The organism is Bradyrhizobium sp. MV1.5 (assembly GCF_055807615.1).
Genome location: NZ_JBVVPL010000034.1, coordinates 1 through 55,481, shown reverse-complemented (window position 1 = coordinate 55,481; position 55,481 = coordinate 1). Strand labels below are relative to the sequence as shown.

At 63.7% G+C, this 55,481-nt stretch carries 55 protein-coding genes and 1 tRNA gene; 25 read left to right on the top strand and 31 right to left on the bottom strand.

Annotated elements, in window-relative coordinates:
• The first annotated feature begins 83 nt into the window (after positions 1 to 83).
• The 4 genes from AC0L2J_RS26575 to AC0L2J_RS26560 are packed head-to-tail and all read left to right on the top strand — an operon-like array spanning position 84 to position 3,692.
• A complete protein-coding gene (locus tag AC0L2J_RS26575) occupies positions 84 to 569 on the top strand; it encodes a GNAT family N-acetyltransferase (protein WP_473395005.1) in 486 nt (161 codons plus the stop codon).
• Entirely contained in the window at positions 566 to 1,183 is a 618-nt protein-coding gene (locus tag AC0L2J_RS26570) for a DUF2585 domain-containing protein (RefSeq protein WP_473395004.1), read from the top strand. The genes AC0L2J_RS26575 and AC0L2J_RS26570 overlap by 4 nt, the downstream gene beginning before the upstream one ends.
• Positions 1,184 to 1,234: 51 nt before the next feature.
• Positions 1,235 to 2,539 carry an ATP-dependent protease ATPase subunit HslU gene (gene hslU, locus AC0L2J_RS26565; protein ID WP_027566241.1) on the top strand — a complete coding sequence of 435 codons (1,305 nt, stop codon included), beginning with the start codon at positions 1,235 to 1,237 and terminating at the stop codon, positions 2,537 to 2,539.
• A 28-nt stretch (positions 2,540 to 2,567) separates the two neighbouring features.
• Complete coding sequence (locus tag AC0L2J_RS26560) at positions 2,568 to 3,692, top strand: hypothetical protein (protein ID WP_473395003.1); 1,125 nt, start codon at positions 2,568 to 2,570, stop codon at positions 3,690 to 3,692.
• Between the two features lie 50 nt (positions 3,693 to 3,742).
• Here the strand turns inward: AC0L2J_RS26560 and AC0L2J_RS26555 are convergent, their stop codons facing one another.
• The 3 genes from AC0L2J_RS26555 to AC0L2J_RS26545 are packed head-to-tail and all read right to left on the bottom strand — an operon-like array spanning position 3,743 to position 6,529.
• The gene (locus tag AC0L2J_RS26555) at positions 3,743 to 4,333 is read right to left on the bottom strand and encodes a Smr/MutS family protein (RefSeq protein ID WP_473395002.1); all 591 of its coding nucleotides are present in this window, start codon (positions 4,331 to 4,333) and stop codon (positions 3,743 to 3,745) included.
• Positions 4,330 to 5,856, bottom strand: a complete 1,527-nt coding sequence (gene mltA, locus AC0L2J_RS26550) for a murein transglycosylase A (protein WP_473395001.1) — start codon at positions 5,854 to 5,856, stop codon at positions 4,330 to 4,332. The genes AC0L2J_RS26555 and mltA overlap by 4 nt, the downstream gene beginning before the upstream one ends.
• Positions 5,834 to 6,529 carry a Tim44/TimA family putative adaptor protein gene (locus AC0L2J_RS26545; RefSeq protein ID WP_219681899.1) on the bottom strand — a complete coding sequence of 232 codons (696 nt, stop codon included), beginning with the start codon at positions 6,527 to 6,529 and terminating at the stop codon, positions 5,834 to 5,836. The genes mltA and AC0L2J_RS26545 overlap by 23 nt, the downstream gene beginning before the upstream one ends.
• 416 nt (positions 6,530 to 6,945) lie before the next feature.
• Between AC0L2J_RS26545 and secB the strand changes: the two genes are divergently transcribed.
• The gene (secB, locus tag AC0L2J_RS26540; RefSeq protein WP_007598595.1) at positions 6,946 to 7,428 is read left to right on the top strand and encodes a protein-export chaperone SecB; all 483 of its coding nucleotides are present in this window, start codon (positions 6,946 to 6,948) and stop codon (positions 7,426 to 7,428) included.
• Here secB and dnaQ read toward each other — a convergent pair.
• Genes dnaQ through AC0L2J_RS26520 form a run of 4 tightly spaced genes read right to left on the bottom strand, consistent with a single transcriptional unit; the run spans position 7,425 to position 10,247 of the window.
• On the bottom strand, positions 7,425 to 8,141 hold the full coding sequence (dnaQ, locus tag AC0L2J_RS26535) for a DNA polymerase III subunit epsilon (RefSeq protein ID WP_007604068.1): 717 nt from the start codon (positions 8,139 to 8,141) through the stop codon (positions 7,425 to 7,427). The genes secB and dnaQ overlap by 4 nt on opposite strands.
• A gap of 28 nt (positions 8,142 to 8,169) precedes the next feature.
• A complete protein-coding gene (gene coaE, locus AC0L2J_RS26530) occupies positions 8,170 to 8,769 on the bottom strand; it encodes a dephospho-CoA kinase (protein WP_473395000.1) in 600 nt (199 codons plus the stop codon).
• Between the two features lie 23 nt (positions 8,770 to 8,792).
• Entirely contained in the window at positions 8,793 to 9,401 is a 609-nt protein-coding gene (locus tag AC0L2J_RS26525; RefSeq protein WP_473394999.1) for a Maf family protein, read from the bottom strand.
• Between the two features lie 6 nt (positions 9,402 to 9,407).
• The gene (locus tag AC0L2J_RS26520) at positions 9,408 to 10,247 is read right to left on the bottom strand and encodes a pyruvate, water dikinase regulatory protein (RefSeq protein ID WP_007604071.1); all 840 of its coding nucleotides are present in this window, start codon (positions 10,245 to 10,247) and stop codon (positions 9,408 to 9,410) included.
• 459 nt (positions 10,248 to 10,706) lie between these two features.
• On the opposite strand from AC0L2J_RS26520, the gene hemJ reads away from it, so the two are divergent.
• The 7 genes from hemJ (at position 10,707) to AC0L2J_RS26485 (ending at position 19,362) form a co-directional block, all read left to right on the top strand.
• Entirely contained in the window at positions 10,707 to 11,141 is a 435-nt protein-coding gene (gene hemJ / locus AC0L2J_RS26515) for a protoporphyrinogen oxidase HemJ (RefSeq protein ID WP_007604072.1), read from the top strand.
• Positions 11,142 to 11,388: 247 nt separating this feature from the next.
• The gene (rho, locus tag AC0L2J_RS26510) at positions 11,389 to 12,654 is read left to right on the top strand and encodes a transcription termination factor Rho (protein WP_007598612.1); all 1,266 of its coding nucleotides are present in this window, start codon (positions 11,389 to 11,391) and stop codon (positions 12,652 to 12,654) included.
• A gap of 310 nt (positions 12,655 to 12,964) precedes the next feature.
• Positions 12,965 to 14,323, top strand: a complete 1,359-nt coding sequence (mnmE, locus tag AC0L2J_RS26505; protein ID WP_473394998.1) for a tRNA uridine-5-carboxymethylaminomethyl(34) synthesis GTPase MnmE — start codon at positions 12,965 to 12,967, stop codon at positions 14,321 to 14,323.
• A gap of 434 nt (positions 14,324 to 14,757) precedes the next feature.
• A complete protein-coding gene (gene mnmG, locus AC0L2J_RS26500) occupies positions 14,758 to 16,638 on the top strand; it encodes a tRNA uridine-5-carboxymethylaminomethyl(34) synthesis enzyme MnmG (protein ID WP_473394997.1) in 1,881 nt (626 codons plus the stop codon).
• Positions 16,639 to 16,645: 7 nt separating this feature from the next.
• Positions 16,646 to 17,419, top strand: coding sequence for a 16S rRNA (guanine(527)-N(7))-methyltransferase RsmG (rsmG, locus tag AC0L2J_RS26495; protein ID WP_473394996.1), 774 nt, complete (start codon positions 16,646 to 16,648; stop codon positions 17,417 to 17,419).
• Between the two features lie 29 nt (positions 17,420 to 17,448).
• Complete coding sequence (locus AC0L2J_RS26490; protein WP_007598621.1) at positions 17,449 to 18,303, top strand: ParA family protein; 855 nt, start codon at positions 17,449 to 17,451, stop codon at positions 18,301 to 18,303.
• A 174-nt stretch (positions 18,304 to 18,477) separates the two neighbouring features.
• Positions 18,478 to 19,362 (top strand): ParB/RepB/Spo0J family partition protein, encoded by an 885-nt coding sequence (locus AC0L2J_RS26485; protein ID WP_007604078.1) that lies wholly within the window; start codon positions 18,478 to 18,480, stop codon positions 19,360 to 19,362.
• Between the two features lie 150 nt (positions 19,363 to 19,512).
• On the opposite strand, the gene holA is transcribed toward AC0L2J_RS26485, so the two are convergent.
• Genes holA through leuS form a run of 3 tightly spaced genes read right to left on the bottom strand, consistent with a single transcriptional unit; the run spans position 19,513 to position 23,751 of the window.
• Positions 19,513 to 20,541, bottom strand: a complete 1,029-nt coding sequence (gene holA, locus AC0L2J_RS26480) for a DNA polymerase III subunit delta (RefSeq protein WP_007604080.1) — start codon at positions 20,539 to 20,541, stop codon at positions 19,513 to 19,515.
• 47 nt (positions 20,542 to 20,588) lie between these two features.
• Entirely contained in the window at positions 20,589 to 21,140 is a 552-nt protein-coding gene (lptE, locus tag AC0L2J_RS26475) for an LPS assembly lipoprotein LptE (RefSeq protein ID WP_007604081.1), read from the bottom strand.
• A complete protein-coding gene (gene leuS, locus AC0L2J_RS26470) occupies positions 21,127 to 23,751 on the bottom strand; it encodes a leucine--tRNA ligase (RefSeq protein WP_473394994.1) in 2,625 nt (874 codons plus the stop codon). The genes lptE and leuS overlap by 14 nt, the downstream gene beginning before the upstream one ends.
• Positions 23,752 to 23,943: 192 nt before the next feature.
• On the opposite strand from leuS, the gene AC0L2J_RS26465 reads away from it, so the two are divergent.
• Entirely contained in the window at positions 23,944 to 24,990 is a 1,047-nt protein-coding gene (locus tag AC0L2J_RS26465; RefSeq protein ID WP_473394993.1) for a GGDEF domain-containing protein, read from the top strand.
• A gap of 3 nt (positions 24,991 to 24,993) precedes the next feature.
• Here AC0L2J_RS26465 and AC0L2J_RS26460 read toward each other — a convergent pair whose 3' ends face one another.
• Positions 24,994 to 26,691: a diguanylate cyclase domain-containing protein gene (locus AC0L2J_RS26460; RefSeq protein ID WP_007604084.1), complete on the bottom strand. Its 1,698-nt coding sequence runs from the start codon at positions 26,689 to 26,691 to the stop codon at positions 24,994 to 24,996.
• Positions 26,692 to 26,799: 108 nt separating this feature from the next.
• On the opposite strand from AC0L2J_RS26460, the gene AC0L2J_RS26455 reads away from it, so the two are divergent.
• On the top strand, positions 26,800 to 27,489 hold the full coding sequence (locus AC0L2J_RS26455; RefSeq protein ID WP_473394992.1) for a YggS family pyridoxal phosphate-dependent enzyme: 690 nt from the start codon (positions 26,800 to 26,802) through the stop codon (positions 27,487 to 27,489).
• Between the two features lie 156 nt (positions 27,490 to 27,645).
• Here the strand turns inward: AC0L2J_RS26455 and AC0L2J_RS26450 are convergent, their stop codons facing one another.
• Positions 27,646 to 28,419 carry a 2-keto-4-pentenoate hydratase gene (locus AC0L2J_RS26450; RefSeq protein ID WP_473394991.1) on the bottom strand — a complete coding sequence of 258 codons (774 nt, stop codon included), beginning with the start codon at positions 28,417 to 28,419 and terminating at the stop codon, positions 27,646 to 27,648.
• A 6-nt stretch (positions 28,420 to 28,425) separates the two neighbouring features.
• On the bottom strand, positions 28,426 to 28,995 hold the full coding sequence (locus AC0L2J_RS26445; protein WP_063992253.1) for a L,D-transpeptidase family protein: 570 nt from the start codon (positions 28,993 to 28,995) through the stop codon (positions 28,426 to 28,428).
• A 202-nt stretch (positions 28,996 to 29,197) separates the two neighbouring features.
• Between AC0L2J_RS26445 and AC0L2J_RS26440 the strand changes: the two genes are divergently transcribed.
• Together AC0L2J_RS26440 and AC0L2J_RS26435 are read left to right on the top strand one after the other, a co-directional pair.
• Positions 29,198 to 29,884 carry a response regulator transcription factor gene (locus AC0L2J_RS26440; protein ID WP_007598630.1) on the top strand — a complete coding sequence of 229 codons (687 nt, stop codon included), beginning with the start codon at positions 29,198 to 29,200 and terminating at the stop codon, positions 29,882 to 29,884.
• Between the two features lie 58 nt (positions 29,885 to 29,942).
• Positions 29,943 to 30,386 (top strand): cyclic nucleotide-binding domain-containing protein, encoded by a 444-nt coding sequence (locus tag AC0L2J_RS26435; protein WP_007604089.1) that lies wholly within the window; start codon positions 29,943 to 29,945, stop codon positions 30,384 to 30,386.
• A gap of 102 nt (positions 30,387 to 30,488) precedes the next feature.
• Here the strand turns inward: AC0L2J_RS26435 and xth are convergent, their stop codons facing one another.
• The 12 genes from xth to AC0L2J_RS26375 all read right to left on the bottom strand — a co-directional run bounded on the left by xth (position 30,489) and on the right by AC0L2J_RS26375 (position 42,490).
• Positions 30,489 to 31,304, bottom strand: coding sequence for an exodeoxyribonuclease III (gene xth / locus AC0L2J_RS26430; RefSeq protein WP_007604090.1), 816 nt, complete (start codon positions 31,302 to 31,304; stop codon positions 30,489 to 30,491).
• Between the two features lie 154 nt (positions 31,305 to 31,458).
• Positions 31,459 to 32,214 carry an outer membrane lipoprotein carrier protein LolA gene (locus AC0L2J_RS26425; protein WP_035974572.1) on the bottom strand — a complete coding sequence of 252 codons (756 nt, stop codon included), beginning with the start codon at positions 32,212 to 32,214 and terminating at the stop codon, positions 31,459 to 31,461.
• Positions 32,215 to 32,366: 152 nt separating this feature from the next.
• Positions 32,367 to 34,844: a DNA translocase FtsK gene (locus AC0L2J_RS26420; protein ID WP_473394990.1), complete on the bottom strand. Its 2,478-nt coding sequence runs from the start codon at positions 34,842 to 34,844 to the stop codon at positions 32,367 to 32,369.
• 9 nt (positions 34,845 to 34,853) lie between these two features.
• Complete coding sequence (locus AC0L2J_RS26415; protein ID WP_473394989.1) at positions 34,854 to 36,068, bottom strand: aminotransferase class I/II-fold pyridoxal phosphate-dependent enzyme; 1,215 nt, start codon at positions 36,066 to 36,068, stop codon at positions 34,854 to 34,856.
• Between the two features lie 312 nt (positions 36,069 to 36,380).
• Complete coding sequence (locus AC0L2J_RS26410) at positions 36,381 to 36,785, bottom strand: GFA family protein (RefSeq protein ID WP_473394988.1); 405 nt, start codon at positions 36,783 to 36,785, stop codon at positions 36,381 to 36,383.
• A 216-nt stretch (positions 36,786 to 37,001) separates the two neighbouring features.
• Complete coding sequence (locus AC0L2J_RS26405; RefSeq protein ID WP_007604096.1) at positions 37,002 to 38,450, bottom strand: ammonium transporter; 1,449 nt, start codon at positions 38,448 to 38,450, stop codon at positions 37,002 to 37,004.
• Between the two features lie 38 nt (positions 38,451 to 38,488).
• Positions 38,489 to 38,827 (bottom strand): P-II family nitrogen regulator, encoded by a 339-nt coding sequence (locus AC0L2J_RS26400; RefSeq protein ID WP_007598642.1) that lies wholly within the window; start codon positions 38,825 to 38,827, stop codon positions 38,489 to 38,491.
• A gap of 436 nt (positions 38,828 to 39,263) precedes the next feature.
• Complete coding sequence (locus tag AC0L2J_RS26395; RefSeq protein WP_007604097.1) at positions 39,264 to 39,866, bottom strand: ATP-dependent Clp protease proteolytic subunit; 603 nt, start codon at positions 39,864 to 39,866, stop codon at positions 39,264 to 39,266.
• A 41-nt stretch (positions 39,867 to 39,907) separates the two neighbouring features.
• Complete coding sequence (locus AC0L2J_RS26390; protein ID WP_007604098.1) at positions 39,908 to 40,264, bottom strand: SRPBCC family protein; 357 nt, start codon at positions 40,262 to 40,264, stop codon at positions 39,908 to 39,910.
• The gene (locus AC0L2J_RS26385; protein ID WP_007604100.1) at positions 40,261 to 40,575 is read right to left on the bottom strand and encodes an ArsR/SmtB family transcription factor; all 315 of its coding nucleotides are present in this window, start codon (positions 40,573 to 40,575) and stop codon (positions 40,261 to 40,263) included. The genes AC0L2J_RS26390 and AC0L2J_RS26385 overlap by 4 nt, the downstream gene beginning before the upstream one ends.
• A gap of 41 nt (positions 40,576 to 40,616) precedes the next feature.
• A complete protein-coding gene (locus tag AC0L2J_RS26380) occupies positions 40,617 to 41,918 on the bottom strand; it encodes an ammonium transporter (RefSeq protein WP_473394987.1) in 1,302 nt (433 codons plus the stop codon).
• Between the two features lie 233 nt (positions 41,919 to 42,151).
• Positions 42,152 to 42,490: a P-II family nitrogen regulator gene (locus AC0L2J_RS26375; RefSeq protein ID WP_007604102.1), complete on the bottom strand. Its 339-nt coding sequence runs from the start codon at positions 42,488 to 42,490 to the stop codon at positions 42,152 to 42,154.
• A gap of 239 nt (positions 42,491 to 42,729) precedes the next feature.
• On the opposite strand from AC0L2J_RS26375, the gene AC0L2J_RS26370 reads away from it, so the two are divergent.
• Positions 42,730 to 43,620: a DUF4339 domain-containing protein gene (locus AC0L2J_RS26370; protein WP_473248849.1), complete on the top strand. Its 891-nt coding sequence runs from the start codon at positions 42,730 to 42,732 to the stop codon at positions 43,618 to 43,620.
• 40 nt (positions 43,621 to 43,660) lie between these two features.
• Here the strand turns inward: AC0L2J_RS26370 and tesB are convergent, their stop codons facing one another.
• Positions 43,661 to 44,524 carry an acyl-CoA thioesterase II gene (tesB, locus tag AC0L2J_RS26365; protein WP_007604104.1) on the bottom strand — a complete coding sequence of 288 codons (864 nt, stop codon included), beginning with the start codon at positions 44,522 to 44,524 and terminating at the stop codon, positions 43,661 to 43,663.
• A gap of 138 nt (positions 44,525 to 44,662) precedes the next feature.
• Here tesB and AC0L2J_RS26360 point away from each other — a divergent pair, with 138 nt between their 5' ends.
• Positions 44,663 to 45,883 carry a ubiquinone biosynthesis hydroxylase gene (locus AC0L2J_RS26360; RefSeq protein ID WP_007604105.1) on the top strand — a complete coding sequence of 407 codons (1,221 nt, stop codon included), beginning with the start codon at positions 44,663 to 44,665 and terminating at the stop codon, positions 45,881 to 45,883.
• A gap of 184 nt (positions 45,884 to 46,067) precedes the next feature.
• On the opposite strand, the gene AC0L2J_RS26355 is transcribed toward AC0L2J_RS26360, so the two are convergent.
• Together AC0L2J_RS26355 and AC0L2J_RS26350 are read right to left on the bottom strand one after the other, a co-directional pair.
• Entirely contained in the window at positions 46,068 to 46,265 is a 198-nt protein-coding gene (locus AC0L2J_RS26355; protein WP_007598651.1) for a Trm112 family protein, read from the bottom strand.
• A gap of 61 nt (positions 46,266 to 46,326) precedes the next feature.
• Positions 46,327 to 46,857 (bottom strand): TetR/AcrR family transcriptional regulator, encoded by a 531-nt coding sequence (locus tag AC0L2J_RS26350; protein ID WP_473394986.1) that lies wholly within the window; start codon positions 46,855 to 46,857, stop codon positions 46,327 to 46,329.
• A 104-nt stretch (positions 46,858 to 46,961) separates the two neighbouring features.
• Here AC0L2J_RS26350 and AC0L2J_RS26345 point away from each other — a divergent pair, with 104 nt between their 5' ends.
• The 3 genes from AC0L2J_RS26345 to AC0L2J_RS26335 all read left to right on the top strand — a co-directional run bounded on the left by AC0L2J_RS26345 (position 46,962) and on the right by AC0L2J_RS26335 (position 48,460).
• The gene (locus tag AC0L2J_RS26345; RefSeq protein ID WP_473394985.1) at positions 46,962 to 47,312 is read left to right on the top strand and encodes a hypothetical protein; all 351 of its coding nucleotides are present in this window, start codon (positions 46,962 to 46,964) and stop codon (positions 47,310 to 47,312) included.
• 215 nt (positions 47,313 to 47,527) lie between these two features.
• Entirely contained in the window at positions 47,528 to 47,806 is a 279-nt protein-coding gene (locus AC0L2J_RS26340; RefSeq protein WP_247357338.1) for a PepSY domain-containing protein, read from the top strand.
• A 39-nt stretch (positions 47,807 to 47,845) separates the two neighbouring features.
• A complete protein-coding gene (locus AC0L2J_RS26335; RefSeq protein ID WP_473394984.1) occupies positions 47,846 to 48,460 on the top strand; it encodes a cytochrome b/b6 domain-containing protein in 615 nt (204 codons plus the stop codon).
• Positions 48,461 to 48,647: 187 nt separating this feature from the next.
• On the opposite strand, the gene AC0L2J_RS26330 is transcribed toward AC0L2J_RS26335, so the two are convergent.
• Positions 48,648 to 49,325 (bottom strand): LON peptidase substrate-binding domain-containing protein, encoded by a 678-nt coding sequence (locus AC0L2J_RS26330; protein ID WP_063992264.1) that lies wholly within the window; start codon positions 49,323 to 49,325, stop codon positions 48,648 to 48,650.
• 68 nt (positions 49,326 to 49,393) lie between these two features.
• Positions 49,394 to 50,317 (bottom strand): thioredoxin, encoded by a 924-nt coding sequence (gene trxA / locus AC0L2J_RS26325; RefSeq protein WP_473394983.1) that lies wholly within the window; start codon positions 50,315 to 50,317, stop codon positions 49,394 to 49,396.
• Positions 50,318 to 50,592: 275 nt separating this feature from the next.
• On the opposite strand from trxA, the gene AC0L2J_RS26320 reads away from it, so the two are divergent.
• From AC0L2J_RS26320 to AC0L2J_RS26305, 4 genes are all read left to right on the top strand, one after another.
• A tRNA-Gly gene (locus AC0L2J_RS26320) sits at positions 50,593 to 50,667 on the top strand.
• A gap of 75 nt (positions 50,668 to 50,742) precedes the next feature.
• Positions 50,743 to 51,729, top strand: coding sequence for an NAD-dependent epimerase/dehydratase family protein (locus tag AC0L2J_RS26315; protein ID WP_473394982.1), 987 nt, complete (start codon positions 50,743 to 50,745; stop codon positions 51,727 to 51,729).
• A gap of 378 nt (positions 51,730 to 52,107) precedes the next feature.
• Positions 52,108 to 53,388: a PQQ-dependent sugar dehydrogenase gene (locus AC0L2J_RS26310; protein ID WP_473394981.1), complete on the top strand. Its 1,281-nt coding sequence runs from the start codon at positions 52,108 to 52,110 to the stop codon at positions 53,386 to 53,388.
• A gap of 194 nt (positions 53,389 to 53,582) precedes the next feature.
• Entirely contained in the window at positions 53,583 to 54,176 is a 594-nt protein-coding gene (locus tag AC0L2J_RS26305; protein ID WP_473394980.1) for a c-type cytochrome, read from the top strand.
• A 185-nt stretch (positions 54,177 to 54,361) separates the two neighbouring features.
• Here the strand turns inward: AC0L2J_RS26305 and panE are convergent, their stop codons facing one another.
• A complete protein-coding gene (panE, locus tag AC0L2J_RS26300) occupies positions 54,362 to 55,285 on the bottom strand; it encodes a 2-dehydropantoate 2-reductase (RefSeq protein ID WP_473394979.1) in 924 nt (307 codons plus the stop codon).
• Positions 55,286 to 55,481: the final 196 nt, after the last annotated feature.

The window sequence follows — 55,481 nt, the reverse complement described above, 5'->3', positions numbered from 1 at the left end:
CTGTCCTCTTGGGGGCTGTCCCATTGCGGACGCACCCTCTCCCGCAGGCGGGAGAGGGAGTGCACCACCGCCTTGGCCGCTAGATGACCCCCGCCTACACCTTCCGTGCGATGACCGCGGCCGACCTGCCGCTGATCCGGCGGTGGCTGGGCGAAGCACATGTGCGGGAATGGTGGGGCGATCCGGACGAGCAGTTCGCGCTCGTGAGCGGCGATCTTGGTGAGCCGGCAATGGACCAGTTCATCGTGTTGGCCGACGACAAGCCGTTCGGCTATCTTCAATGCTACCGCCTGACCGCCTGGAATACGGGTCTTGGGCCGCAACCGGAGGGCACGCGTGGCATCGATCAATTCATCGGCGAAAGCGACATGATCGGGCGCGGGCACGGTTCGGTATTCATCCGCCAATTCGCCGACGCGCAGTTGCGGCAGGGCCTGCCGCGCATCGTCACTGATCCCGATCCGCTCAACGCGCGCGCCGTGCGTGCCTATGAGAAGGCCGGCTTTGTCCGGGAACGCATGGTCGAGACGCCCGACGGGCCGGCACTCCTGATGGTGCGCGAGCCATGACGCTGGCAACCACGCATGAGAGCAAGGCCGCGTTTCCACCGCTCGCCTGGGTCGGCATCGCGCTGCTGCTGCTGGCGATGCAGGCCTCGATCCTGCTGGCGATGGGCCGGGTGCCGATCTGCACCTGCGGCTATGTCAAGCTATGGCATGGCGTGGTGAACAGCTCGGAGAATTCGCAGCACATCGCCGACTGGTACACCTTCTCGCACATCCTGCACGGCTTCCTGTTCTATGGACTGACCTGGCTGCTGTTCGCGCGGCTGCCGTTCCTGTCTCTGTCGTGGCCGGCGCGCCTGATCATCGCCATGCTGATCGAGGGTGCCTGGGAGATCGTCGAGAACTCGCCGTTCATCATCGAACGCTACCGCGCCGGCACGATCTCGCTGGATTATTTCGGCGACAGCATCGTCAATTCGGTTTCTGACAATCTGTCCATGGTGCTGGGCTTCCTCGCCGCGCGCCTGCTGCCTGTTCCAGTGACAGTCCTGCTCGGGCTCGCCTTCGAAATCATGCTGGCGCTCCATATTCGCGACAATCTGACGCTCAATATCCTGATGCTGATCCATCCGGTCGAGGCCGTGAAACAATGGCAATCGGGTCCGCCGATCATCTGACGGCAAAAAAGCGGCTTGTCCCGCCCCGCATCTGATCCTAGCTAAGGTCCCATGACAGACTTTTCTCCCCGCGAAATCGTTTCCGAACTCGACCGTTTCATCGTCGGCCAGGCCGATGCCAAGCGCGCCGTCTCGATCGCGCTGCGCAACCGCTGGCGGCGGCAGCAGCTCGAAGGCTCCTTGCGCGAAGAGGTGCTGCCGAAGAACATTTTGATGATCGGCCCGACCGGCGTCGGCAAGACCGAGATCGCGCGGCGGCTCGCCAAGCTTGCCAATGCGCCGTTCCTGAAGGTGGAGGCGACGAAATTCACCGAGGTCGGCTATGTTGGCCGCGACGTCGAGCAGATCGTGCGCGATCTCGTCGAGGTCGCAATCGCCCAGGTCCGCGAGCGCAAGCGCAAGGACGTGCAGGCACGTGCGCAGCTCGCCGCCGAGGAGCGCGTGCTCGACGCGCTGGTCGGCGCCAATTCCAGCGCGGCGACGCGGGACTCCTTCCGCAAGAAGCTGCGCGCGGGCGAGCTCAACGACAAGGAAATCGAGATCGAGACGCAAGGCGGCGGCAGCGGCTTTCCGATGTTCGAGATCCCGGGCATGCCCGGCGCGCAGATGGGCGCGGTTTCGATCGGCGACATCTTCGGCAAGCTGGGCGGACGCAGCAAGACGCGGCGGCTGACGGTGGAGAGCTCGCACGAGATCCTCATCAACGAGGAATCCGACAAGCTGCTCGACAGCGATCAGTTGACCCTGGAGGCGATCAGCGCGGTCGAGAACAACGGCATCGTGTTCCTGGACGAGATCGACAAGATCTGCGCCCGCGAAGGCCGCGCCGGCGGCGACGTCTCGCGCGAGGGCGTGCAGCGCGACCTGCTGCCGCTGATCGAGGGCACCACCGTCTCGACCAAGCACGGCGCGGTGAAGACCGACCACATCCTGTTCATTGCCTCAGGCGCCTTCCACGTCGCAAAACCGTCCGACCTTTTGCCGGAACTGCAGGGCCGCCTGCCGATCCGCGTCGAGCTGCAGGCGCTGACCCGCGATGACATGCGCCGCATCCTGACCGAGCCCGAGGCCTCGCTGATCAAGCAATATGTCGCGTTGATGCAGACCGAGGGCGTCACGCTCGACATCACCGACAACGCCATCGACGCGCTGGCGGATGTCGCGGTGGCCGTGAATTCCACCGTCGAGAACATCGGCGCGCGGCGTTTGCAGACCGTGATGGAGCGGGTGCTGGACGAGATCTCCTTCACCGCCCCCGACCGCAGCGGCGAGACCGTCAGGGTCGACGCGGATTTCGTCCAGAAGCACGTCGGCGACCTCGCCAAGAACGCGGATCTGAGCCGGTTCATTTTGTAAATCCGGGCGGCCGCGCTATGGATGCGGCGTGACCGCGCGCATCCTGCAAAACCCCTGGCGTCTCCTGCTCGCGGTCAACGCGGCAGTCATCGTCGGCGTCTTCGTCCACAAGATCCAGCTGCCGCCTTACGTCCCCTACATCCACCTCCTCGTCGACTATCATTTCGGCTTCATCAAGCGCGCGCTGATCGGGGCGATCGTCGCGCTGTTCACCGACAGGGTGCCGCTATGGCTGGTGTTCGCGCTCGGCGGCGCGACATGGCTGGTGACGCTCGGTCTTTATGTAAGACTGTTCGAGAGGACGTTCGGCTTCACCGCGAAGACATTGCCGACGTTCGTCTTCATCGCGGGCTCGCCGTTCTTCCTCAAGAACTTCATGCACACGCTCGGTCATTTCGACATCTATGGCTGCGCGCTGACGATCATCCTGCTGCTCGTGCCGCCCGGCTCGCTGCTGTTCGTGGCGCTGGCTGCGCTGTTCTCGATCGTTCTCGTCCTGATCCACCACATCCATCTCCTGATGTATGTGCCGACCATCCTCACCATCGTCGTGATCAGGCACTATCTGACGCGCGGCTGCAATCGCACCAATGTCGCGTTCGGCATCATCGCCTTGCTGGCCGTCTCCACCCTGTTCTTCGCCGCGCAATTTTGGGGAACGATGCCGATCCCGGAGGCGGATTTCGTTGCCTATCTGAAGAGCCGGATGGCCGATCCGTCGCGAACCGACCTGCTGCAGTTCGCCTACATCTGGTATCAGCCGCTGGCGAAGGAGATTTCTGACACCTGGGGCCGCCTGCCGCACAACATCCTCGGCGTGCCCGTGTTCGCGCTGCTGATCTGGCTGCACACACCGCTGTGGCGCTATTTTGCGAATTTGATCGGCGCGCTCGCCAACGACACGCATCGCCGTCTCGTGGTCGCGGCGCTGATCGGCATCAGCCTCGCCTGTCTCGTGATGTTCGCGATGGTGTTCGACTATTCGCGCTGGATCTCGAACTGGGCGGTCTGCATGTTCCTGATCCTGCACGCGGTGAAGATGCTGCCCGCCGCTCGCGAGACGCCGCTGATTCCGGCGGAAGATCAGAAGACAAATATCTTTGGCCTGATCGTCACCTTGATCCCGCGCGTCGGAATCGTGCGGCCGTTTTAGAAGATCGGCTCCCTCTCCCACTTGCGGGAGAGGTTGCAGCAAGCCCGCGGTTAATATCTCGCCCGCCTGATCCGCACGTAAAGCGCGCCCTCGCCGCCATGGCCGATGCCGGCTTCTTCGAATCCCACGACGAAGGCGCGGAATTCCGGCAGGCTCAGCCATTCCGGCACCTGGCGGCGCAGCACGCCGCTTTCGCCGCCGCTCCGACCCTTGCCGGTGATGACGAGCACGAAGGTCAGGCCGTCATGATGGGCGCGGTGCAGGAAGCCGCTCAGCGCGCGATGGGCGCGCATCTGGGTCATGCCGTGCAGATCGAGCCGCGCCTCGATCTCGCTGCGCCCGCGCGACAGCTTTGTGCGCTCACGTTTGCCGAGCGGCGCTAACGGCGGCACCGCCGGCTTCGACGCACGCGGTGGCGGCGCAGCGGCAATCGGACGTGGCGACGGCGCAAGCCGCGTGGCGGGCGCTGCGGGAAAAGGCTCGGTGCGCGGCGCGGCCTGTGCCTTGGCGACACGATGCTTCCTCAGCGGCTTGACCTGCTTTGCGACCGTGTCCCACAGCGCGCGCTCTTCCTCGCTCAGCGCGCGACGGCGCGGCGAGGGACGAGGCTCCAGCACGGGCGGACGGGACGATCGCTTCATTGCTGCCGATGGGAACGATTTTTCACCGGCCGCCGCGGCTCCTGAACGGGCTCGATCACGGGACGCGGCACCGGCAGCGGGACTGGACCGGCGACAGCGACCGTCTCGCTCTTGCTTTGCGCCACGGCTGCCGCCGGCTTGTCCTTCGCAGGCTCGGTTTGCGGAAACAGCTTTGCGATCTTCTCCGACGGCCGCGGGTCCGGCACCGGCAGCCGCGCGGCACGCGCCGTGGGATCGAGGCCCTTCGGCACCAACATCACGAAATGCATGGCATGGCGCAGCCGCCCGGAGACGCGGCCGGCATCCGCGCCCGCGCCGAAATAGAGATCGGCGCGCGCGGGCCCGATGATGGCCGAGCCGGTATCCTGCGCGATCATCAAGCGATGGAACGGCGTCTTCGACCGATCGGAATCGATCGGCAGCTCGCCTTCGATGAAAAACGGCGTGCCGTAAACGTGAAGCGATTTGTCCACCGCGATCGAGCGGCCGGCCGTCAGCGGAATACCCTGCGCGCCGACCGCCTCCTCCTTGTCCGACAGATTGACCTCGCGGAAGAAGATGTAGGAGCGGTTCTGGCGCCGCAGCTCCCTGGCGCCGTCAGGTGTCTGCGCCATCCACTCCCTGATCTTCTGCATCGACATCTCTTCCTTCGGAATGATGCCGCGCTCGATCAGGATGCGACCGACCGCTGTATAGGGATAGCCGTTATAGGCGTCGTAGTTGAGCCGGACCGTGCCGCCGTCGTCGAACTTGATCCGCGCCGAGCCCTGGATCTGGGCGAACAGCAGATCGGTCGGGTCCTTCAGCCAGGCAATCTCGAGTCCGCGGCCGGCGATCTTGCCGTCCTCGATCTCGGCGCGGTCGTAATAGGGCACGAGCTTGCGGCGACCGATCTTGCGATAGACCGGGCCCTTGTTGGGCAGGCTGACCGAATCCTGCTTGTAGCCGCGCACGAACAGATTCGAGGGGCGGCGATAGACCGGGACGTTGTAGACCTCGGTCTGCGTGCGCGATCCCTCCAGCACCGGCTCGTAATAGCCGGTGACGAAACCGTCGGGCTCGCCGAGGCGAGAGATCCGCAGCGGCGCAAAATTTTCCTCGAAGAAAGTTTTGGCCCTGGCGTCGTCGGTAAGCTCGAGCGACTTGGCGACCCGGCAGGGTTCGCCCAGCGAGGCGCCTAAAGCCTTGGGTTCAGGAGCGCCGGTCTGCGCGCTGATCGGACGGCAGCTTGCGCGAAAGGTCTTGTAGGCCGCGAGATGATTGTCGTCGCCCCAGCCCTTCACATCGGCCCAGGCCAGCGGCAGATATTGCGCGCCGGGAATTTCCAGCGGCAGAGGAAGCTGCGGATACGGCAAGGCGCGCGACGGCGCTGCAGGCAATTCCGGGAGATGATGGTGATGGCTGCGATAGTGGCGCCGCGCCGCCTCGGCCCCGAGTGAAAACGACGACAGCGCGACGGCACCTGCGCAAAGCGCCGTCGCGCTGGTCTTCAGGAAAGCCTTAATTCGCGCTTCCGGTGCCAACCAGCTTCCAGTTCGGATCGCGAGAGGTGATGTCGCGGGCGAAAGTCCAGATGTCGGTGATGTCGGCGACCGTGTCGGCGCTGCCGTCGACGATGTTGCCGGCCTTGTCTCGGGTGGCCGAGATCATCTGCGAGACAAAGCGGATCGTGAGCTGGGCGGTGCGGTCGCGCAGCTCGGCGCCGACGAGCTCGGCCTTGTCGATCGAGACAAAGCGCGTCTCGGTCTTCTGCTCGTTCTTCTCGCGCTCCTTGATCGCGGCATCGAAGCTTTCATAGACCTCCGACGACAGCAGGTCGCGCAGCGCGCGGCGGTCGCCATTGGCAAAGGCCAGCACGATCATCTCATAGGCGCCGCGAGCGCCGGAGATGAAATGGCGCGGATCGAAGGTGGAATCCTTTTCGACGATGGCGTCGAGACCCTGGGCGAGCACGGTGCCCGGCTCGGTCAGGCCCTTCCAGCGGTCGGAGGGCGGGGCCGGCTCGGCCGTCGGCGCCAAGGGGGCCTGGTCGATGACCTTGCCCGGCATGGTGACGACGTTCTTGTCCTGGGCACCCTGGAGCGCGTTGCGGTCGAACGGCGGCCGCTCGTTGCCGGTGCGCTGCCCCAGCACGCTGCGCAGCCTCAGAAAAATGAAGACTGCCAGCGCCAGGAAGATGATGGTGTAGATGTCCACGTCGTATTCGCTTTCTGGTCGTCTGTAGAAGGGGCCGTCTCGAAGGGGTCGTGCCGGGAAAATCGATCCGGCCAGTAGACCGTTCCATACCGGAACGGCAAGTCTACATCACCATTTTGGGTCCGCGCGTCAGGTCCGTGGGATGTAGGCACGAAATCTTGCCCGGCCAATGGCGCCTTTTGGCACAGCACCGAGTGTAGCGCGTTTTATGCTTAAGGGGAAACCCGATCCTGGCCGGAAATCGCGCATCTTCAATCGTTTAAGGTGCCGTTGCGCTGGATCGGCGGGGTGAACGCCACAGTTGTGGTCGTGGCCGGAATTCTCCATCCGGGACCGTTCGTCCTTGTGGAACGAGGTAGCCCTATGTTAGCCAACCGCCGCGAAATTCAGCCCCAATCGGGTAAGGAGACACTCTTATGACCAACGGTAACGGCACCCCTCCCGAGGCGGCCCAGGCTCCCCAGCTCAACGTCCTGGCGCAATATACCAAGGACCTCTCGTTCGAAAATCCGAACGCGCCCAGCTCGCTCCAGCAGCAGAGCCAGCCGCCCCAGATCAACATCCAGATCAATGTCAGCGCCAACAACCTCAGCGAACAGGAGTTCGAGGTAACGCTGTCGGTCGAGGGCAAAGCCGAGACCGCCGGCAAGATCATGTTCTCGTTCGAGCTCGCTTATGCCGGCGTGTTCCGCATCTCCAACGTGCCGAAGGACAATTTGCATCCGCTGGTCATGATCGAATGCCCGCGCCTGCTGTTCCCGTTCGCCCGTGAGATCATCGCCACTGCCGTACGCGACGGCGGGTTCCCGCCTTTGATGCTCGACCCGGTCGACTTCGTGGGGCTCTATCGTCAGAACATGGAGCGGCAAATGGCCGCTCAGCCGAGCGGCCAGGCTTAACCAGCCGAAGGGGCGGCTGGAGCGGGCAAGAACTCGTTCCAGATCGCCTTGTCGCCGAGCGTTGCGATGAAGGCCCGGTGGGCCTCGCGCTCGGCGTCTGAAATCCGCGGCGTGAGCGGCGCCGGCCGCTGCCGCCGCGGCGCATCGGCAGCTCCATTGGCACGAGTTTCCTCGGATTCCGAAGCCAGCAGCAGCTGCGATTGCCGCGCCCCGACCAGATCCACATAGACTTCCGCAAGCAACTCGGCGTCGAGCAATGCGCCGTGCTTGGTGCGGCGTGAATTGTCGATCGCATAGCGCGAGCAGAGATCGTCGAGCCGGTTCGAGACGCCGGGATGCTTGCGCCGTGCCAGCAGCAGCGTATCGACCAGCCGCTCACGCGGGATTCCCGGGCGCTTGATCCGGTCGAGCTCGGCATTGATGAAGCTGATATCGAACGAGGCATTGTGGATCACCAGCGGCGCGTCGCCGATGAACTCCAGAAAATCGTCGACGACCTCGTGAAACAGCTGCTTCGTCGCCAGAAACTCGGCCGACAGCCCGTGCACCGCAAAGGCTTCCGCCGGCATGTCCCTTTCGGGATTGATGTAGACGTGGAAACTCTGTCCCGTCGGCATGCGATTGAGCATCTCGACGCAGCCGATTTCGACCAGGCGGTCTCCCCGCAGCGGGTCGAGGCCGGTGGTTTCGGTGTCGAGAACGATTTCGCGCATGATCCAAGAAGCCGTGTCAGGCGGCGAATCAGGCGCGCCGCTGCGGCATCTTAACGACCTCGGCCAGGATGTGCGCGATTTGGGCGCGCACCGGCTCGAGTCCATGCGACGTATCCACCACGAAATCAGCACGCTTGCGCTTTTCCGCGTCGGGGGTCTGCTTGGCGATGATGGCGTCGAGCTTGGCCTCGTCCATCGTGCCGCGCGCCAGCACCCGCTCGCGCTGCAGTTCCGGAGACGTCGTCACGACGACCACGGCATCGACCCGCGTCTGGCCGCCCGTCTCGAACAGCAGTGGAATGTCCAGCACCACCACTGGCGCGTTGGCGGCTTCTGCGTCGGCGAAGAATTTTTTCCGGGAAGCGCCGAGCATCGGATGGACGATCTGCTCGAGCTGCTTGATGGCGGCAGCATCGTGCACCACACGCGCCGACAGTTTTGGCCGATCGACCTTGCCGTTGGCGGTGGTGCCGGGGAAGGCGGCCTCGATCGCGGGCGCAGCCTCGCCCTCATAGAGCTGATGGACGGCGGCATCGGCATCGTAGACAGGGACGCCGGCCTCCGCGAATAATTTCGCGGTGGTGGATTTGCCCATCCCGATCGAGCCGGTCAGTCCCAGGATTCGCATCAGCGCCCAGCCATCTCTGCCATTCACACCGCAACTAGCCGCTCGCGCCGCAGGAATGCAAGCAGCGGCAGCAACGGCAAGCCGAGGATGGTGAAGTGGTCACCCTCGATACGCTCGAACAAATAGATGCCCAGACTTTCGAGCTGATAACCGCCGACGCTGGTGGTGACGGCATCGCCGGCGGTGTCGAGATAGGCCGAAAGCTCGGCGTCGGTCATCTGCCGCATGGTGAGGCGGGCGACGGAGACGTCCTCGAAGATGATCTCGCCGTCGCGTGCTATCGCCACGGCGGAATTCAGCTCATGGCTATGTCCGGAGAGATCGCGCAGTTGCGCCAGCGCCTCGGCGCGGCCCGCGGGCTTGTTGAAGAGGCGATCGCCAAGCGCCAGCGTTTGATCCGCACCGATGACGGTGCTTCCAGCGTGATGGCCCGAAACCGCCTTGGCCTTTTCGCGCGCCAGCAGCAGGGCGATCTCGCGCGGGTTCGAAAGTCCGGAGGCGGCCTGGATACCGCGCTCGTCGATATCAGCCGTGATCGCCTTGAACTCGAGCCCGGCATTGGCCAGCAGCATCTTTCGCGCGCTGCTCTGCGAGGCCAGGATCAACGAGGATTTGCCGAGCCACAGACCCATCGCGAACTATTCAGAAGGCCGGTTGCGCTGGCGGTCACTGTAGAGTTTCATGATCGCCGCGGCGGTTTCCTCGATCGAGCGCCGCGTGACGTCGAGCAGCGGCCAATCGTGCTTGGCGCTCAGCTTGCGGGCAAATGCGACTTCCTCGGCGACCGACTGCTTGTCGGTATAGGTGTCGCTGCTGGAATCGGCGCCCATGGAGAGCAGGCGGTTCGTGCGCACCTGGATCAAGCGTTCCGGCGTCGCATGCAAGCTCACCACCAGCGGTCGCGTCAACGTTTCCAGTTGCGACGGCACCGGAATGCCTGGAACCAGCGGCACGTTGGCGGTGCGGATGCCACGGTTGGCAAGGTAGATCGAGGTCGGGGTCTTGGAGGTGCGGGAGACACCAACGAGCACCACATCAGCGTCGTCGAGACCTTCGACATGCTGGCCGTCATCATGGATCATCGTGTAGTTCAACGCGTCGATGCGCTTGAAGTATTCGGCATTGAGCACGTGCTGGGCGCCGACCCGGCCGGTCGTGGCAGCTCCGAGATAGGCCTCGAACAACTGCATCACCGGGCCGATGATCGACAGGCTCGGAACATTGATCCCCTTGCACTTGTCCTCGAGCCTGGAGACCAGATCCTTCTCGAGCAACGTGAACAGCACGATTCCCGGCGCTTCCTCGATCTCGTCGAGCACGCGATCGAGCTGTTTTTGGCTGCGCACCAGCGGATAGACGTGCTCGACCGGGGTCACGTTGGCGTACTGGGCGGCAACGGCGCGGGCGACCGTGATCAGCGTCTCACCGGTGGAGTCGGACACGAGGTGCAGATGGAAATAATTGCTCGAGGTCGGCACAAAAGCCCTTTGTATGAAACCGGTTTGGTTTGTGGATTTCTGTGGACCTTAACCCCTCGGAAAGGGATGTGCGACACCGGGGGCGGGACAAGTGTCAATTTTCTTCACACCACTGCCCATGAGAACAAGTTCGGCGCCCGGTCGAAAGGGAAACGGGATTGTGCCAATAACCCTCTTGATAAGCTGCCGACAGAAACGCGCAAGCCTTTGAAGCTGACCGCCTTATCGAAAGCGGCCAGAGCTATCAGAGGATATGTTGATGGATGTGAACAAGCGCGTGTGAACGGGCGGACGGAAATGTGTGAGTCCAATTCACCGTCACATAGACTCAAACCTTAAGAATCTAAGATTCTTATTGGAGAAGGGCGCTACGGACGGATATGTGTGCAGGTAAGACCTTAACGAGTTCTTACTATCCCCAGCGTTCCCTTCGGCTGGGCGGCAATCCGGACCCCAGACATGTTTGAAGACGTCTATCTCTGGATCAAGGCGCTGCATGTGATCGCCGTCATCTCCTGGATGGCGGGCATGCTCTATTTGCCGCGGCTGTTCGTCTATCATTGCGAGGCCGAAATCGGCTCGAAGCAGTCGGAAACGTTCAAGATCATGGAACGGCGGCTGTTCAAGGCGATCATCAACCCCGCCATGATCGTGACCTGGCTCGCTGGGCTCTATCTCGCCTGGGCTGGACACTGGTTCACTTTCGGCTGGCTGCACGTAAAACTGGCACTGGTCCTGGCGATGTCGGCGGTCCACGGCTTTTTTTCGCGCTGGCTGAAGGATTTCGCCGCGGACCGGCGCCCCCGGAGCCAGAAATTCTATCGGATTATCAATGAGGTACCGACCGCCTTGATGATTCTGATCGTCATCATGGTGATCGTGAAGCCGTTCTAGGCAGGGGTCGCGAACAATCGCTCAGTGCTTCTGCTTGCGGAGTGAGAGGCGATTTTCTATATTAGCAATATCCCACCCAACGCAGGCGGATGTGGTCGTGTCTGAGCTTTCCAGAGGCCGGACACCCCATCAGGTTTGAAGCCTCACCGGCGCTCTCCTTGCCAGACCTGCGGACCTTACCTTTTCGCGTCCGCATTTCAGAGCCTCCTCGCACCCCCCTCCCAGGTTACCCCACAGGACCACCCCAATGCGGGAAATCAAACTTCAGGACCTCAAGTCGAAGACGCCGGCCGAGCTCGTCTCGTTCGCGGAAGAGAACGGGGTCGAGAATGCCAGCACCATGCGCAAGCAGGAGCTGCTGTTCGCCATCCTCAAGCAGCTTGCGCTCGCCGAGACCGACATCGTCGGCGAAGGCGTCGTCGAGGTTCTCTCCGATGGCTTCGGCTTCCTCCGCTCGCCCGATGCGAATTACCTGCCGGGCCCGGACGATATCTACGTTTCGCCCTCGCAGATCCGCCGTTTTGGCCTGCGCACCGGCGACACCATCGAAGGCCACATCCGCAGCCCGAAGGAGGGCGAGCGCTATTTCGCACTGCTGAAGGTCAACACGCTCAATTTCGAGGACCCGGAAAAGGCCAAGCACAAGGTCAATTTCGACAACCTCACGCCGCTGTTTCCGAATCAGCGCTTCCGCATGGAAATCGACGATCCGACGCGGAAAGACCTGTCTGCAAGGGTGATCGACATCGTCGCGCCGATCGGCAAGGGCCAGCGCGCTCTGATCGTCGCGCCGCCTCGCACGGGCAAAACCGTGCTGATGCAGAACATCGCACACTCGATCGCGCATAATCATCCCGAGTGCTATCTGATCGTGCTCCTGATCGACGAACGTCCGGAAGAAGTCACGGACATGCAGCGCTCGGTGAAGGGCGAGGTCGTTTCCTCCACCTTCGACGAGCCGGCGGTGCGCCACGTCCAGGTCGCCGAGATGGTGATCGAGAAAGCCAAGCGTCTGGTCGAGCATGGCCGCGACGTCGTGATCCTGCTCGACTCCATCACGCGCCTCGGCCGCGCCTACAACACCGTGGTCCCGTCATCGGGCAAGGTGCTGACCGGCGGTGTCGATGCCAACGCGCTGCAGCGGCCGAAGCGGTTCTTCGGCGCCGCCCGCAACATCGAAGAGGGCGGCTCGCTGACGATCATCGCGACCGCGCTGGTCGATACCGGCAGCCGCATGGACGAAGTCATCTTCGAAGAGTTCAAGGGCACCGGTAACTCCGAGCTGATCCTCGATCGCAAGGTTTCGGACAAGCGGACCTTCCCGGCGATCGACATTTCGCGCTCCGGCACCCGCAAGGAAGAGCTGATCACCGATCCGGTAGTCCTGAAGAAAATGTACGTGCTCCGCCGCATCCTGAATCCGATGGGAACGATGGACGGAATCGACTTCCTGCTCGACAAACTGCGCTCGACCAAGAGCAATTCCGAGTTCTTCGACTCGATGAACACCTGATTGCAGTGCAGCATGATAAAAGGGCGCCTTCGGGCGCCCTTTTCTTTGTGCGGCTTTGTTGCAGCGGAGCTGCAGCATGGCGCGGCGTTTGTCGTCTGGAGTAGGGGCCGTATAAGCCTTTGATATTATTTATGAATATCTGAACCGAGGGACGCCGCTCATTCCGTTGGAAGTGCTTTTTGCAGCAGACGCTCGCGAGTTTATTGCATCGCACTATAGCTTTTGCTGCGGGAATCGGTGCAGCATAATCGCGCGATTTGTCAGCCGAAACGGATGTTTGCCTTTTCCCTTTCAGCCGGACAAATAGGCCATGCATCCGCGAGACCAGACCATCTTTGCGCTGTCGTCCGGCCGTCCGCCGAGCGCGCTCGCGGTGGTGCGCGTCTCCGGGCCAGGCGCCAGCCTGGTGCTGACGACGCTGGCAGGCAAGCTGCCGGCGCCGAGGCAGGCCAGTCGCCGACTCCTTCATGACGGCGCGGGCCAGCCGATCGACGATTCGGTGGTGCTGTGGTTTCCGGGGCCCGCCAGCGCGACCGGCGAGGACGTCGCCGAATTTCATGTCCATGGCGGCCGCGCGGTGCTGGCCGCACTCTTCGTCGCAATTTCCATAATTCCGAATATGCGCGCCGCCGAGCCCGGCGAATTCACGCGGCGCGCCTTCGAGAACGGCAAGCTCGACCTGACCGAGGCGGAGGGCCTCGACGATCTCATTCACGCCGACACCGACCGCCAGCGCCGCCAGGCGTTGCGGCAGTTGCAGGGTCTCCTCGGCGATCGCGCGCGCGACTGGCGCGAGCGCATCATCGAGGCTTCGGCCTTGATCGAGGCCGGCATCGATTTCTCCGATGAGGGCGATGTGCCCGCCGAGTTGATGGCGCCTGCGGTCAAGGCGATCAGTGCGCTGCATGACGAAATAGCAGAAGTCCTTGCGGCACAGGGACAGGCTGAACGCTTGCGCGACGGCCTGGTAGTAGCGATCGCGGGCGAGCCGAATGTCGGCAAATCGACGCTGATCAACCAGCTCGCGCGCCGCGACGTCGCAATCGTCTCGCCGCATGCCGGCACGACACGCGATGTGATTGAGGTGCAGCTCGATCTCGACGGCTATCCCGTCACGGTGATCGACACCGCCGGCATTCGGGAGACCGACGATCCGGTCGAGCAGGAGGGTGTACGCAGGGCGCGAGCCCGAGCCGAAGATGCCGACCTCGTGTTGTGGCTGGTGGAGGCGGGGCGCGCTGTCGATCCGGCCGCGATACCGTCGCTGGGGAAGTCCGGCAACGCAGGCAGTCGTTCCGGCGGCTCGGTCTGGATCGTGCGCAACAAGATCGATCTCAGCGGGGTCGGGGACGTGGGGCCCCGGGGTGAGTTCGGAATCGCAGCGAGCCGGGGCGACGGCATTCCCGAACTGGTCGATGCGCTCGTGAAATTCGCCGCCGAGTTTTTCGGAACGACCGAGGGGGCGTTGGTGACCCGGGCCCGGCAGCGGGATCTGCTGCGCCGGGCATCGGACAGCTTGCGTCGGAGTCTGGAGCTTGTAGAACACGGCGAGGAGCTTGCCGCCGAAGAGCTGCGCGCTGCGGCCTATGCCTTGGGCCGGCTGCTGGGTCGGGTGGATGTCGAGGACGTCCTAGGGGCCATTTTCCAAAAATTCTGTGTTGGAAAGTAGGGCTAGTTCTTCATTGTAGAACTAGCCTTTGTTCCACTTCTTCCGTTTCACGTGAAACAGGGCGGGTCGTTCCCAGATGTTTCACGTGAAACGTCTTCATCACCCAAATTTCTCCGGCCTGAGCCGTAGCAGCTAAGGAGCGGGTGAGCGGAGAGATCCGGGATCACTCCTCTCGCGCTGATAGGGGTATGCCGCTGCCATCGCTTCGGAGACCGGCCTGTATCTGGGCATTACGACCTCCGGTCGATGCCCTTATCCTTCGAGAGCCCCGTTTTCTCTCACTGAAAACCGTAATCTTTCCAAGGGCCATTCTACTGTGCATGGGGTTGTTTTCGCGGAAAATACTTGGGCTTCGCCTTGCCCCGTTTCACGTGAAACAACCCCCCCTCCAGTTTCCACTTCCGGCTTCCCCGCCTCTGAGTTAGAAGTCCGCCATGCGAACAGAGCGAGAGAGCTTCGACGTCATCGTGATTGGCGGCGGCCACGCCGGCTGTGAGGCCGCGGCCGCGGCCGCTCGGGTGGGTGCAGCGACCGCTCTGGTGACGCACCGATTCTCCACGGTCGGCGCGATGTCCTGCAATCCCGCCATTGGCGGTCTGGGCAAGGGCCATCTGGTTCGCGAGGTTGACGCGCTCGATGGTCTGATGGGCCGGGTCGGCGACGCCGGCGGCATCCAGTTCCGCGTCCTCAATCGTCGTAAGGGCCCGGCGGTGCGCGGTCCGCGCGCCCAGGCCGACCGGAAGCTCTATGCTGCCGCGATGCAGGCGGCGATCCGGGAGACCGACGGTCTTTCCGTCGTCGAAGGCGAAGCCGACGAGCTGATCGTGGTCGAGGGACGGGTGATCGGCCTGCGGCTGGCAGATGGCCGCGAACTTCGGGCAGGGGCTGTCGTCGTCACCACCGGCACCTTCCTCCGCGGTCTGATCCATCTTGGAGAGAAGAACTGGCCGGCCGGCAGGGTCGGCGAGGCGCCGGCAATGGGCCTTTCGACCTCTTTCGAGCGTGCCGGCTTCACTCTTGGACGGCTCAAGACAGGGACTCCGCCGCGTCTGGACGGCACGACGATCGACTGGTCGGCGGTCGAAATGCAGCCGGGGGACGAGCCTCCGGAGCCGTTTTCGGTGATGACCGAGCGGATCACGACGCCGCAGATCCAGTGCGGGATCACCCGGACCACGCCTGCGACCCACGACGTGATCAGGGCCAATGTCCATCGCTCTCCGATGTACTCCGGCCAGATCAAGAGCTCCGGACCGCGCTATTGCCCCTCCATCGAGGACAAAATCGTTCGCTTCGGCGATCGCGACGGTCACCAGATCTTTCTGGAGCCGGAAGGGCTCGACGACAGCACTGTCTATCCCAACGGCATCTCGACCTCGCTGCCGGAGGACGTTCAGCTCGCCATCCTCGCAACCATTCCCGGCCTGGAGCGAGTGAAGATGGTCCGGCCGGGCTATGCCATCGAATACGACCACGTCGATCCCCGTGAGCTCGATCCGACCCTCCAGACCAAGCGTTTGCGCGGCCTGTTCCTGGCTGGCCAGATCAACGGCACGACCGGATACGAGGAAGCTGCCGGCCAGGGCATCGTGGCAGGGCTGAACGCGGCATTGGCTGCGAGCGGTGCCGCACTGACGGTGTTCGACCGGGCGGATGGCTATCTCGGCGTGATGATCGACGACCTCGTCACCCGAGGCATCAGCGAGCCCTATCGGATGTTCACCTCCAGGGCCGAGTACCGGCTGACATTGCGGGCAGACAATGCCGATCAGCGTTTGACCGAGAAGGGCATCGCCCTGGGATGCGTTGGCAGCGCCCGCACCCAGCATCATCGCGCCAAGATGGTCGCCCTGAATGCGGCTCGATCGCTGTCGAAGTCGCTCACGATCACCCCGAACGAGGCCATCAAGCAGGGTCTCACCCTGAACCGGGACGGCCAGCGGCGGTCGGCCTTCGAGCTGATGGCCTATCCCGACATCGGCTGGAGCCAGGTCCGCGCGATCTGGCCGGAGCTCTCGGCCATTGATCCCGTCATTGCCACCCATCTCGAGATCGACGCGAAGTACGATGTCTATCTGGAGCGCCAGAGCGCCGATGTCGAAGCCTTCAGGCGAGACGAGGGGATGGTGTTGTCGGACGTCGATTACCAGCAGGTCCCCGGTCTCTCCAATGAGGTGAGAGCCAAGTTGGAGAAGGCGCGGCCGTTCACCGTTGGCCAGGCCGGTCGAATCGACGGCATGACGCCGGCCGCGCTGGGTATCCTTGCGGCCTATCTCCGCCGCGAAGCGCGGAAGACTTCCAAAGCGATCGCATAGGTTTCACGTGAAACAGCGCGGGCCGGCCGGCGGCAGACCGTCATCAGCAAAACCTTCGGCGGGGGAGGGTGCCGGTGTTCGCTCCGAACCGGCGCCGACCAAGCCGAAGATCGACAAGGCCAGTGCCAACGATCGATCTTTGGACGCCATCATTGCAGCCGACAAGGTTGCGGCGCTCAAGCTCGCACCTGTTTCACATGAAACCGAAGCCCGGCTCGATCGCTACATCGCACTGCTGCGGGAGTGGCAGGCCAAGACCAATCTCGTCGCGCCCTCGACGTTGCCGCATCTCTGGACCCGGCACATCGCCGACTCGCTTCAGCTCGTCGCACTCGCCCCATCGGCCATACGCTGGGCTGATCTCGGCAGTGGCGGCGGCTTCCCCGGCGTAGTCCTGGCCTGCGCCATGGCGGGGACGGCCGGGGCGAGCGTCCACCTGGTCGAGCGAATCGCCAAGAAGGCGGCCTTCCTGCGCGAAGCCATCCGCATAACTACATCCCCGGGAGTCGTACATCTCGCTGAGATCGGGGATAATGTGGATAGAATCACCGGCCCGGTCGATTGCGTCACCGCGCGTGCGCTGGCTCCGCTACATCAACTCATCGGCTTTGCGGAGCCGCTGATGCGCCAAGGTGCAAAGGCGTTATTTCTCAAGGGTCAAGATGTAGAGTCTGAATTGACCGAAGCTACTAAATATTGGAATATTCAGCCGCAGCTCCACCAAAGCCGGACAGGCGACGGTTGGATCGTTGAGCTGGCTTCCGTCGAGCGGCGCGGGTGAGGCGTCAGGGGCCAAGTGGGGAATTTGCGATGAGCGTGATTGACGAACCGCAGCAAGAACAGACCGCTGCCGTCCCGCAGGGCCATCCGCGCATCCTGGCGCTGGCGAATCAGAAAGGCGGCGTGGGAAAAACAACCACGGCGATCAATCTCGGAACGGCGCTCGCTGCGATCGGCGAACGCGTCCTGATCGTCGATCTCGATCCGCAGGGCAACGCCTCGACCGGACTCGGCATCGATCGCCGCAACCGCTCCTGCTCGACCTATGACGTTCTGGTGGGCGAGGCGAGCCTGCGGGAAGCGGTGGTGTCGACGGCAGTGCCGCGGCTGCATATCGCGCCCTCGACCATGGATCTCTCCGGCCTCGAGCTCGAGCTCGGCACCACGCCCGGTCGTGCGTACAAGCTGCGTGACGCGATCAGCGCGCTGAACAACAACGTCTCGCCCGACGCCGATTACACTTACGTGCTGATCGACTGTCCGCCCTCGCTCAATCTGATCACCGTGAACGCGATGGCGGCTTCCGACGCAATCCTGGTGCCGCTGCAGTGCGAGTTCTTCGCGCTCGAAGGTCTGTCGCAATTGCTGCAAACGGTGGAGCAGGTACGCTCGACGCTCAATCCGAACCTGTCGATCCACGGCATCGTGCTGACCATGTTCGACTCGCGCAACAATCTCTCGAACCAGGTCGTTGCCGACGTTCGGCAGTTCATGGGCGAGAAGGTCTACAAGACCATGATCCCGCGCAACGTGCGCATCTCGGAGGCGCCGTCCTACGGCAAGCCGGTGCTGGTCTACGATCTCAAATGCGTCGGCAGCGAAGCTTATCTGCGGCTCGCCACCGAAGTGATCCAGCGCGAACGCGAGCTGCGGACGACGCATTGAAGTTGCCGTAGGGTGGGTTAGCCGAAGGCGTAACCCACCACGGTCGATCTCCGCGGAAACAGAAGAGGTGGGTTACGCCGAGCAGATACGCTTCGCACATCTGCAGGGCTAACCCACCCTACGATTCGAAATTCAGTTTTGGAGTGCTGCACGTTGAATCCAAGGGAGCTGGCGATGGCCGACGAAGCGCGTTCGCGATTGGGCCGGGGTCTTGCGAGTCTGATCGGTGACGTCGGCGGCGAGGCTCAGCATGTCGATCGTCCGCGCGCGCAACGCAAGGTGCCGATCGAGTTCATCAAGCCCAATCCGCGCAACCCGCGCCGGACCTTTTCGGAAAGCGAGCTCAGGGAGCTCAGCGATTCCATCAGGCAGCACGGCGTGATCCAGCCGATCGTGGTGCGACCGGTGAAGGGCGCGCAGGACCGCTTCGAGATCATCGCCGGCGAGCGGCGCTGGCGCGCGTCGCAAATGGCCGGCCTGCACGAAGTGCCGATCGTCCCCGTCGACATCAGCGACAGCGATGCGCTGGAGTTCGCGATCGTCGAGAACGTGCAGCGCGAAGACCTCAACCCCATGGAAGAGGCGCTCGGGTATCACGCGCTCGCCAACGAGTTCAAACGCAGCCAGGACGACATCGCCAAAGTCGTTGGCAAGAGCCGCAGCCACATCGCCAATATGATGCGGCTGACCAAGCTTCCCTCTGAGGTGCAAGCCTTGATCACGAGCGGCGAGCTGACCGCCGGTCACGCCCGCGCGCTGATCGGCGTGCCTGATCCGATCGCGGCTGCCAAGCGCATCGTCGAAGAAGGCCTCAACGTCCGCCAGACCGAGGCGCTGGCGCATGAAGAGGGCGTGCCGGAGCGTAAGCCGCAGAAGGCGCGCACGGGGGCGAAGGAAAAGGACCCTGACACGGTCGACCTGGAGAAGCGCGTCAGCGACGCGCTCGGGCTCAAGGTCACGGTGAGCCACCGCGATCCCGGCGGCTCGGTCCAGATCAACTACCGCAACCTCGATCAGCTCGACGAGGTGATGCGGCGGCTGGCGAAGGGCGCGATCTAGACGCACCCTCGATGTCGTCCTGGCGAAGGCCAGGACCCATACCGCGTGATGTCTCGATTGGAGCTGGTCGCAATACCGGACTACGAATCTTCCCCAAACCTCTCCTTGGGGTAATGGGTCCTGGCTTTCGCCAGGACGACATTGGGAGACTCAGCTCCGCCGCTTCGCGTTCGCGGCGATCGCCATCAGCGTGCGCTGGGCGATAGCGGCGGCGAGGGTGGATTGCTTGCGGGTGTCGAGCGCGGCGGTCGCGAGCTGCTCGATGATGGCGGCGAGCCGCGCCACGCTGAAATTGCGCAGTGCGGTTTCGACGGCGGGCTTCCGCGAAAAATGCAGGCGCGGATAGCCGCTGTCGAGCACGGCGGAAGCGGGCGTGCCGTCGGCGATTGCGAGCGCCGATTTGTGCAGCCACGCCGCCTGACGCTGCGCCGCAGAGATGATCACGCCGGGATAGGTGCCGGCGATCATGGCTTTGGCAAACTCGTTTTCGACAATCTCGGGCCGGCCGGCGAAGGCGCCATCGACGATCGGATCGAGTTTCAGCTCCGAGGCATCGGCGACGACAGCCATCACGTCATCCAGCGTGATCTCGCCCTTGCCATGGGCATAGAGCGTGAGCTTGCGCAGCTCGTTGCGGGACGCCTGCCGGTCCCCGCCGAGGAACGACATCAGCGCGGCGCGGGCATCCTGCGCGATGCGCAAATTGGCGATGCGGAGCTCGTCTTCCATCAGCTTGGCGAGGTCGCGCTCGGTATCGGGATAGCAAGCGATCGCGACGGCCGTCTTGGCGCGTTCGCAGGCCTTGCGCAGTGGCGATTCCGGGCGCAGCTCGCCGGCCTCGATCACGATGCGGCAATCCTTCACGCCCATCTCCGCCAGCGTGTCGATAGCGCTGGCAAAGCTGCGCGAGCCGGCGCGCACGCGGATGGCGCGGCGGCCACCGAACAGCGGCACCGTCATGGCCTCGTCGACGAGGCGCGACGGCTCGGCGGAGAGCTCGTCGCCGTCGACCTTGACCAGCGAGAAGGGATCGTTGGGATCGTCGACGCCGGAGGCGATCAGCGCATCCGCGCGTTCGCGGACCAGGCCGGCGTCGGGACCGTAGAGCAGGATGATCGGACGGCCCGCATCGGGGCGGGCGAGAAAGGCGTCGATCTCTTTTCCGCGCAGCGCGACCATGGTGCCTGGGATTCGTCAGTCCGGGCGAATCGGGGTGACGGGATGAATTAAGTGCCCGCGGTGAAGAACGAGGCGAGGCGAGTTGTGATGTTCTCGGCGATCTCGTTGGCGGCACGATCCTCGGCATCACGTATCGCACGGTTGCGGCTGAAACGTTGATAGGAGCCGGGCATGTCGTAGGACACGCGGGAGAACGTGGTGCCCGTCATCACCGACTTGCCGCTGACGACCTCGATCAGATTGTACTGGGCGTCGAGACCGTAGTTTTCGCTGCTCGGCAGGCCGGTGTTGGGATCGACGATCAGCGACGTCTTGCTGCTTGAGAAGCGGATCTCCAGGCGGTGCGTCGGCGGCATGCCGGTGGCGGTGCCATAGAGCTTGAACGCCAGCGCGTTGCGGACCTCGACGCCGACGCGGGCCTCGCGCGAGGCATTGGCCTTGGCGATCGGGGGCAGATCGACCCCCATCAGCTTCTCGCGCAGGCCGGGGGTGCCGTCGGTGTGCTCGGCATACATCGGATGGAAGCAGCCGGCCGTCATGGCCGCCAGTGCGGCGACCGCCAGCAAGCGGGCTGCGATGCGGATCCTAGCCGACAACATTCACGATCCTCTTGGGGACGATAATCACCTTGCGGACGGGCTTGCCGTCCAGGGCCAGTTTTACCGCATCGAGGGCCAAAACGGCAGCCTCGATTTCCGGATTCTCGGCCGCTGTTGCAACTGTGACCTCGCCCCGCTTCTTGCCGTTGACCTGAACCACCAGGGTCACACTGTCTTCAACCAGCAAATCGCGTTCGATTTGGGGCCAATTGGCCTCGGAAACCAGCCCGCTCTGGCCCAGAACCTGCCAACACTCCTCGGCCAAATGCGGCATCATCGGGGAGAACAGCTGGACCAGGATCTGGCTGGCCTCCCGGATCGCCCAGGCCAAATCTGGAGCCGGCTGGCCGGGACGCTGCAAGATCTCCGCAAACGCATTGGTGAATTCGCGGATATGGGCGAGGCAGACGTTGAAGTGCAGCCGCTCGATCCCGGTGGTGACCTTGTCCAGCGCGCCATGGGCTGCCTTGCGCAAGGCGGTGGCGTCCGGGCCGAAGCTGGCGGGCCGGGCCGCCGGCGCGGCCTTGCCGGCTTCGACAGAGTCGTTCACCAGCCGCCACAGCCGCTGCACGAAACGCGAGGCGCCCTGGACGCGCTCATCGCTCCAGATCACGTCGCGCTCGGGCGGGGAGTCCGACAGCATGAACCAGCGGGCGACGTCGGCGCCATAGGTCTCGATGATGTCGTCGGGGTCGACCGTGTTCTTCTTCGACTTCGACATCTTCTCGATCGGGCCGATCTGGATGTCTTCGCCTGACGTCAGCAGCGTGGCGCGGCGGCCGTTGGCGCCGGTCTCGACCTTCACCTCGACCGGCTGGACATAGGTGCCGTCGGCCTTCTGGTAGGTCTCGTGCACCACCATGCCCTGCGTGAACATGCCGGCGAACGGCTCGTCCAGTGCGATGTGCCCGGTCGCCTTCATGGCGCGCGTGAAGAAGCGGCTGTAGAGCAGATGCAGGATCGCGTGCTCGACGCCGCCGATATACTGGTCGACCGGCAGCATCCGGTTGGCGACCTCTGGCGTCGTTGGCGCGTTCTCGTTCCAGGGATCGGTGAAACGCGCGAAGTACCAGGACGAATCCACGAAGGTGTCCATGGTGTCGGTTTCGCGCTGAGCCTTGCCGCCGCATTGCGGACAGGTCACATGCTTCCAGGTCGGGTGATGATCGAGCGCGTTGCCCGGCTTGTCGAAGGTCGCATCGTCCGGCAGCTTCACCGGCAGGTCTGCGTCAGGCACCGGCACCACATCGCATTTGGGACAATGGATGACGGGGATCGGGCAGCCCCAATAGCGCTGGCGCGAAATACCCCAGTCGCGCAGGCGGAAATTGACCTGGCGCTCGCCGACCGGCGCGTTGCCGCGCAGCTCGGTCTCGAGGCGCTTCGCCACCTCGTCCTTGGCCTGATCGATGGTCATGCCGTCGAGGAAACGCGAATTGATCATGCGGCCGTCACCGTCATAGGCGGTATCGGTGATGACAAAGGTCTTGGGATCCTGGCCCTCGGGGCACACCACCGGCGTATTGCCGAGAGCGTACTTATTGACGAAATCGAGGTCGCGCTGGTCGTGTGCGGGACAGCCGAAAATGGCGCCGGTGCCGTATTCCATCAGCACGAAATTGGCGACATAGACCGGCAGCTTCCAGCTCGGATCGAACGGGTGAACCGCGCGGATGCCGGTATCGAATCCCTGCTTCTCGGCGGTGTCGATGATCTCCTGCGCCGTGCCCATCCGCTTGATCTCGCCGATGAACTCGGCGAGCGCAGGGTTTTTGGCGGCGGCGGCCTGCGCCAGCGGATGATCGGCCGAGATCGCCATGAACTTCGCGCCGAACAACGTGTCCGGGCGCGTCGTGAAAATCTTCAGCTCGCTCTCACCGGCCGGTGTTGTCGCCGCATCGAGCGCGAAGCGGATCAGCAGCCCCTCGGACCGGCCGATCCAGTTGCGCTGCATCAGCCGCACCTTGTCGGGCCAGCGATCCAGCGTATCCAGTGCCGACAGCAGCTCCTGCGAGTACTTCGTGATCTTGAAGACCCACTGGTTCATTTCCCGTTGTTCGACAACGGCACCCGAACGCCAGCCTTTCCCGTCGATCACCTGCTCGTTGGCGAGCACGGTCATGTCGACGGGGTCCCAGTTCACTTTGCGCTTCTCGCGCTCGGCGAGGCCTTCGCGCAGGAAGTCCAGAAACATCTTCTGCTGGTGCTTGTAATAGGACGGATCGCAGGTCGCGATCTCACGGCTCCAGTCCAGCGACAGCCCGATCGAACGGAGCTGCTTCTTCATCGCGGCGATGTTGTCGTAGGTCCAGGCCTTCGGTGCGACCTTGCGCTCGATCGCTGCGTTCTCGGCCGGCAGGCCGAAAGCGTCCCAGCCCATCGGGTGCAGTACGTTGAAACCCTTGGCGCGCATGAAGCGGGCCAGTACGTCGCCAAGCGTGTAATTGCGGACATGGCCGATATGGATGCGCCCCGACGGGTAGGGGAACATCTCAAGCACATAATATTTCGGCCGCGGATCGTCGTTCTTGGAGACGAAGATCGCCTGTTGGTCCCAGGCGGCTTGCCAGCGCGGTTCGGCGTCGCGGGCGTTATAGCGTTCGGAGGTCATGGAATCGTTGGGTTTTCGTGGATCTGGCCGTCTAAAGTCGGCGGACTAGGCCATAGAAGTCCTCAGGGGGTCAATGGGTTGCCGCAATTTGGGAACCTTCGGCACTGCACCGCATAACTACTGAGGCCGCGTTGGGGCGCGATTAAGGGGTCGATGCGAGTTTGCGACTGACCAGAACTCTCAAGATTTGTGATGGACGCCAGCTTCGACGATCCCGATTACGACTATGCCGCGTCCGTTGCCGAACGGGCGATGCGGAGCATGGCCGAACAGCGGATCCCTGCCACGCCGGCCAATTTCGCCGTCTGGTTTCGCTATTTCGCGGGAAGCCATGACGATCTACGCAACGCCATCGACCTCCTGATCGATCATAACCGCCCCTTCGACGTCAGGACCAATCAGGATCTGTTCGAAACCTATGTCGCGCCCAAGGGGGGCGCTATCGTCTCGGAGACATCGGAGCGGCTGCATGCCCTCATGGGTGCGGCGAAGGATTTTCTGGCAACCGCGATCGCCGACAACCACTCCCAGATGCAGGCGATCAACGAGGTTGCCGACCAGGGCGAGGCCGGTGTCGACCCCAAAGCGTTGGTCGCCCAGCTCATGAACGAGTTGGGCCGCGCCGCCGCCCGCGCGACGCGGCTCGAGGCAGGCTTTGCGGAAAAGACCCGCGAGCTCGACGTGATCCGCGCCTCCCTCTCCAAATCCGAGGAGCGTGCCCGGACCGATACCCTCACAGGCCTCGCCAACCGCCGGGCGCTCGACGAATTCCTGCGCAAGGCGCAGACAACTGCGGAGTGGGGCGAGCCGCTCAGCGTGCTGATGCTCGACATCGACCATTTCAAAACTTTCAACGACAGTTTCGGCCATGGCGTCGGCGACCAGGTGCTGCGCCTGATGGCCAAGGTGCTGCGCGAAAAGGTCCGCGAGCAGGACCTGTCGGCCCGCTATGGCGGCGAGGAGTTGATCGCGGTGTTGCCGGATGCCGATCTGGCCGCCTGCGCCGAGGTCGCCGAACGCATCAGGCACGCGATCGCGGAATGCACCATCACGCGTCGCTCGACCGGCGAGGTCCTGCCCCATATCAGCGTGTCGATCGGTGTTGCGCAGTACCGGACCGGCGAAGCGATCACCGATCTCATCGAGCGCTGCGATCGCGCGCTCTATCTCGCCAAGAACCGCGGCCGCAATCGCGTGGTCACCGAGAGCGAGCTCGATGGCGCCGGGGCTGCGGGTTAGCCCTCAACCCGCCATCATCATTTCCGCCGCGCCGTTGTCGATCACCGTGATGCCGTGTTCGACGACGTTGTTGCGGCCGCGGTGCTTGGCGGCGTAGAGCGCGGCGTCGGCGGCTTCGATCAAATCGCCCGGACGCAAGCTCTCGTTGGGCTTTGTCGCGGCAACGCCGATCGAGACGGTGACGATCATGTGGTCGGAGGTGATGTGCGGCAGGCACAGCTTCAGCACGGCCGCGCGCGCCTGTTCGCCGATTTCGACGGCGCGCGCCACGTCGGTGTTCGGCAGCAACAGGCAGAATTCCTCGCCGCCATAGCGGGCCGCGAAACCCATCGTGTCGGCGGCGATGCCGGACAGCGATTCGCCGAGCCTGGTCAGGCAGGAATCGCCTTCGAGATGGCCATAGGTGTCGTTGAACAGCTTGAAATGGTCGACGTCGATCATCAGAAGCGCGAGATCGCTGCCATATTGCTGCGCGCGCATCCATTCGAAGTCGAGGCGGCTCTGGAAGCCGCGGCGGTTGGCAAGCCCTGACAACATGTCGATCGAGGCCATTACCGTGAGGCGGTCATTGCTCGCCATCAGCTCGCGTTCGCGCTGGCTGAGCTGCGCGGCCATCGCGTTGAACGCGCGGGCCAGCGGCACGAACTCGGCCGGCAGGCGATTGCGCGCGGCGCGCGCCGAGAGGTCGCCCTCGCCCAGACGCTTGGCCATGTCGGCGAGCATTCTGATCGGCTTGATCACCAGTTTCTCGGCTGCGATCAGCGCGCCGAGCAACACGAATACGACGACGAAAGCGAGTTGGAGATAGGCGGTGCGGATGTCGCGGCTCACGGCCGCGGACACCTTGTCCTCGTCGATGCTGGCGATCAGGCGGGCATTGGTCCCGGCGATGCGGATAAAGCTGACCGCGCGGCGGGAGCCGTCCGCGGCGAGGAAAGAGAGTGAGCCTTCGTCCTGGTCAGACCTCAGCGCCTTGTCGGCGATCGCAGACATCAGCGGCAGATTGTCGAGCGGACGGCCGATCGCGCTGTGCTGGTCGGCCGGTGCCGCCAGCACGGTACCGGCGCTGTCGACCAGCACGGCCGTGATGCCGGCGCGACCACCCAGATTGCTCATGACCTTCGACATCCAGTCGAGGTTGACGGTGGCGAGCACGACGGCATCAGCTGCGCCGCTGAAGGCGGATACCGGGTAAACCGCCATGACGGTCGGTGTCGGCACCGGGCGCGACATGATGAAGTCGCTCAGCACGAAGCGGCCGGTTTCCTGCGCCTGCTGGAAGTACGGCCGGTCACTGAGGTCGAGGCCGACATACATGTTGTTGGTGGCGCACTGGATGCGTCCGTCCTGGCCGGCAATTAGAAGCGTACGGATCCAGGGGAGATTCGACGGCAGGCTCGCGCGCAGCACGTCACAGCTCTTGCTGATGCCGCCGGCGGAGGCGCGGATGAAAGCTTCCGATTTCAGGATGGTCTCGACCGACGAGATCACCTCGCGCTGCGCATCTGCGCTGTGTCGTGCGACGGTGGTGAATTCCGCCGTGGCCTGCGCGATCTGCCGCGTGCGCGTGTCTTCGAGCGAACGGATGCGCTCGAACATCAAAGGCGTCACCAGAATCACAGCGAGCAACGCAAGCCGCGCCCGGATTCCGAGAACCTGCTTGAGTTTCGCTCGTTTGCGGTTGAAACTGACGTTTGACATCTTCGCTGCCCACCCCACGGCTAAGGTAAAGCGAAGGGTTCAAAAACTCTTTCTTGAACTCGGTAAAATTAGAACTACCTCCGCAACAATCAGCTCCGATGCGACATCATGACTGAAGCCAACGCCGCACCGCTAACCGGCCATTCACCAAACGCGCTCGCCGCGGTCGAAGCCGAAATCGCGCGCGCCTGCAAGGATGCGCGGCGCGAACGTGGCTCCGTGACCTTGATTGCGGTGTCGAAAACTTTCGCCGCGGATGCAATTACCCCGGTCATCGACGCCGGACAGCGTGTATTCGGTGAAAATCGCGTGCAGGAGGCCAAAGGCAAGTGGCCTGCGTTAACTTCTGTTTACCCCGATATCGCGCTGCATCTGATCGGGCCGCTGCAATCCAACAAGGCGAAAGAGGCGGTCGTGCTGTTCGATGCCATCCATTCGGTCGACCGCCCGAGCATTTGCCAGGCGTTAGCCAAGGAAATCGAATCCCAGAACAAGCACCCGGAATTGTTCGTCCAGATCAATATCGGTGAGGAGCCGCAAAAGGCCGGCATCGCCCCCGGCGAGGCCGATGCATTCATCGCGAGCTGCCGCGACACCTACGGGCTGACGATCTCGGGCTTGATGTGCATCCCGCCGGTGGATGAGCCGCCGGCGGCGCATTTCGCGCTCACCGCCAAGATCGCCGCGCGCAATGGATTGAAGAAGCTCTCGATGGGCATGAGCGCGGATTATGCGACCGCGATCATGCTCGGCGCCACCCATGTGCGCGTGGGAAGTGCGATCTTCGGGCACCGGTGATCATAGGCGAATTTGTTTTTGGTCGTCCTGGCGAAAGCCAGGACCCATTACCCCGATAGTCTGTTTGTCGAAGACCGCGGCAACGACCGTTCTGCCCTTTGCGTAGATCACGCCGTATGGGTCCTGGCTTTCGCCAGGACGACGATGGGGATGAGCCTAGTCAAACCCCACCGACACCGTCCCGAGCACGCCGAAATCCGCCGCGAAATGATCACCCACCAGGATCGGCAGCGGCGGATGGCACGTGCCCGTGGTCACCACCTCTCCTGCCCGCAAGGCAATGCCGAGGCCACGCAGCTCGTTGGCCAGCCAGACCATGGCAATTCGGGGATCGCCGAGCACGTTCTTGCCGTGGCCGAGATAGCGCTGGCCGCGCAACGTGATCTGCGGCCGCTGCTCGACGAGATCCATGGCGCGCCAGTTCGCACGCGTCGCTGCGCCCAGCACGAACAGATGCGCACAGGCGTTGTCGGCGATGAGCTGCGCCTCGCCGGCGCTGGCAAAATCGGCAAAGCGCGAATCGGGAATCTCGATCGCGGGATGCAAGCTGTCCACCGCGGAGAGCACCTCCTCGACAGTATACGGAGCCGTGCGCGGCGGCAGATCGCGTCCCATGCGGAAAGCGAACTCGGGTTCGCCGACGCGCATCGCGTTGCCCTTCATCGAGGCGGTGCCGCCATCGGCGATCACGGTGTCGCTCATGATCCGACCGGCCAGCGGTCCCGCGACATTGATGTGCTTCTGTCCGGACTCGCTCGTCGCCGCGATCTTCCAGCCGAACATTGTCCCGCCGAGCGCAGCCTGCACGGCGTAACCCTCGGCGCGGCTCTGTGGCCGCAACCGAGGCTCCAGCGCATCAAGCTTGGTGCCGTCGCGCCAATGTTTGGCCAGGACCTGCGATGCGGCGGCGATCTGACCCCTGTCGAGCATGTGTCCTCACCCGATGATGATTTTTGTTTTTGGTCCAAGCCGCCGCAGCAATTGTCGCATCGCCGCTTTGCTCATCGAGACGCAGCCTGCGGTCGGGCCGAAATTGTCGCGGGCCAGATGCAAAAACACCGCGCTGCCGCGGCCGGCGATCCGCGGCCTCGTATTGTGGTCGATTTCGATGATGAAGTCATAGAGATGGTCGGCCCGCTTGAGCCGGTCACCGCCCTGCCCTTCGCCGAGGCGGATTCCCTGATTGTAGTGACGGTCCTTGGGATCCTCGCACCAGGCGTCCTCGCCCGTGATGATCCGGGCCGGCAGGAAGGTCTGCGGCCGGCTGTGCCGGTCGCCCCGCCACCACAATCGCCTGGGACGGAAGCTGCCCCTCGGGGTGCCGCCATCGCCCTCGCGCTTGTTCGCCAGAATGCCGCCGCGCCCAAGGGCCACGGGAATCGTCAGCGCTCCCGCAGTCAGCCAGCCCCGGCGCGGATTCCCGGCGGCAGGCTTAACGCGGATCGCCGACAGCGGCCCGGCGCTTCGGTTCGAGGTGTAACTAGCTGAAGCAGCTTTATTTTTCATGTGAACGTGCGATGTCGAATTCATTACAGGACATTCATCAAAACGGCCTGCTATTCTGGGTTAGAGTGGTTCTGGCTTGTGAATCGGTAACAGCCCACTACTTCAAGACGAACAATAATAATATCGGCGACCCCTAAACTTCCCTCTCGGCCGGGTGCAGCATGGATGCGCGCCGTGCCGGACCCCAAAAGGATGACCCCCTATGGCCAATGCCCGCAAGATCCTGATCGTGGATGACGATACCGATCTGCGCGATACGTTGGTGGAGCAATTGTCGCTGCACGAAGAATTTGAAGCCTCCGCGGTCGATACCGGCGCCAAGGGCGCGAGCGCCGCGAAGGCCAATGCCCCCGATCTCGTCCTGATGGATGTTGGCCTGCCCGACACCGACGGCCGCGAAGTGGTCCGTTCCTTACGCAAGGGCGGGTTCAAGGCTCCGATCATCATGCTCACCGGGCATGACACCGATTCCGACACGATTTTGGGGCTGGAATCCGGCGCCAACGACTATGTCGCAAAACCCTTCCGCTTCGCCGTGCTGCTGGCGCGCATCCGCGCCCAGCTCCGGCAGCACGAAGCCAGCGAGGACGCGGTGTTCTCGGTCGGCCCCTACTCTTTCCGGCCCGGCTCCAAGATGCTGACCGCCGCCAACGCGCGCAAGGTCCGGCTGACGGAGAAGGAAACCGCGATCCTCCGCTTCCTCTACCGGGCCGGCCAGATGCCGGTCTCGCGCGAGACCCTGCTCCAGGAGGTCTGGGGCTACAATTCCGGCGTCACCACCCACACGCTGGAAACCCATATCTACCGGCTTCGCCAGAAGATCGAGAAGGACGCCGCCAACCCGGAAATCCTGGTCACGGAAGCCGGTGGCTACAAGCTGGTGCCGTGATACGCTTCAGGGGTGTGCGAATCGTTTTAGATTGCGTGCCCTTGAGCCCCGGACCTGAATGTCAATCGACGACGATGTAGCGCTTCTCGAGCGTGTCCCGACACTGCGCCTGTTGGGAGACACTTCGTTGCGCATGCTGGCGATCGGCTCCGAGCAGCGTGACTTCGTCCGCGGCGACGTCTTGTTCAATCTCGGCGACGATGCCGATGCCGGCTTCGTGGTCCAGCGCGGCGCCTTCCGGGTCGACGACGGCGCCGGCGCGGAGATGATCGCAAGTCCCGGTGCGCTGATCGGCGAGCTCGCGCTGATCGTGCCGATGAAGCGGCCGTCGAGCGCGATCGCGATCGAACACGCCTCCGTCATCCGCGTCGCGCGCAGCCTGTTTCAGCGCGTGCTCGAAAGCGACCCTGCCGCGGCCGTCCGCCTTCGCGACGAATTCGCGGTGCGCTCCAGCCAGATCGCCAGCGATATATTGATGGCCGGTGCGAAGTTGACGAGTTGAGTGCCGTAGCTTCGTAGCCCGGATGGAGCGAAGCGTAATCCGGGATTCGTGCCTCCGGAAAAACTGCCCCGGATTTCGCTGCGCTCCATCCGGGCTACAAGATCACACCTCCAGCGTCACCGTAACCGGCACATGGTCCGACGGGCGCTCCCAGCTCCGCGCATCGCGCAAAATCTTGAAATCACTGACCGCATCTTTCAGCGTGCGCGAGACCCAGATGTGGTCGAGCCTGCGGCCGCGGTCGCCGACGGTCCAATCGGCGGAGCGGTAGCTCCACCACGTGTAGACCTTTTCCGACATCGGAATGCGCTCGCGCGCGACGTCGACCCACTCGCCGGCGGCGAGCGCGGCCTGCAGCTTCTCGGTTTCGACGGGCGTGTGCGAGACCACTTTCAGAAGCTGCTTGTGCGACCAGACGTCGTTCTCATGCGGGGCGACGTTGAGATCGCCGACCAGAATGTGGCGATCCTCGCCGCGCGGATGCAACGGCTCGCACGCCTTCATCTCGTCGAGGAAGCGGAGCTTGTGATCGAATTTCTCGTTCAGCGCGGGATCGGGAATGTCGCCGCCGGCCGGCACGTAGAAATTATGCACCACCAGCGGTTTTGCGATCCCAGCCTTCTCACCGAACGATACCGAGATGTGGCGTGAATCCACCTTGTCGCAAAAGGTGCGGATGTCCTTTGACTCGAACGGTATCTTCGAGACGATGGCGACGCCGTGATAACCCTTCTGGCCGTTCAACGCGACATGCTCGTAGCCGAGCCGCTTGAAGCGCTTCAGCGGAAAGGCGTCGTCGATGCACTTGGTCTCCTGGAGACACAGCACGTCCGGCCGCGCGCTCTTGAGAAATTTTGCGACCAGATCGATGCGCAGCCGCACCGAATTGATGTTCCAGGTTGTCAGGGAAAAACGCATGAGGGATGCGTCTTAGCATGGATTGGCGTGGGGAAAATGCTTGTCCACAGGGGCGGAATCGTAGGGTGGGTTAGCGCAGCGTAACCCACCATGCTTCCACATTTGCGGACCGAGAGGGTGGGTTACGCCTTCGGCTAACCCACCCTACGCACCGTCAGCCCGGCGACGGGCCGTAATTGGTGAAGTCGATCTTGAACATGCCGGGATCGAGCTTCTTGCTCGTATCCAGATTATAGACCGCGATCGTGGTGTCGTAGCCTTGCGGGTCGGTGACGGTCCACTGCTTCAACTGGCCGTCCTTGGCGCCGAACATCAGCATCAGGCGGCTGGTGCCGACCAGCGCCTGCTTCTCCTCGATGGTGACGCTGACGAAGACGTCGTCGGCCGAGACGTTGACGACGTTGGTGTCCTTCATCAGGTCGATGCGGTCGGACAGCAGGAAGCGCAGCGGCGTCTGCGACAGCGGATAGACGTCTTGCGTCGCGAGCTTGCGGTCGCGCACCACCAGCGACGATCCGTCGGCGACAATGTCGATCGGGCTCGGCGCGTCATATTCGAAGCGCACCTTGCCCGGCTTCTGGATGTAGAAGTCGCCTTGCGTCTTGCTGCCGTCGGGGCCGACCTGGACGAAATTTCCGACCAGCGTCGACAATGACGACAAATAGGCGCTGACCTTGGCGGCCTGCGCCTTCTGGTTCGCATCGAAGGTCTGGAAGATGCTGCTCGGCACGTTGCGGCGCGGATCCGGGATCACCGGATTCGGCGGCGTCTGGGTCGCGCCGGTGACCGCGGGCCCTCCACCGGCCGGACCGCCATCGCGGCCCTTCGGTGCGGGCTTCGGCACGGGAACCGTCTGCGCGAATGACGCCGTGATCACCATCGCGGCGGTGACGAGAACCACGCCGGCCATGCGCGCGCTTCGCGCGGCGACGATGGCAACGAATCGAATGTTCGGATGTCTGATCAACGCGTCGTCCTGTGTGGCTGGGCGCCCTTTTAGCGTGATTTCGGCCAAAAGCAGATAACGTTTTTGCGTGAAATGGTGGTCTGAGTCGGCTCGCCTCACATATGGCTGTCTTCTTCCTCGACCAGGATCTCGCGCTTGCCGGCGTGGTTGGCGGGTCCGACGATCCCTTCGAGTTCCATGCGCTCCATCAAGGATGCGGCGCGGTTATAGCCGATCTGCAGGCGACGCTGGATGTAGCTGGTCGAGGCCTTGCGGTCGCGTTTGACGATCGCAACGGCCTGCGAGAACAAATCGCCGCCGCCATCCGCGCCCATGGCGGACGCGTCGAACACCGCGCCGTCCTCGTCCTCGCTGGGTTCTTCGGCTGTGACGGCTTCGAGATATTCCGGCTGTCCCTGTGTCTTGAGGTGGCGCACCACCTTCTCGACTTCCTCGTCCGACGCGAAAGGTCCGTGCACGCGGCTGATGCGACCGCCGCCGGCCATGTAGAGCATGTCGCCCTGGCCGAGCAGCTGCTCGGCGCCCATCTCGCCGAGAATCGTACGGCTGTCGATCTTGGACGTCACCTGGAAGGCGATGCGGGTCGGGAAGTTCGCCTTGATGGTGCCGGTGATGACGTCGACCGATGGACGCTGCGTCGCGAGGATCACGTGCAGGCCGGCGGCGCGCGCCATCTGCGCGAGGCGCTGCACCGCGCCTTCGATGTCCTTGCCGGCGACCATCATCAGGTCGGCCATTTCGTCGACGATGATGACGATGTAGGGCAGCGGGTCGAGCGAGAGCTTCTCTTCCTCGTAGATCGCCTTGCCGGTTTCCTTGTCGAAGCCGGTGTGCACTGTGCGCGTCGGCTCTTCGCCCTTGGCCTTCAATTCGAGCAAGCGCGTGTTGTAACCGTCGATGTTGCGCACACCGAGCTTGGCCATGTTCTTGTAGCGCTCTTCCATCTCGCGCACGGCCCATTTCAGCGCGACCACCGCCTTCTTCGGGTCGGTCACGACGGGCGTGAGCAGATGGGGAATGCCGTCATAGACGGAGAGCTCGAGCATCTTCGGATCGACCATGATCAGGCGGCACTGGTCCGGGCGCAGCCGGTAGACCAGGCTGAGGATCATGGTGTTGATGGCGACCGACTTGCCGGAGCCGGTGGTACCGGCGATCAGCATGTGCGGCGTGCGTGCGAGGTCGATGATGACGGGATCACCGCCGATGGTCTTGCCGAGGCAGAGCGGCAGTTTCGCAACCGAATCGACGGTCTCCTTGGCGACCAGCAGCTCGCGCAGATAAACCTTTTCGCGATGGGCGTTCGGCAGCTCGATGCCGATGGCGTTGCGTCCGGGCACGACGGCGACGCGCGCCGACAGCGCGCTCATCGAACGCGCGATGTCGTCGGACAATCCGATCACGCGCGACGATTTGATCCCCGGCGCCGGCTCCAGCTCGTACAGCGTGACCACGGGACCCGGATGGGCCTTCACGATCTCGCCGCGAACGCCGAAATCCTGCAGCACGCCTTCCAGCGCGCGCGAATTGGTTTCCAGCTCGGCCTTGCTGAGCGGCTGGCGATCGCCGGCCTTCGGCGCGGCCAGCACCGACACGGACGGAAGCTCGAACTTGTCGGAGGATTTCTTGGAAGCAGCCTTCGGAGCAGCCTTCTTGCGCGGGGTGCGGGCGGCCGGCTCTTCCTCCTCTTCCTCGTCTTCCTCGACCTCTTCGTGCTCGTCGTCGTAATCCTCGTCCTGGGCCTGCGGCGAGATCGGCGGCGCGGCGCGGCCGCCTCCGAGCTTCGGCTCCTGGCGGCTGAATGCAACGGCCTTGCTCTTCGGTCCGCTCGAGACCAGCGAACGGTAGGCAGCGCCAAGCAACCAGATCAGCCGTGCCTTCGTGCTCATCAAGGCGTGGAACAGCCAGCCCAGCGATACCGAACCGCGATCGTTGTCCTCGTCCTGGTCGAGCGGCTTGTCGTCGTCCTCGATCTCCGCGAGCTCGTCGTCATGCTCGCGTGCGCCAAGCCCGCAGGCGATCAGGAAGGTCGCCGCCATCGCGGCGAACAGGATCGTGCCGAGCACGATGCGATAGATCATGCCCGGCGGTCCGAAGATCACCGCGGGCGCGCGGACCAAGGCATCGCCGACCACGCCGCCGAGCCCGGTCGGCAGCGGCCAGGCGCCGCCATGCGGCCAGCAGCTGACGAAGCCCGCCGCGATCACCGTGCAGAGAATCCAGCAGCCGAGCCGCAGTGCCTCGCGGTCGAACGGGCGATGGGTCAGCATGCGCCAGCCCCAGACCGCGACCGTCAGGACCAGCATGATCGCGCCGAGCCCGAGGATCTGCATGGCAAGGTCGGCGCCGATCGCGCCGGCATAGCCGAGAATGTTGCGGATTGGCCGCGACGTTGCGTGGCTGAGGCTGGGATCCTGCACCGACCAGGTCATCAGCGCCGCCGAGGCGACGCCCGACAATGCGATCAGGCCGAGACCGCTGAGCTCGCGCATGCGCCGCGCCAGCCCCTCGCGGATCGAGGGCGGCAGATGGCCAACCAGGGGAATGACACGTTCGATTGTCGACATGCTCACGGGCCTCGCCTAACCCAGAGTCTCGACCAGGCGGTGCAGCGCCTGCGCCGTGGTCTCGCCATCCTGCACCAGCGCAAGGCGAATGTAGCCTGCGCCGGGATTGAAGCCGTCGGGCTGGAGCCGCGCCAGGTAGCTGCCGGGTACCACGCGCACGCCTGCTTCCGTGAAGAGCTTTAGGCACACAGACACGTCGTCGCCGATTTTCGAAGTGTTGAGCCAGACGCAAAAGCCGGCATCGGGCCGGCGATAGCCGTAACGATCGCCGATGATCTGGTCGGCAAGATCGAACTTGATGCGGTAGAGCCTGCGGTTCTCCTCGACATGCGCCTCGTCGCCGTAGGCTACGGTTGCGACATGCTGGAGCGGCACCGGCACCTGCGGCGCCGCGATGTTGCGCAGCTCGAGGAACATGCCGATGAGTTTTTTGTCGCCGGCGGCGAAGCCGACGCGCAGGCCCGGCAGGTTCGACCGCTTCGACAGCGACTGGAACGCGACCACGCGGTTGAAATCAGGGCCCGCGCATTCGAGCGCGCTGCCGGGCGCTTCGCGGGTGTAGATCTCCGAATAGCACTCGTCGCTGAGGATCACGAAGCCGTAGCGGTCGGCGAGCTGCTTCAGGCGCGTGAAATAATCGCGCGAGGCGACCGAGCCCTGCGGGTTGGCGGGCGAGGCCAGATAGAACGCCACCGTGCGCGCCAGCGTCGCCTCGTCGATGGCGTCGAGATCGGGCAGGAAGCCGTTCTCCGCCGTGGTCGGCAGGTAGACCGGCTCGCAAGCGGCAGCGCGGGCGCCGGCGCCATAGACCGGATAGAACGGGTTCGGCATCAGGATCGCGGGCTTGCCGGGACGCGGGCCGACGTAGCGCGCGGCCGCGATCGCGGCGAGGAACAGCCCCTCGCGGCTGCCATTGAGGACGAGAATCTCGCTCTCGGGATCGAGGGTGCGCGGAAGCTTGAAACGCGACGACAGCCAGGCGCCCGCGGCCTTGCGGAACGGGTCGGTGCCCTTGTTCGCGGGGTAACGGCCGAAATCGGCGATGTGTTTGGCCAGCACCGGGCCGACGAAGTCGGGCACGGGATGCTGCGGCTCGCCGACGGCAAGCGAAATCAAAGGCTTGCCGGGCTGATGCGGCGCCAGCAGCTCGTTGAGCCGGACGAAGGGAGAGCGTTCGCTACCGGAGCTTCCACTGTCCTGCGGCGCACGGGATGAAGCGGTCATAGCCATTCTGGACGCCAGCACTCTTGGAACAGCCGGTCGCTCTACCAAAAGCGCCAGCGGGAAGCGGTTCAGTTCACCATAGATAGGGCGAGGTTAAGACGCGATTAACCATCGGTCGCCGCCTCCGTCCAGAGCAGGAATAATGAGGCCGGATAACCGGGATGGCCGCGGCGGTTCTTACCTCTCCCGCTTGCGGGAGAGGTCGCGCCGGAGGCGCGGGTGAGGGCTCTCTCCACCCAGGGATTTTCCCGATGTTGAGACACACTCTCCCCAGCCTCCCCCGCGTGCGGGGGGAGGGAGCCCGCCGTCATCGCGGTTCTAGTGCCCCGGCAGCTTCTCGAATGTCGCCATGCCCGCGGGGATCGCGTGGAAGTCCTGCTTGTCGCAGGTGTAGATCGCCATCTGCGGATGGAACTGCGCAGGCTCGTCCAGCGTGCCGACCTTCAGGATCGCGGCCGGCAGTCCGGGAACCTTGGTCACCAGATGGGTGCCGCATTCGCCGCAGAACTCGCGCGTGACAGCGCGTTCGAGGTCCTTGCGCGTGAATTGCTTGGGCTGCCCGGTGATGTAGCTGAAGCCGGCCGCCGGCATCGCGATGAAGGTGTTGGGCGCGCCGCCCGAAATGTACTGGCACTCGCGGCAATGACACTGCGCCTGCATCATCGGGTCGCCCTCGGCGACATAGCGCACTTCGCCGCAATAGCATCCGCCTTCCAAACGCATGACGACCTCCCTTTTGTTGTTTGTTGTGGCCGATATTTCTGCGCAGGTTGTCCGGAATGGCAATCCTTTTCTCGCGTCTCTTTCCGCCCAGCCAATCAAAAAGAAAGGGGCTCCAACTTGCGCTGGAGCCCCTCAACGGTCGGGACATTGCCGGGTATGTGCCCCAAACCGTAGTTGTGAGCGCGACCTCCGAGGAGGTCGCGCCCGGGAGAAGACTTACATGTTGTAGGCGCGCTCGGTGTGCTCGGTGATATCGAGGCCTTCACGTTCGCTCTCGACATTGGCGCGGAGGCCAACGATCACATCGACGACCTTGTAGAGGATCGCCGAACCGATACCCGACCACACCAGCGTGGTGCCGACGCCCCAGACCTGGGAGATCATCTGCGCCGCAAAGTCGTAATCGGCAACCTTCGGCGGGATCGCGGTGTAGTCGATGATGCCCGCACCACCCAACGCCGGATTGACGAGGATGCCGGTGCCGAGGGCGCCGATGATGCCGCCGACGCAGTGCACGCCGAACACGTCGAGGGAGTCGTCGTAGCCGAGCGCGTTCTTCACGACGGTGCAGAAGAACAGGCAGACCACGCCGACCACGAGGCCGAGGACGATCGCACCCATCACGCCGGAGAAGCCGGCGGCAGGCGTGACGGCCACGAGGCCCGCGACAGCGCCGGAGATGACGCCGAGCACCGACGGGTGACCCTTGATGATCCACTCCGCGAACATCCACGACAGCGCGGCGGCTGCGGTGGCGACGAAGGAGTTGGTCATGGCCAGGGCCGCGCCGCCGTTGGCTTCGAGGTTGGAGCCGGCGTTGAAGCCGAACCAGCCAACCCAGAGCAGCGAGGCGCCGATCATCGACATGGTCAGCGAGTGCGGAGCCATCAGTTCCTTGCCGTAACCGACGCGCTTGCCGATCAGCAGAGCACCGACCAGGCCTGCGATGCCGGCGTTGATGTGCACCACGGTGCCGCCTGCGAAGTCGATCGCGCCCTTCTTGAAGATCCAGCCTGCGTCGGCGTTGATCTCGTCGAGCTTGGCCTGCGCCGCGGTCTTCGCCGCGCCATCAGCCGCAGCAGCCAGAGCCTTGGCTGCGTCCTGGATCATGTCCGGGCCGGGCCAGTACCAGACCATGTGCGCGATCGGGAAGTAGATCAGCGTGACCCAGAGCGGAACGAAGAGCGCGAGCGCCGCGAACTTCATGCGCTCGGCGAAGGCGCCGACGATGAGGGCGGGCGTGATCGCCGCGAAGGTCATCTGGAAGCACATATAGATGAGCTCCGAGATGTTGGCGTCGACCGAGAAGGTCGCGGCCTTCGAGTCGGTGGTGATGCCCATCATGAAGGCCTTGGAGAAGCCGCCGATGAAGTCGGAGCCGCCGGTGAAGGCGAGGCTGTAGCCGTACACGGCCCAGATCACGGTGACGACGCAGACGGTGTAGAACACCTGCATCAGGACCGAGAGCATGTTCTTGGAGCGGACGAGGCCGCCGTAGAAAAGCGCGAGGCCGGGGATCGTCATCAACAGCACGAGCACTGTCGATGTCAGCATCCAGGCGTTGTCTCCCTTGTTGACCGTTGGCTCGGCGTAGGCTGCGGTCGCAGCGAACAGGCCGACTGCGAGAGCCGCCAATCCCGCGCCATAGGGACGCTTAAACGTCATTTCATTTACTCCTGATTGAATTTTGATTGAGCGCGAAATCAAAGGGCCGCAGCATCGGCCTCGCCGGTGCGGATGCGAACCGCATGGTCGAGATTGATGACGAAGATCTTGCCGTCGCCGATCTGTCCGGTTTTCGCGGCGGTCGTGATGGCGTCGATGGTCTTGTCGACCTGGTCGGAGGCGACAGCGACCTCGATCTTGATCTTGGGCAGGAAGCTCACGGCATATTCGGCGCCGCGATAGATTTCCGTATGGCCCTTCTGGCGGCCATATCCCTTGACTTCCGTCACCGTGAGACCGTGAACGCCGATGGCGGTCAGGGCGTCACGGACTTCTTCCAGCTTGAATGGCTTAATAATCGCCATAACAATTTTCATGGGTCCTATCCCCGCTTGGGCCCGGTCCGGACGTGGCCGGGCGTTTCTCGACTGGTTCGCCACGAGGGAGAAAGTTCACTACGCGGGCACAGCCAGGACCCATAGAATCAAATGCCGTGCCAGATCGGGCGTGTTGCCTAACGGACTATGAAAACGGGTGTTTTCGCGTTTGACGCGTATTGCGGTGCAGTGCGCCATTACGCCGCGCTCAATACCTGACCATGCCTGATTAAAATAAAGGCACGTCAAGCTGCCGACACATTGGTGCTCACGCGTCGGGCAGTGGAAAGGTAATTTAGTAGGGCGAACGCCTGTTGCAGGGCCGTTCGTGCTGCGAAATATCGGGCCCCCCGTACTTCTGCTCACGGAATGCGCGCAACCGGCCAACCGGCTTGAGCAGGGGCGAGGCCTGCCGAGCGGTCGCCGGCAGAGACCGTCAGGCGGCGCTGCGTTCCGCGAACACCCGGTCGATCAGCCCCCAGTCGACCGCCTGCTGTGCGGTCATGAAGTGGTCGCGGTCCAGGGTCCGTTCCACGTCCTGCTCGGGGCGCCCGCAATGTTTTGCATAGAGCCGGATGAGGCGCCGCTTGGTTTCCTGCATTTCGGTGGCGTGGATCAGGATGTCGGACGCCTGGCCTTGAAAGCCGCCGAGCGGCTGATGCACGTGAAGGCTCGCATTGGGCAGGGCGGCGCGGTGACCGGGCTCGCCGGCCATCAGCAGGAACGAGCCCATCGAGCGCGCGGTGCCCATGCACAGCGTATGCACCGGCGCCTTGATGAATTGCATGGTGTCGTACATCGCGAGGCCGCTGGTGACCACGCCGCCATAGGAATTGATGTAGAGATTGATCGGCTTGTTCGGATTCTCCGCCTCCAGAAACAAGAGCTGCGCGCAGACCAGTCCGGACATCGCATCATTGACCTCGCCGTTGAGGAAGATGATGCGCTCGCGCAACAGGCGCGAATAGATGTCGAAGGATCGTTCGCCACGGGCGGATTGTTCGACGACCATAGGGACGAGCTGAAGCATGTCGCGCATCGGCGACCTCCATGTCTGCGGGTGATGAAGTGGTGTCGGTGTTAGGCGGCCGCGCGCATCAGGCAGCCATTGCTGTTGGCCGGCTGCGGCAGCTTCATGCCGATCTCGCAGGCCTGCTGGATGATGCGGAAGCGGGTGCCGCCGTCTTCGTTCGGCTCGATCCGGAAGATGACATGGCTTTCGCGAAACGGCGGTTCGGAATCGCGAAGCCGGTAGCGCACCTCCTGGCCCGGGATCGATGTCTCAGGCTCGGCGCCCGCAAGTTCGCAATCCGGCAGCCAGCGCTCGCGCAAAGCCGGAATGGTCACCGCGCGCCAGACCTTGGCCGGCGGCGCATCGAATTCATATTCGAGCACGAGAGCTGGGTCGGAGGGATCAGGCTTCACGGCGTCGGTCATTGATCCATCTCCTTCAAGAGATCGGCAAGGGCGTCCATGCGTTTCGGCCAATAGGCGCGATAGCGCGCAAGCCAGGTCCCGATGGCGGCGATTCCTTCGGGATCGACTTCGTAATTTACAAAGCGGCCCTGCCGCTGTTCGCGCACCAGGCCTGCCCCGCGCAGCACCGCGAGATGCTGCGACATCGCCGGTTGGCTGATCTCCAGTCCGTCGCGCAAGGCGCTGGCATTCAGGCTTCCGCCGGCAAGCTTCTCAAAGACCTTGCGGCGGGTCGGGTCGGCCAGCGCCTTGAAGATGTCGGCTTCGATCATAGCAACACATAAGCATGTGCTTATGTGTTGCGCAAGCCCAATTACTGCAACGCCTCGCCGTGCTGCGAGATATCCAGCCCTTCGAGCTCGTGCTCACGCGAGACGCGCAAGGGCACGAACAGGCCGACCAGCTTGAGCAGGACGAAGCTCACGCCTGCCGACCAGACGAAGGTGACGGCGACCCCGTAGAGCTGGATCAGAAGCTGCTGCGGATGGCCTTCGAGCAGGCCGGCGGTGCCGCCGATCGCGCTGGTTGCGAACACGCCGGCCAGCAGGGTGCCGGTCAGCCCACCGATGCCGTGGACGCCGAACACGTCGAGCGAATCGTCATAGTCGAAGCGGTGCTTCAGCCAGGTGCAGGCCCAGTAACAGACGAGGCCCGCGATCACGCCGATGACGATACCGTGCCAGGGCGCCACGAAGCCAGAGGCCGGCGTGATGGTGCCGAGGCCGGCGACCGCGCCGGAGATCATGCCGAGCACGGACGGCTTGCGCCGCGTCGACCATTCGATCGCGCCCCAGGTCAGCGCGCCGGAGCAGGCGGCGAGATGGGTCGCGATGATCGCCAGCACCGCGCGCGAATTGGCTGCGCCCGCCGAGCCGCCGTTGAAGCCGAACCAGCCGACCCACAACAGGCCGGTGCCCATCACCGCAAGCGACAGATCGAACGGCGAGAGATTTTCGGTGCCGTAGCCGTGACGGCGTCCCATCACCTTCGCCGCGACGAGGCCGGCGGTGCCGGCCGACAGATGCACCACGAGGCCGCCGGCGAAATCCAGCACGCCCATGCTGGCGAGGAAGCCGCCGCCCCAGACCCAATGCGCCAGCGGAATGTAGACGAAGATGAACCAGGCGACCGAGAAGAGGAGATAGGCCGAGAACCGCATCCGGTCGGCCACCGCGCCCGCGACCAGCGCCACCGTGATGATCGCAAACGTCATCTGGTACAGCATGAACAGCGCTTCCGGGATCGTCTTCGCCGCCGGGTTGACGCTGTCCATGGTCATGCCGGAGAGGAACCAGCGGTCGAGCGTGCCGATCCACGGGCCGTCGCCGACGAAGCACAGCGAATAGCCGAACGCGACCCAGAGAATGGAGATGATCGTCACCGCGGCCAGGCTCTGCGCCATGGTGGCGAGCACGTTCTTCTTGCGCACCATGCCGGAATAGAACAGCGCGAGCCCCGGGATCGTCATCATCAGCACGAGCGCGGTGGCGACGATCATCCAGGCGGTGTCGGCGGTGTTGATCTCGGAGCCCCCGGCACGCGCCGGCGAAGCCATGATCGAGACAAGCCCGATCGGCGCAGCCATAGCAGCCGCGCGGCGCAACAATCCCGCCATGTCGTTTCCCCCAGCTATTGATTGCGTCGCACGCTGTGGCGCCATTGCCCGGTGCGATTTAGATAAGAATTAGTCCGTGCCTCACCGCACTCCACCCTCAACCCGAGGAGCCCGCGACAAGCGGGCGTCTCGAGGATGGCCGCGGGCGAGAGCCGGGCCTCCATGGTTCGCCCGGCAATGCAAAGCATCGTCCGGAAACGCGTTCCGCGCTCCTCACCATGAGGGTCTTGAATTCAGAGCGCGTCGCTGTCGGTCTCGCCGGTGCGAATGCGGATGGCGTGATCGATCGGCGTGACGAAGATCTTTCCGTCGCCGATCTGGCCGGTGCGCGCGGTCGCGGTGATGACGGCGACGGCCTTCTCGGCGATATCGGAGGCAACCGCGATCTCGATCCGCAGCTTCGGCAGGAAATTCACGACATATTCGGCGCCGCGATAGATCTCGGTGTGGCCCTTTTGGCGGCCATAGCCCTTCACTTCGGTCACGGTCATGCCGTGGACGCCGATCGCCGTCAGCGCCTGGCGGACTTCATCGAGCTTGAAGGGTTTGATGATCGCGACGACGAGTTTCATGGTCAGGCCTATTCCCCGGGGATGCGCCGCGCCGTATGTCCCCGGCGCAGCGTCAATCTGGCATCTTTCCGGGCAAATGGCATAAAAATGTTGCAGATTGAAGCGGAAAATCGTTGCGCCATGTGAACGGCCGCCTCTGTACAGGGCAGCCGTTCATCCTCCACAATGCGTTTTTGGAATGGATGCGATGAACCCAAGCGTCGCGGCGGGTACAAAACTATGTTCGAGGGGGACGTTTCATGGCGAGTTGGTTCTACGCATCCGAGGGTAAGCAGCAGGGACCCTATCAGGAAGGACAATTCCGCGACCTCGTTGCCCAGGGAGTCGTGCGTCCGGATACGCTGGTGTGGTCGGAGGGCATGGCCGGCTGGCAGAAGGCCGCCGAAATCCCTGGGCTGATCGGCGGCGGCGGTGCGCCCCCGATGATGCCGGCTGGCGGCCCGCCGATGATGGGCTCCGGAGGCTATGGCGGCGGTGGCGCCGGAGGATCGTTGGCGGTCGATTTCGGCATCCTCGAGTTCACCTGGCGCAGCATCGTGATGCTGATCGGCATGTGCTTCATCATCCCGGTGCCGTGGGTGTTCGTCTGGTACACGAAATGGATCGTGTCCTGCGTCAAGGTCCCCGGGCGGCCCAATCTCAGCTTCACCGGCAATGCGATGGCGCTGGTGCCCTGGTATTTCGGCTTCATCGTTCTGGCGATCGTGATCGGCTACATCGGCGTCCCCTTGCTGAGCAATTTGCTGTTCATCGCCCAAATCGTTCTGTACTGGCTCCTGATCAAATGGATGGTCGCGAACCTCGCCTCCAACGGCCAGCCGCTCGGCCTGAGCTTCACCGGCACGGTCTGGGCCTATGTCGGCTGGAGCCTGCTGTTCGCGATTTCCATCATCACCATCATCGGCTGGGCCTGGGTCGCCGCAGCTCAGATGCGCTGGTTCTGCCGCAGCATCGAAGGCACGCGGCGCGAGATCGTCTTCAACGGCAGCGGTCTCGGCATTCTCTGGCGGGGCATCGTGGCCGCATTCCTTTGCGGCTTCATCATCCCGATCCCGTGGGTGTATCGCTGGATCATGAACTGGTTCGCGTCGGAGACCGTCCTGGCTCCGCGAGGATCGCTCCGGGCATGACCTCGAGAGGCATCAGCGCTATCGATCGTGCTTATGCCTCCTAGGCTCTCCGCTCGCGTACCGAGCCTTCTTGCGCGACGGAAGCCACCAGTGTGCCGTCAGGCTTGAAGATCGAGCCGCGGGTCAAGCCGCGGCCGCTTCGGGCGCTCGGCGAATCCTGTGCGTAGAGCAGCCATTCGTCGGCGCGGAACGGGCGGTGAAACCACATCGCGTGGTCGAGGCTCGCCGGCATCATGCGCTTGTCGAACAGGGTGCGGCCGTAGCGCGCCATGATCGCATCGAGCAGCGAGAAGTCCGACGCGTAGGCCAGCGCGCACATGTGCAGCGCCGGATCGTCCGGCAGCGTTGCCGCGGTCTTGATCCAGACATGGATGCGGCCGTCCTCGATCTTTTGGCCGAAATAGCGGCCGAGTTCGACCGGGCGCAGCTCGATCGGACGGTCGGATTCATAATAGCGGCGGATGAACTCCGGCATCTCCTTGAACATCGGCTGCTTCGCCACCTCCTCCGCCGTCAGCTTTTCCGGCGGCGGCACGTCGGGCATCTTGTCCTGGTGATCGAACGCGCTCTCCTCCTCGGCATGGAACGACACCATGATCGAGAAGATTGCGTTGCCATGCTGGATCGCGGTGACGCGTCGCGTCGAGTAGCTCTTGCCATCGCGCAGGCGCTCGACCTGATAGATGATCGGGATCTGCGGATCGCCGGGCAGGATGAAATAGCAATGCAGCGAATGCGGCAGCCGGCCCTCGACCGTGCGGCACGCTGCAACCATCGCCTGCCCGATCACCTGGCCGCCGAACACCCGTTGCCAGCTGGTCTTCGGACTGTTGCCGCGGAACAGATTCACCTCGAGCTGTTCGAGGTCGAGGATCGAGATGAGGTCGATCAGGCTCTTGGACATGGAATTCAGCTTTCGCCTTGCCGCTCCGGCTACGCTGCTCCGGAATGACACAATGGGGGCTTACCGCCCTTGTTTCACCGCACTGTTTCGCCCACCTCAAGTCTGCTAGCAAGGCCAGGATTTAGCCGGGAATTGGGTATGTCGGTACAGGGTAGCATTGTCATCGGTGGCGGCGCGTTTGCGGGCCTGGCGCTGGCCCTGGCGCTGCGCCAGGGGCTCGGCCCCGAGATCCCCGTCATCGTCGCCGACCCCGCGCTCTCCACACGTCCGAGCCGGGACCCGCGCGCCACCGCGATCGTGGCCGCCTGCCGCCGCCTGTTTGAGGCGATCGGCGCCTGGGATGACGTCAGGGGCGAGGCGCAGCCCATCCTCGACATGATCGTCACCGATTCCAAGCTGGAAGACGCCACCCGCCCGGCGTTCCTCAACTTTGCCGGCGATGTCGCGCCGGGCGAGCCCTTCGCGCATATGGTCGAGAACCGCCGCCTGATCGATGCGCTGGTGGTGCGCGCCGAGGCCGAGGGCATCGATCTCCGCGCGACCACCGTATCGTCTTACGACGCGCGGGCCGAAGGTATCGACGTGACGCTCGGTGACGGCAGTGTGATTGCAGCGAGCCTCCTGGTCGCGGCCGACGGCGCGAAGTCGAAACTGCGTGAGCGCGCCGGCATCGCCACCCATGGCTGGGAATATGATCAGTCCGGTATCGTCGTCACCGTCGGCCATGAGCGCGATCACGAGGGCCGCGCCGAAGAGCATTTTCTGCCGGCGGGTCCATTCGCGATCCTGCCGCTTTCGGGCAAGCGCTCCTCGCTGGTATGGACCGAGCGACGCAGCGAAGCCGCGCGTATCGTTGCGTTGAGCGATGAGGAATTTCACGGCGAGCTCGAGCAACGCTTCGGCCTGCATCTCGGCGAAGTGAAGGCGCTCGACAAGCCGCGCGCGTTTCCGCTGTCCTATTTCGTCGCGCGCTCCTTCATCGCCCAGCGCCTCGCGCTGGTCGGCGATTCCGCCCACGTCATCCACCCCATTGCGGGCCAGGGTCTCAACATGGGGCTGAAGGACGTCGCCGCACTGGCCGAGGTCGTGGTCGATGCGGCGCGGCTCGGCATGGATCTCGGCGCCGCCGACGTGCTCGAACGTTACCAGCGCTGGCGCCGCTTCGACACGATGGCCATGGGCGTTGCCACCAACTCGCTGAACTTCCTGTTCTCCAATCAATCGACCTTGCTGCGCACCGTACGCGACATCGGCCTCGGCCTCGTCGACCGCGCCCCGCCGCTGAAGAACCTGTTCATCCGCCAGGCCGCGGGTCTGACCGGTGAGATACCGCGGCTGCTGAAGGGCGAGGCGTTGTAGGATTTTCCTGTCGTCCCGGACAAGCGCGCCTCAGGCGCGCGCAGATCCGGGACCCATACGCCGCAGCATTAATTTTGCGATGATTCGGAGTTGCCGGCTTGCGCCACAACCACGTCCTGTGGTTATGGGTCCTGGCCTTCGCCAGGACGACAGCGAGAGTGTGGTGCGGCGATCGCGCCAAACCTCAATCGATCTTGCGGGCCTCTTCCGGCAGCATGATCGGGATGCCGTCGCGGATCGGATAAGCGAGCTTGGCGCTGCGCGAGATCAGCTCCTGCTTTGCAGAATCGAACTCCAGCGGACCCTTGGTCAGCGGGCAGACCAGAATCTCCAGCAATTTGGGATCGACGCTGGCTTCGGGGCGTTCGGTGGGCGCGTTCATGTGGATCTCCGGCGGTCGGTTGCCTCTAGCATGAAAAATCGCAGGAGCCCATCGCGTCGCCTCAAGCGGAAACCATCCGCAGGATCTCGTCGAGCAGGCCCTCGAGCCGCGCGGCGGGCGATGGAGGGCCCGACAGGGCGAAGCCGAGGAACGTCCAGTACAGGATTTGCGCGCGGGCTCGCGCCGTCGCCGCCTCGAACCCGCGCTTCCTCAGCAGCTCCTCGATATAGTCGAGCCTGCGCCGGTCGATGGCACGCACCGCCGTTTGTGCCGCTGCATCGAAGGCCGCCCAGTTCCGCACCGCGCGCTCGAGGTCGAGCCGCGCGCCAAAAGTCCTGCGCAGCAGCGCTTTCAGCGGATCGTCGCTGTCCGCCTCGACATCGGCGATGATCTGCTCGGCCGCGATCTCGCGCCAGCGCTTCAAGAGAGCGGCATGGAACGCGCCGAGATCGGCGAAATGCCAATAAAAGCTGCCGCGCGAGACCCCCGTGGCTTTCGCCAGCGGATCGGCCTTCAGCGCGGTGAAGCCGTCTCTCGCGAGCGCCTTCAGGCCCTGCTTGATCCAGTCGTCGGCGTTCAGCGTTTCGGCCATGTCGGGTTCCGGATTCGACCATACACTAGTGTATTGACAGCCGGCACGCCAGCGCCTATCTCACCATACAGGACTGTATGGAAAAATTTTCAGGAGTTTTGACGATGCGTGATCTCTTGCTCCAGTGTGCCGGGGGCGTGACCATTGTCGTGGCCCTCATCCGTGGCATTCTCGGCGAGACCAAGGTCTTTGCCCGCGCCCGCATCGAGCCGGAGCGGCTTCGCACCCTGATCCGCCTGGTCTGGCAGGCCTCGACCGTCGCCTGGTTCGGCGGGGGTGTGCTCCTGATCGCGGCACCCTGGCTGCAATCGGAGCCGGCACGGCACTGGATCGTCGTCACCATGGCCTGTGTGTTCGGCTTCGCCGCTCTCGCCAACGCATGGGCGACGCGCGGTCGGCACTTCGGCTGGATGGCGCTCAGTGCTGTCGTCGCGATGGCGGCTGCCGGCTACTAGGCGCGGCATATTGCAGTCATGCCTGTTGTGAGGCGTAAGGCCGCATCGACGCGCCAAATGTACGTTGCGCACGGAGGGCGCTGAGCTTTTTCGGATCGTTAGAATATCTCTAAAGGCTTCCGCCGTAGCTGCGGATTGACTTCATCATGTGCTTTGCTTCCTTCGGTCCCGCTTCGCCTTGGGGCGTAGCGCCCACGACAGAAGAGGAGACGTTCGTGAAGGTTATTCGTGTTGTTGCCGTTGCATTGACGATCGGGATTGGCATGGGATCGGCGGCCTTGGCCGATGGTTTCAAGGACTGCACCAAGCTCGACAAGGCGTCGTGGAAGCCGGCGAGCGAAGCCGAAGCCAAGGCCAAGGCGCTCGGCTACGAGGTGCGGCGCTCCAAGATCGAAGGCTCGTGCTACGAGGTCTACGGCGTCAAGGAAGGCAAGCTTTACGAGCTGTTCTACAGCCCCGAAGATCTCAGCCTGAAGCACACGATTGCAAAGTAGGCCGCGCGATGGTCTGCGCGCAAACGTCTGCGCAAAGTCATGCCTGAGGGTGGTCCTCGCTTGATCGAAGAAACGGTACCGCAGCCGCGCGGGGGGTCCAACCGGACCCCCGCGGATCGAACCGCTTCGCGGACGGTCGTGGTCTGGGACCTTCCGTTGCGGCTCTGGCACTGGGCGCTCGCGGTTTGCGTTCTGGCCGCGTGGTTCACGCCGACCGTCTATGACGGACTTCACCGCATCGTCGGTTATACAGTACTCGGACTTCTTGCGTTCCGTCTGGTCTGGGGTCTTTGGGGAAGCCGCTATTCGCGTTTCCGCATGGTCGGCGTCAGGCTTCGGGCCGCGCCGGGTTATCTGTGGAATCTGCGCCGCGGTATCACCGGCCGCTATATCGGTCTCAATCCCGCCGGCACGTTGATGCTGGTGGCGCTGCTGGTCTCGCTCGCGGTCTCGACAATATCAGGCGCGATGTCGGTGACCGTAACCTTTTTCGGCGTCTGGTGGGTCGAGGACACCCACCACTATTCGTCGGACGCGGTCATCGTCCTGGTCGTGCTGCACGTCCTGGGCGTGCTGATGATGGGACGTCTCCAGCGCGAGAACCTGATCAGCGCGATGATCACCGGCCGCAAGCGCATCCGGCATCACTCGTAGGATTGAGTCGGCACAATCTGGCCGCGGGCTCGGTCAACCTCGCCCGCTTGCGGGAGAGGTCGGCGCGAAGCGCCGGGTGAGGGTTTTCTCCTCTTCGGGGTTCTCGCTTGAGGCAGCACCCTCTCCCCGACCCTCTCCCGCAAGCGGGAGAGGGAGCGCACCGTGGAGGCGGAAGCTTAGTCGCCACTCACTGCAGCGGTGGATCGCCGCTGGTGCGCTTCTTGGCGAGATCCATCTCGGTCACCGCGACCAGGATTTCAGCGCGGGTCTTCAGGTCGGGCGCTTCCAGCATCGCTTGCTTCTCGGCCACGCCATAGGGCGACATCATCGCCAGAGCGTTGACGAGCGCTTCGTTGGGGGCGGTCTCGACGCCCTCCCAGTCGACCTTGAGGTTGTTGGCCTTCAAGAAATCCGCCAGCACCGTCAGCAGTGCCTCGCGATCGACCTCGTCCTCGCCCATGCGTGGCGTAAAGTCGTCGACGAAGGCGAAGAAATCCACCTTGCACTGGCGGTAGGCGGTGAGCACTTCGAGCTCCTCGAGCACCTTGAAGCGCGAGACGCCGGTGAGCTCGAGGATGTAGCGGCCGTCGCCGGATTCGGCGAGCTGAGTGATGCGGCCGACACAGCCGACACGGAACAGCGCCGGCTTGTCGGAATTCTTGGGCGAGTGCGCGATGTCGGGCTGGATCATGCCGATCAGGCGATGACCGTCGCGGAAGGCATCGTCGATCATCGCGAGGTAGCGCGGCTCGAAGATGTTGAGCGGCATCTGCCCGCGCGGCAGCAGCAGCGCGCCCGGCAACGGAAACACCGGAAGGATCTCCGGAAGGTCGGCGGGCCCGCGATATTCGATGTTGATCGGCATCTGGTCCCCATTGTCCGCATCAAGTCACGATGCCTAACGCTCCGCCGGCGGCGATGGATCAATCATCGTCAGGAAAACAGGATGATCGACAGGCGCTTGCGTCCCTCGACAGTTGCATCGTCCGTGCTGCCCCAGGCCTCGAAGAACTGCACCAGCTGCTTGCGGGCGCCGTCGTCATTCCATTTGCGGTCGCGCTTGATGATCGCGAGCAGCTGCTCGGTGGCCGCTGCCCGGTTGCCTTGCGCGTTGAGCGCGATCGCCAGATCGAATCGGGCCTGATGATCGAGCGGGTCTGCGGCGACTTTCTGTTCCAGCTCGGCGACGGGCCCGAGCTGCTCGGCCTGCTCGGCCAGATCGATCGCGGTCTGCACGGCTTTCACAGCGGGGTCGTTGCGCTTCGATTCCGGGACCATGGCGAGCGTCTGCTTGGCCTGCTCCATTGCGCCGGAGACGGCGTAGCATTTCGCGAGCCCGGCGAGGGCTGCGATGTTGGTCGATTCGAGCTGCAGCACTTCCGCGTAGATCTGGGCGGCCGCGGCGGCATCGCCCTCGCCGAGCACCGCCTCGGCTTCCTGGAGGATCTCTGCGACATTCGGCTCACCCGGCGCGGTCACGCCCTTGGTCAGCTTTTCGATGAAGGCGTTGAGCTGGCTCTCCGGGACCGCACCCATGAAGCCGTCGGCCGGCTGGCCGTTGACGAAGGCGATCACCGCCGGAATCGACTGGATGCCCATCTGGCCCGGGATCGCCGGGTGCTGGTCGATGTTCATCTTGACCAGCTTGACCTTGCCCTTGGCGGCCTTGACCGCCTTTTCCAGCAAGGGCGTGAGCTGCTTGCAGGGGCCGCACCATTCCGCCCAGAAGTCGATCAGCACCGGCTGGCGCTTCGATTCCTCGATGACGTCCTTCACGAAGGTCTGGGTGGTCGTGTCCTTGATCAGATCGGCGGCAGCCGGGCCCGCTGCTCCGTTACCCTGGTCGATGATCGTCACGGCATCCCCTCGTCTGATGTCTGGAATTGGCGGGTCTTTAGCACGTCGCCAATCCATATGCTTCGCTGTTGGCCCTAAATTGGGCCGGGACGGCCGAATTTCAATCCGTGCGGGCCGATTCGGCGGTTCCGGGGCCTTTTTGGGTCATTTGACCGCGTTCGGGTCGATATCCGGCCTCCGATTGCGAATCTATGCCGCCGGTAGCTGTTGCATTCCCCGCCCGCTTTTGGCATACGACAGCCGGTGCCGGCGCAGTCATGCGACCGACACAGGATGCGGGTGTAGCTCAGTGGTAGAGCACGACCTTGCCAAGGTCGGGGTCGAGGGTTCGAGCCCCTTCGCCCGCTCCAATTTTTCCCAAAGCATCCAGCCGGACCGGACGGGCACGTGGTTTCCACGCCGCTGGCGGCTGTATTGGGTCACGAATGACAATTCTGGTCACAGGTAGCGCGGGCCATCTCGGCGAGGCCGTTCTCCGCACGCTCCGCGGGCGCGGTTCGCCTGCGCGTGGCATCGACCTGAAGCCATCGCCCTTCACCGATGCCGTCGGCTCGATCGTCGATCCGGATTTCGTGCGGGGCCAGATGGACGGCGTCACCGCGGTGATCCACACCGCGACGCTGCACAAGCCGCATGTGGCGACCCACAGCAAGCGAGCCTTCATCGACACCAACGTCACCGGCACGCTCAATCTGCTCGAAGCGGCCGTGGCCGCTGGCGTGCGTAGTTTTGTCTTCACGAGCACCACCAGCGCGTTCGGCTCGCAGCTCCGCTCCGAGGTGGGACAGGCCGCAGTGTGGGTGACCGAGGATCTGCCGCCGATCCCGAAGAACATCTACGGCACGACCAAGCTGATGACCGAAACTCTCTGCGAGCTGTTCTGTCGCGAGCGCGGCCTGCCCGTCGTGGTCTTGAGGACCTCGCGCTTCTTCCCGGAAGACGATGACGATCCGGCGATGCGGTCGGCTTACGCGCCGGAGAATGCGCGGGCCAACGAGCTGCTCTATCGCCGGCTGGATATCGCGGACGCAGTGAGCGCCCATCTGCTCGCCGCCGAGCGCGCGCCGAACATCGGGTTTGCCCGCTATATCATTTCGGCGACGAGTCCGTTCGAGCAGCGCCACCGGACTGCGCTGGCGCGCGACGCGGCCGCTGTGGTGCGCGAGCTCTATCCGGATTGTGCGGAGCTCTACGCGGCGCGCGGCTGGCGGCTGTTTCCCGCGATCGACCGCGTCTATGTCAACGAGCGCGCGCGGCGCGAGCTGGGCTGGCGGCCCGAATTCGACTTCGCGCATGTCCTGAAGTGTCTTCGCGACGGCCGCGATTTTCGCAGCACGCTGGCGCGCGATGTCGGGTCGAAAGGCTATCATGAGACGATTTTCGACGACGGTCCCTACCCGGTCGCCCCGTAGCCGCCATTTTTGCTAATTCGCTCGACGCCTCAGATGTCTACCCGGAGTCACCGGCAGCAAGACGGCCAGAGCATTTCTACTGTGCATGGGGTTGTTTTCGCGTTTTTTTGTTCCGGGCCTCCTGCTGCCTGCAAATTAGCCGCGCGCGATCTTGATTCCGCGCTGCAGCGACGACGTTGTCGTCGCGGCATTCGCCATCGTTGACTTTCCGTCTCAATTTTTACCGAGCGCTATCGCAGCGCACGCGGCGCGCTTCTCACCGCTCGCAGATGTGCTAACCTTCTGCGTCTGTCCTCTCGACAGAGTCCGAACTTCGCCTCTCGATAGCAAAATAAAATAAATGTGCAGCCCTGATGGCTGCCTTAGGGGAGTGACGCGATGAAATTCCATCGATCCGTCTTTCAATCCATCCTGGCGCTTGCAGCAATTGCCCTTCTCGCGGGGACAAGCGCAGGTCACGCGCAGCAGCAGGACAAGAACAAGCCGCTGAAGAAATACGAATCCGGCACCAAGGAGTTCTGGACCCATCCGCCGGACGACTGGTTCCTCGGCGACGAGACCGAGGCGCAGAAGGGACTGGCGCCGCCGTCGGGTCCGCCGACCGGCGCGTCCGATTCCGAGCTCGCCAACATCGTCAAGAAGGTCAAGCTGCCAGCGGGCTTCAAGATGGAGGTCTACGCCTCCGGCGTGCTGGCCGCGCGGCAGATGGCCTGGGGTGACAAGGGCACGCTGTTCGTCGGCTCGTTCGGCCTCGGCAACGTCTATGCCATCAAGGACAACAACGGAAAGAAAGAGGTCAAGACCATCCTCAAGGGGCTGAACATGCCCACCGGTCTGGCCGTCAAGGACGGTGCGCTCTACGTCATCGCCGTCGACAAGCTGATCCGCTACGACGACATCGAAAACAAGCTCGACAGTCCCGGCGAGGGCAAGGTCGTATATGACGACATGCCGTCCTACGCCGCGCATGGCTGGAAATACATCGCGGTCGACAAGGAAGGCTGGTTCTACATTCCGTTCGGACCGCCCTTCAACATCGGCGTTCCCCCGACCAGCGTGTCGCAGATCCGCCGCGTCGATCCCAAGACCGGCAATGCGGAGATCTACGCGCTCGGCGTTCGCAACTCGGTCGGCGGCGACGTCGATCCGCGCACCGGCAAGTTCTGGTTCACCGAGAACGCCCGCGACTGGATCAGCGACGATCTGCCCTCGGACAAGCTGAACATGATCAGCAAGATCGGCGAGCACTTCGGCTATCCCTACTGCCACCAGGGTGACCTGCCGGATACCAAGTTCGCGATGGGCCACAAGTGCTCCGAGTTCACGCCGCCCGTGCTGAACCTCGGCGCTCACGTCGCTCCGCTCGGCATGAAGTTCTATACCGGCGACCAATTTCCGGCCGAGTACAAGAACAACATCCTGATCGCCGAGCACGGCTCCTGGAATCGTCACAAGTACCAGGGCGGCCGCATCATGCGCGTGATCGTCGGTCCAGACGGCAAGAACGCCAAGCAGGAGGTGTTTGCCTCCGGCTGGATCGAGGGCGACCAGGGCTATCTCGGCCGTCCCGACGACATCATCCTCGCCAAGGACGGCTCGATCCTCGTCGCCGACGATTGGGCCGGCGCGATCTACCGCATCAGCTACAGCAAGAAGTAGTGTAAGACGACGCGAGGCTGCGGTGCCGAGGGGCACCGCAGCCTTTTCATTTCAATTTCGCACGCTGTCGTTCCTGATCGCGCGCCGCCTGCGCGCAAGTCCGGAACCCTTGGCCACGAACGCGGGTTATGAATCTCCGGGCTCGCGCCGCCGCGTGTCGGGAATGACGCGTTCGATAGATCGGAATTCCAATCATGCGCCGGCAGTTCATCTCACACGCAATCAGCGCGGTTGCGCTTCTCGCGCTCGGGTCTCTCCCGACAAGCGCTGCCGACAATGCCGCGGTCAAGGAGAAGGCCGCCGTCTGCGCCGGCTGTCATGGCGAGAACGGCATCTCGCAGACCGAGAACATTCCTTCGCTGGCCGGCCAGCCCGATCAATTCCTGCAATGGCAGCTCGTGTTTTTCCGCGCCGGCTCGCGCAAGAACGACCAGATGCAGCCGATCGCCGAGGAAATCACCAACGAGGACGTCCGCAATCTCGGCGCCTATTTCGCCGCGCTGACGCCGCCGACAGCGGCGGAGGACAAGGATCCGGACCTGTCGAAAAAGGGCGCGCAAGTGGCCGCCGGCCGCCGCTGTGCCTCATGCCATACGGATAGCTTTGCCGGCACCAAGGCTGTGGCGCGGCTCGCGGGCCAGCGCGAGGAATATCTCGTCAAGGCGCTGCACGACTACAAGAGCAGCCAGCGCGTCGGCGGCGGTGGCGCCGCAATGGCCGATGTCGCCTATCACATGAGCGACGAGGAAATCACCGCCGTCTCGCACTATCTCGCGTATTTCAAATAGCGCGCGATGTAGCTGCAATCTCCGCTGTCGTCCCGGACAAGCGAAGCGTAGATCCGGGACCCATAGCCACAGGGCGTGGTTTGGCGAAGATTCGTCGTGATCAGCTCGGTTCATAACCACGCCCTGTGGTTATGGATCCCGGGCTCGCGCTATGTGCGCCCCGGGATGACGATCTAGCGAGCGGCTTACCCCGCCCGCTGCTTCTCATATGCCTTCAAATGGGTGTACGCGATGCGTAGCTTCGGCACCGGCACCTTGGCGGCATCGGCACGCGCGATGAGGTCGCCGATGACGTGATCGGCCTCGACCGGCAGTCCCGCCTTGACGTCGCGGAACATCGAGGCCGTCATCGGTGAACCCTCGGTGGTGAGGTTGCCCTTCACGCGCTCGAAGAACGGCCCGCCCGGCGTGTAGCCCGACGCGGCGGCGATCGCGCTGGTCTCGTCCAGCATGCCGAGCAGGAAGTCCCTGCCGCCGGGAGCGGCAAGAATATTACCGACAGAGGTGCGCATCAGGCTGGTGGACGCCGCCAGCGAGGACAGGAATACCCACTTCTCCCACATGTCCTGCATGATGTTCTGGCTGGCCGTGGCACCATTGATGCCGCTCTTGAAGGCCTCGTCGATCGCCTTGACCCGATCCGACAGCGTGCCGTCGCGCTCGCCGTAATTGATCGACTGCATCGGCTGGAGCTGCACCACCTCGCGCTTCTCGTTGAGCGTCGCGGCGATGGCGCAGAGGCCACCTAGCACGCGCTCCTGGCCGAACTTGTCGTCGAGGATGTCGAGATGCTTCATGCCGTTGAGCATCGGGATGATCGCGGTATTCGGCCCGACTGCTGCCGCGAACGAGTTGATGGCGTCCTCGAGATCGAAGGCCTTGCAGCTGAGCAGCACGACATCGAACTTGTCCTTGAGCGCGTCGGCCTGAACGGTCGGCGGATTTTTCAAGGTCACGTCGCCGTTCGGGCTCTTGATGACGAGGCCGGCGCTGGCGAGCTCGCTGGCGCGCCGCGGCCGGACCAGGAAGGTGACGTCGCGGCCCGCCTGCAACAGCCTGCCACCAAAATAGCCGCCGATGGCGCCAGCGCCGACCACGAGGATACGCATGGGATCGTCCTTGTTGTTTCTTGTCGTCGTCCTGGCGAAAGCCAGGACCCATTACCCCGACTGCCTGTTGTCGGACAAGTCGGAGGTCTAGCTCGTTACAGCCATAGCCTTCGGTGGTTATGGGTCCTGGCTTTCGCCAGGACGACATCGGAGATGATGGCTCGATCTGTCCATCATACGAAAATCACTTCCCCGA

Bases quoted from the DNA above. Each gene is read 5' to 3' on its own strand.
- AC0L2J_RS26575 (WP_473395005.1), top strand. From the start codon at position 84: ATGACCCCCGCCTACACCTTCCGTGCGATGACCGCGGCCGACCTGCCG.
- AC0L2J_RS26570 (WP_473395004.1), top strand. From the start codon at position 566: ATGACGCTGGCAACCACGCATGAGAGCAAGGCCGCGTTTCCACCGCTC.
- hslU (WP_027566241.1), top strand. From the start codon at position 1,235: ATGACAGACTTTTCTCCCCGCGAAATCGTTTCCGAACTCGACCGTTTC.
- AC0L2J_RS26555 (WP_473395002.1), bottom strand. From the start codon at position 4,333: ATGAAGCGATCGTCCCGTCCGCCCGTGCTGGAGCCTCGTCCCTCGCCG.
- secB (WP_007598595.1), top strand. From the start codon at position 6,946: ATGACCAACGGTAACGGCACCCCTCCCGAGGCGGCCCAGGCTCCCCAG.
- dnaQ (WP_007604068.1), bottom strand. From the start codon at position 8,141: ATGCGCGAAATCGTTCTCGACACCGAAACCACCGGCCTCGACCCGCTG.
- coaE (WP_473395000.1), bottom strand. From the start codon at position 8,769: ATGCGAATCCTGGGACTGACCGGCTCGATCGGGATGGGCAAATCCACC.
- AC0L2J_RS26525 (WP_473394999.1), bottom strand. From the start codon at position 9,401: ATGGGTCTGTGGCTCGGCAAATCCTCGTTGATCCTGGCCTCGCAGAGC.
- hemJ (WP_007604072.1), top strand. From the start codon at position 10,707: ATGTTTGAAGACGTCTATCTCTGGATCAAGGCGCTGCATGTGATCGCC.
- rho (WP_007598612.1), top strand. From the start codon at position 11,389: ATGCGGGAAATCAAACTTCAGGACCTCAAGTCGAAGACGCCGGCCGAG.
- mnmE (WP_473394998.1), top strand. From the start codon at position 12,965: ATGCATCCGCGAGACCAGACCATCTTTGCGCTGTCGTCCGGCCGTCCG.
- mnmG (WP_473394997.1), top strand. From the start codon at position 14,758: ATGCGAACAGAGCGAGAGAGCTTCGACGTCATCGTGATTGGCGGCGGC.
- AC0L2J_RS26490 (WP_007598621.1), top strand. From the start codon at position 17,449: ATGAGCGTGATTGACGAACCGCAGCAAGAACAGACCGCTGCCGTCCCG.
- AC0L2J_RS26485 (WP_007604078.1), top strand. From the start codon at position 18,478: ATGGCCGACGAAGCGCGTTCGCGATTGGGCCGGGGTCTTGCGAGTCTG.
- holA (WP_007604080.1), bottom strand. From the start codon at position 20,541: ATGGTCGCGCTGCGCGGAAAAGAGATCGACGCCTTTCTCGCCCGCCCC.
- lptE (WP_007604081.1), bottom strand. From the start codon at position 21,140: ATGTTGTCGGCTAGGATCCGCATCGCAGCCCGCTTGCTGGCGGTCGCC.
- leuS (WP_473394994.1), bottom strand. From the start codon at position 23,751: ATGACCTCCGAACGCTATAACGCCCGCGACGCCGAACCGCGCTGGCAA.
- AC0L2J_RS26465 (WP_473394993.1), top strand. From the start codon at position 23,944: ATGGACGCCAGCTTCGACGATCCCGATTACGACTATGCCGCGTCCGTT.
- AC0L2J_RS26460 (WP_007604084.1), bottom strand. From the start codon at position 26,691: ATGTCAAACGTCAGTTTCAACCGCAAACGAGCGAAACTCAAGCAGGTT.
- AC0L2J_RS26455 (WP_473394992.1), top strand. From the start codon at position 26,800: ATGACTGAAGCCAACGCCGCACCGCTAACCGGCCATTCACCAAACGCG.
- AC0L2J_RS26450 (WP_473394991.1), bottom strand. From the start codon at position 28,419: ATGCTCGACAGGGGTCAGATCGCCGCCGCATCGCAGGTCCTGGCCAAA.
- AC0L2J_RS26445 (WP_063992253.1), bottom strand. From the start codon at position 28,995: ATGAAAAATAAAGCTGCTTCAGCTAGTTACACCTCGAACCGAAGCGCC.
- AC0L2J_RS26440 (WP_007598630.1), top strand. From the start codon at position 29,198: ATGGCCAATGCCCGCAAGATCCTGATCGTGGATGACGATACCGATCTG.
- AC0L2J_RS26435 (WP_007604089.1), top strand. From the start codon at position 29,943: ATGTCAATCGACGACGATGTAGCGCTTCTCGAGCGTGTCCCGACACTG.
- xth (WP_007604090.1), bottom strand. From the start codon at position 31,304: ATGCGTTTTTCCCTGACAACCTGGAACATCAATTCGGTGCGGCTGCGC.
- AC0L2J_RS26425 (WP_035974572.1), bottom strand. From the start codon at position 32,214: ATGGCCGGCGTGGTTCTCGTCACCGCCGCGATGGTGATCACGGCGTCA.
- AC0L2J_RS26415 (WP_473394989.1), bottom strand. From the start codon at position 36,068: ATGGCTATGACCGCTTCATCCCGTGCGCCGCAGGACAGTGGAAGCTCC.
- AC0L2J_RS26410 (WP_473394988.1), bottom strand. From the start codon at position 36,785: ATGCGTTTGGAAGGCGGATGCTATTGCGGCGAAGTGCGCTATGTCGCC.
- AC0L2J_RS26405 (WP_007604096.1), bottom strand. From the start codon at position 38,450: ATGACGTTTAAGCGTCCCTATGGCGCGGGATTGGCGGCTCTCGCAGTC.
- AC0L2J_RS26400 (WP_007598642.1), bottom strand. From the start codon at position 38,827: ATGAAAATTGTTATGGCGATTATTAAGCCATTCAAGCTGGAAGAAGTC.
- AC0L2J_RS26395 (WP_007604097.1), bottom strand. From the start codon at position 39,866: ATGCGCGACATGCTTCAGCTCGTCCCTATGGTCGTCGAACAATCCGCC.
- AC0L2J_RS26390 (WP_007604098.1), bottom strand. From the start codon at position 40,264: ATGACCGACGCCGTGAAGCCTGATCCCTCCGACCCAGCTCTCGTGCTC.
- AC0L2J_RS26385 (WP_007604100.1), bottom strand. From the start codon at position 40,575: ATGATCGAAGCCGACATCTTCAAGGCGCTGGCCGACCCGACCCGCCGC.
- AC0L2J_RS26380 (WP_473394987.1), bottom strand. From the start codon at position 41,918: ATGGCGGGATTGTTGCGCCGCGCGGCTGCTATGGCTGCGCCGATCGGG.
- AC0L2J_RS26375 (WP_007604102.1), bottom strand. From the start codon at position 42,490: ATGAAACTCGTCGTCGCGATCATCAAACCCTTCAAGCTCGATGAAGTC.
- AC0L2J_RS26370 (WP_473248849.1), top strand. From the start codon at position 42,730: ATGGCGAGTTGGTTCTACGCATCCGAGGGTAAGCAGCAGGGACCCTAT.
- tesB (WP_007604104.1), bottom strand. From the start codon at position 44,524: ATGTCCAAGAGCCTGATCGACCTCATCTCGATCCTCGACCTCGAACAG.
- AC0L2J_RS26360 (WP_007604105.1), top strand. From the start codon at position 44,663: ATGTCGGTACAGGGTAGCATTGTCATCGGTGGCGGCGCGTTTGCGGGC.
- AC0L2J_RS26355 (WP_007598651.1), bottom strand. From the start codon at position 46,265: ATGAACGCGCCCACCGAACGCCCCGAAGCCAGCGTCGATCCCAAATTG.
- AC0L2J_RS26350 (WP_473394986.1), bottom strand. From the start codon at position 46,857: ATGGCCGAAACGCTGAACGCCGACGACTGGATCAAGCAGGGCCTGAAG.
- AC0L2J_RS26345 (WP_473394985.1), top strand. From the start codon at position 46,962: ATGCGTGATCTCTTGCTCCAGTGTGCCGGGGGCGTGACCATTGTCGTG.
- AC0L2J_RS26335 (WP_473394984.1), top strand. From the start codon at position 47,846: ATGCCTGAGGGTGGTCCTCGCTTGATCGAAGAAACGGTACCGCAGCCG.
- AC0L2J_RS26330 (WP_063992264.1), bottom strand. From the start codon at position 49,325: ATGCCGATCAACATCGAATATCGCGGGCCCGCCGACCTTCCGGAGATC.
- AC0L2J_RS26315 (WP_473394982.1), top strand. From the start codon at position 50,743: ATGACAATTCTGGTCACAGGTAGCGCGGGCCATCTCGGCGAGGCCGTT.
- AC0L2J_RS26310 (WP_473394981.1), top strand. From the start codon at position 52,108: ATGAAATTCCATCGATCCGTCTTTCAATCCATCCTGGCGCTTGCAGCA.
- AC0L2J_RS26305 (WP_473394980.1), top strand. From the start codon at position 53,583: ATGCGCCGGCAGTTCATCTCACACGCAATCAGCGCGGTTGCGCTTCTC.
- panE (WP_473394979.1), bottom strand. From the start codon at position 55,285: ATGCGTATCCTCGTGGTCGGCGCTGGCGCCATCGGCGGCTATTTTGGT.